47 protein-coding genes (1 of these 47 only partly in view) are annotated in these 57671 nt (G+C 45.6%); 17 read left to right on the plus strand and 30 right to left on the minus strand.

The annotated features are described in order from the left end of the window. Positions 1 to 57: 57 nt before the first annotated feature. From J4864_RS11240 to J4864_RS11255, 4 genes are all read left to right on the plus strand, one after another. A complete protein-coding gene (locus J4864_RS11240) occupies positions 58 to 261 on the plus strand; it encodes a hypothetical protein (protein WP_211814928.1) in 204 nt (67 codons plus the stop codon). A gap of 37 nt (positions 262 to 298) precedes the next feature. Beyond that, on the plus strand, positions 299 to 1057 hold the full coding sequence (locus J4864_RS11245; RefSeq protein WP_211814929.1) for a glycosyltransferase family 2 protein: 759 nt from the start codon (positions 299 to 301) through the stop codon (positions 1055 to 1057). Positions 1058 to 1161: 104 nt separating this feature from the next. Beyond that, a complete protein-coding gene (locus J4864_RS11250; RefSeq protein ID WP_211814930.1) occupies positions 1162 to 2292 on the plus strand; it encodes an ImmA/IrrE family metallo-endopeptidase in 1131 nt (376 codons plus the stop codon). A gap of 12 nt (positions 2293 to 2304) precedes the next feature. Continuing rightward, positions 2305 to 2733, plus strand: a complete 429-nt coding sequence (locus tag J4864_RS11255; protein ID WP_211814931.1) for a DUF4411 family protein — start codon at positions 2305 to 2307, stop codon at positions 2731 to 2733. Between the two features lie 820 nt (positions 2734 to 3553). Here J4864_RS11255 and J4864_RS11260 read toward each other — a convergent pair. The 14 genes from J4864_RS11260 to J4864_RS11325 form a co-directional block, all read right to left on the minus strand. Next, positions 3554 to 5395 (minus strand): aminotransferase class I/II-fold pyridoxal phosphate-dependent enzyme, encoded by a 1842-nt coding sequence (locus J4864_RS11260; protein ID WP_211814932.1) that lies wholly within the window; start codon positions 5393 to 5395, stop codon positions 3554 to 3556. Positions 5396 to 5407: 12 nt separating this feature from the next. Further along, positions 5408 to 6109: a LicD family protein gene (locus J4864_RS11265; protein WP_211814933.1), complete on the minus strand. Its 702-nt coding sequence runs from the start codon at positions 6107 to 6109 to the stop codon at positions 5408 to 5410. A gap of 23 nt (positions 6110 to 6132) precedes the next feature. Continuing rightward, positions 6133 to 7059 carry a hemolysin hemolytic protein gene (locus tag J4864_RS11270; RefSeq protein ID WP_211814934.1) on the minus strand — a complete coding sequence of 309 codons (927 nt, stop codon included), beginning with the start codon at positions 7057 to 7059 and terminating at the stop codon, positions 6133 to 6135. Positions 7060 to 7078: 19 nt separating this feature from the next. Beyond that, a complete protein-coding gene (locus tag J4864_RS11275; RefSeq protein ID WP_211814935.1) occupies positions 7079 to 8224 on the minus strand; it encodes a glycosyltransferase WbsX family protein in 1146 nt (381 codons plus the stop codon). A 29-nt stretch (positions 8225 to 8253) separates the two neighbouring features. Further along, positions 8254 to 8886: an acyltransferase gene (locus J4864_RS11280; protein ID WP_211814936.1), complete on the minus strand. Its 633-nt coding sequence runs from the start codon at positions 8884 to 8886 to the stop codon at positions 8254 to 8256. Between the two features lie 2 nt (positions 8887 to 8888). After that, on the minus strand, positions 8889 to 10106 hold the full coding sequence (locus tag J4864_RS11285) for an O-antigen polymerase (protein WP_246479474.1): 1218 nt from the start codon (positions 10104 to 10106) through the stop codon (positions 8889 to 8891). A gap of 70 nt (positions 10107 to 10176) precedes the next feature. Then, positions 10177 to 11730 (minus strand): MATE family efflux transporter, encoded by a 1554-nt coding sequence (locus tag J4864_RS11290; RefSeq protein WP_007366615.1) that lies wholly within the window; start codon positions 11728 to 11730, stop codon positions 10177 to 10179. Positions 11731 to 11744: 14 nt separating this feature from the next. Beyond that, a complete protein-coding gene (locus J4864_RS11295) occupies positions 11745 to 12812 on the minus strand; it encodes a Wzz/FepE/Etk N-terminal domain-containing protein (RefSeq protein ID WP_211814938.1) in 1068 nt (355 codons plus the stop codon). Positions 12813 to 12907: 95 nt separating this feature from the next. Continuing rightward, a complete protein-coding gene (locus tag J4864_RS11300; RefSeq protein WP_013670324.1) occupies positions 12908 to 13144 on the minus strand; it encodes a hypothetical protein in 237 nt (78 codons plus the stop codon). Then, a complete protein-coding gene (locus tag J4864_RS11305; RefSeq protein ID WP_211814939.1) occupies positions 13141 to 13614 on the minus strand; it encodes a DUF3990 domain-containing protein in 474 nt (157 codons plus the stop codon). Before J4864_RS11305 ends, J4864_RS11300 begins: the two co-directional genes overlap by 4 nt. Next, entirely contained in the window at positions 13611 to 13820 is a 210-nt protein-coding gene (locus J4864_RS11310; RefSeq protein WP_246479476.1) for a DUF3791 domain-containing protein, read from the minus strand. The genes J4864_RS11305 and J4864_RS11310 overlap by 4 nt, the downstream gene beginning before the upstream one ends. Before the next feature lie 102 nt (positions 13821 to 13922). Continuing rightward, positions 13923 to 15461 (minus strand): PD-(D/E)XK nuclease domain-containing ATP-binding protein, encoded by a 1539-nt coding sequence (locus J4864_RS11315; RefSeq protein WP_211814940.1) that lies wholly within the window; start codon positions 15459 to 15461, stop codon positions 13923 to 13925. A gap of 18 nt (positions 15462 to 15479) precedes the next feature. Further along, entirely contained in the window at positions 15480 to 18101 is a 2622-nt protein-coding gene (locus tag J4864_RS11320; protein WP_007366607.1) for an SLBB domain-containing protein, read from the minus strand. A 6-nt stretch (positions 18102 to 18107) separates the two neighbouring features. Beyond that, on the minus strand, positions 18108 to 18728 hold the full coding sequence (locus J4864_RS11325) for a sugar transferase (RefSeq protein ID WP_211815426.1): 621 nt from the start codon (positions 18726 to 18728) through the stop codon (positions 18108 to 18110). A 149-nt stretch (positions 18729 to 18877) separates the two neighbouring features. On the opposite strand from J4864_RS11325, the gene dinB reads away from it, so the two are divergent. Then, positions 18878 to 19972 (plus strand): DNA polymerase IV, encoded by a 1095-nt coding sequence (gene dinB, locus J4864_RS11330; RefSeq protein ID WP_211814941.1) that lies wholly within the window; start codon positions 18878 to 18880, stop codon positions 19970 to 19972. 542 nt (positions 19973 to 20514) lie between these two features. Here dinB and J4864_RS11335 read toward each other — a convergent pair. After that, positions 20515 to 21888, minus strand: a complete 1374-nt coding sequence (locus J4864_RS11335; protein ID WP_211814942.1) for an ATP-binding protein — start codon at positions 21886 to 21888, stop codon at positions 20515 to 20517. Positions 21889 to 22436: 548 nt separating this feature from the next. On the opposite strand from J4864_RS11335, the gene J4864_RS11870 reads away from it, so the two are divergent. Beyond that, positions 22437 to 22904, plus strand: a complete 468-nt coding sequence (locus J4864_RS11870) for a hypothetical protein (RefSeq protein ID WP_246479478.1) — start codon at positions 22437 to 22439, stop codon at positions 22902 to 22904. Positions 22905 to 23213: 309 nt separating this feature from the next. On the opposite strand, the gene J4864_RS11345 is transcribed toward J4864_RS11870, so the two are convergent. Continuing rightward, entirely contained in the window at positions 23214 to 24149 is a 936-nt protein-coding gene (locus J4864_RS11345) for a nucleotidyl transferase AbiEii/AbiGii toxin family protein (RefSeq protein WP_246479480.1), read from the minus strand. Then, complete coding sequence (locus tag J4864_RS11350; protein WP_005847946.1) at positions 24146 to 24865, minus strand: DUF6088 family protein; 720 nt, start codon at positions 24863 to 24865, stop codon at positions 24146 to 24148. Before J4864_RS11350 ends, J4864_RS11345 begins: the two co-directional genes overlap by 4 nt. 669 nt (positions 24866 to 25534) lie before the next feature. On the opposite strand from J4864_RS11350, the gene J4864_RS11355 reads away from it, so the two are divergent. From J4864_RS11355 to J4864_RS11370, 4 genes are all read left to right on the plus strand, one after another. Continuing rightward, on the plus strand, positions 25535 to 25768 hold the full coding sequence (locus tag J4864_RS11355) for a helix-turn-helix domain-containing protein (protein ID WP_015310536.1): 234 nt from the start codon (positions 25535 to 25537) through the stop codon (positions 25766 to 25768). Between the two features lie 98 nt (positions 25769 to 25866). After that, on the plus strand, positions 25867 to 28980 hold the full coding sequence (gene dnaG / locus J4864_RS11360; RefSeq protein ID WP_211814943.1) for a DNA primase: 3114 nt from the start codon (positions 25867 to 25869) through the stop codon (positions 28978 to 28980). Positions 28981 to 29043: 63 nt separating this feature from the next. Next, complete coding sequence (locus J4864_RS11365; RefSeq protein ID WP_005847951.1) at positions 29044 to 29592, plus strand: hypothetical protein; 549 nt, start codon at positions 29044 to 29046, stop codon at positions 29590 to 29592. Between the two features lie 13 nt (positions 29593 to 29605). Further along, positions 29606 to 29914: a helix-turn-helix transcriptional regulator gene (locus J4864_RS11370; protein WP_211814944.1), complete on the plus strand. Its 309-nt coding sequence runs from the start codon at positions 29606 to 29608 to the stop codon at positions 29912 to 29914. A gap of 547 nt (positions 29915 to 30461) precedes the next feature. Here the strand turns inward: J4864_RS11370 and J4864_RS11375 are convergent. From J4864_RS11375 to J4864_RS11435, 13 genes are all read right to left on the minus strand, one after another. After that, positions 30462 to 30833, minus strand: a complete 372-nt coding sequence (locus J4864_RS11375) for a hypothetical protein (protein WP_005847957.1) — start codon at positions 30831 to 30833, stop codon at positions 30462 to 30464. 1185 nt (positions 30834 to 32018) lie between these two features. Continuing rightward, positions 32019 to 32234 (minus strand): hypothetical protein, encoded by a 216-nt coding sequence (locus J4864_RS11380; protein ID WP_044127191.1) that lies wholly within the window; start codon positions 32232 to 32234, stop codon positions 32019 to 32021. 52 nt (positions 32235 to 32286) lie between these two features. Then, complete coding sequence (locus J4864_RS11385; RefSeq protein WP_005847961.1) at positions 32287 to 32508, minus strand: hypothetical protein; 222 nt, start codon at positions 32506 to 32508, stop codon at positions 32287 to 32289. A gap of 4 nt (positions 32509 to 32512) precedes the next feature. Then, positions 32513 to 32992, minus strand: coding sequence for a hypothetical protein (locus tag J4864_RS11390; protein ID WP_211814945.1), 480 nt, complete (start codon positions 32990 to 32992; stop codon positions 32513 to 32515). Positions 32993 to 33906: 914 nt separating this feature from the next. Continuing rightward, positions 33907 to 35112 (minus strand): ATP-binding protein, encoded by a 1206-nt coding sequence (locus J4864_RS11395; RefSeq protein ID WP_211814946.1) that lies wholly within the window; start codon positions 35110 to 35112, stop codon positions 33907 to 33909. Positions 35113 to 35242: 130 nt separating this feature from the next. After that, entirely contained in the window at positions 35243 to 35752 is a 510-nt protein-coding gene (locus tag J4864_RS11400) for a hypothetical protein (protein ID WP_005847971.1), read from the minus strand. Between the two features lies 1 nt (position 35753). Beyond that, the gene (locus J4864_RS11405) at positions 35754 to 36551 is read right to left on the minus strand and encodes a topoisomerase C-terminal repeat-containing protein (RefSeq protein WP_211814947.1); all 798 of its coding nucleotides are present in this window, start codon (positions 36549 to 36551) and stop codon (positions 35754 to 35756) included. 122 nt (positions 36552 to 36673) lie between these two features. Beyond that, entirely contained in the window at positions 36674 to 37396 is a 723-nt protein-coding gene (locus J4864_RS11410; RefSeq protein WP_211814948.1) for a hypothetical protein, read from the minus strand. Beyond that, a complete protein-coding gene (locus J4864_RS11415; protein ID WP_211814949.1) occupies positions 37393 to 38592 on the minus strand; it encodes a toprim domain-containing protein in 1200 nt (399 codons plus the stop codon). The genes J4864_RS11410 and J4864_RS11415 overlap by 4 nt, the downstream gene beginning before the upstream one ends. Positions 38593 to 38613: 21 nt before the next feature. Then, entirely contained in the window at positions 38614 to 39933 is a 1320-nt protein-coding gene (locus tag J4864_RS11420) for an ArdC family protein (protein ID WP_211814950.1), read from the minus strand. Further along, positions 39914 to 40141, minus strand: a complete 228-nt coding sequence (locus J4864_RS11425; RefSeq protein ID WP_005847980.1) for a hypothetical protein — start codon at positions 40139 to 40141, stop codon at positions 39914 to 39916. Before J4864_RS11425 ends, J4864_RS11420 begins: the two co-directional genes overlap by 20 nt. Before the next feature lie 61 nt (positions 40142 to 40202). Continuing rightward, a complete protein-coding gene (locus J4864_RS11430; RefSeq protein WP_211814951.1) occupies positions 40203 to 41975 on the minus strand; it encodes a MutS N-terminal domain-containing protein in 1773 nt (590 codons plus the stop codon). A 162-nt stretch (positions 41976 to 42137) separates the two neighbouring features. Further along, on the minus strand, positions 42138 to 42905 hold the full coding sequence (locus tag J4864_RS11435) for a DUF4099 domain-containing protein (protein ID WP_211814952.1): 768 nt from the start codon (positions 42903 to 42905) through the stop codon (positions 42138 to 42140). 264 nt (positions 42906 to 43169) lie between these two features. Between J4864_RS11435 and J4864_RS11440 the strand changes: the two genes are divergently transcribed. The 7 genes from J4864_RS11440 to J4864_RS11470 all read left to right on the plus strand — a co-directional run. After that, positions 43170 to 44048 carry a peptidoglycan DD-metalloendopeptidase family protein gene (locus J4864_RS11440; protein ID WP_394371020.1) on the plus strand — a complete coding sequence of 293 codons (879 nt, stop codon included), beginning with the start codon at positions 43170 to 43172 and terminating at the stop codon, positions 44046 to 44048. A gap of 445 nt (positions 44049 to 44493) precedes the next feature. Beyond that, positions 44494 to 44706 carry a helix-turn-helix transcriptional regulator gene (locus J4864_RS11445; protein ID WP_174264900.1) on the plus strand — a complete coding sequence of 71 codons (213 nt, stop codon included), beginning with the start codon at positions 44494 to 44496 and terminating at the stop codon, positions 44704 to 44706. 26 nt (positions 44707 to 44732) lie between these two features. Further along, positions 44733 to 49913, plus strand: coding sequence for a DEAD/DEAH box helicase (locus J4864_RS11450; RefSeq protein ID WP_005847992.1), 5181 nt, complete (start codon positions 44733 to 44735; stop codon positions 49911 to 49913). Positions 49914 to 49919: 6 nt separating this feature from the next. Next, entirely contained in the window at positions 49920 to 52802 is a 2883-nt protein-coding gene (locus tag J4864_RS11455) for a helicase-related protein (protein WP_211814954.1), read from the plus strand. A gap of 4 nt (positions 52803 to 52806) precedes the next feature. Continuing rightward, positions 52807 to 56982 (plus strand): Eco57I restriction-modification methylase domain-containing protein, encoded by a 4176-nt coding sequence (locus J4864_RS11460; protein WP_211814955.1) that lies wholly within the window; start codon positions 52807 to 52809, stop codon positions 56980 to 56982. A gap of 32 nt (positions 56983 to 57014) precedes the next feature. Beyond that, the gene (locus tag J4864_RS11465; RefSeq protein ID WP_015310530.1) at positions 57015 to 57398 is read left to right on the plus strand and encodes a hypothetical protein; all 384 of its coding nucleotides are present in this window, start codon (positions 57015 to 57017) and stop codon (positions 57396 to 57398) included. A gap of 2 nt (positions 57399 to 57400) precedes the next feature. After that, on the plus strand, positions 57401 to 57671 hold the beginning of the coding sequence (locus tag J4864_RS11470) for an ATP-dependent nuclease (protein ID WP_211814956.1). It continues 1397 nt past the right edge of the window; only the first 271 of its 1668 coding nucleotides appear in the window; it begins with the start codon at positions 57401 to 57403; its stop codon lies off the right edge, out of view.

The raw sequence follows: 57671 nt of genomic DNA on the forward strand, positions 1-57671 counted from the left end.
CCATCATGGTTAGAATCTCGTTTTCTTTTTGTAAATTTGTGGCTAAAGAACATGGATATGGCAGAGATTTATCATGGCTGCAATGTGAAGGTGGAACGGCCGAAGATACAGATTACAGGAAGCGGGGAAGATTATGCCCATGCAATCCTCCGTGTATACAACCATCCCATCTGCGAAATCATCGACGATTACAATTGCAGTGCTTATTACGAACCGTCCCCTTTCATTGCCCGCAGCTATTATGCCGGGAGTTTCAATTAGGATCAATTCAACGGTGCAGAAGTCTGATACATTTTCAATGAAGATATCAATTATAACGGCGACCTATAACAGTGCGAAAACACTGCAGGACACTTTGAATTCCGTCTTGCGGCAGGATTATTGCGACATAGAGCATATTATAGTCGATGGTGGGTCGACGGATTCAACGGTCGGGATGATCCGTGAATATGCCGCTGCAACAACCCGGCATACCGTGAGATGGGTCACGGAGAAAGACCGTGGCATCTATGATGCCATGAACAAAGGCATTGCGATGGCGACAGGCGATGTTGTCGGCATCCTCAATTCCGATGACTATTTCACCGCCGGTGATGTCGTGTCGAAGCTGGCAGAACCTTTTTCCGATACAGCTCTTGATGCGGTGTATGGCGATATTCATTTCATTCATGACGGCGAACCCGATAAGATTACTCGCTATTACTCTTCCAGGATATTTTCTCCTTTCTGGGTCCGTTTCGGCTTTATGCCGGCCCATCCGTCTCTGTATGTACGCCGGGGAGTCTATGACAGGGTAGGCCCCTATAAACTTGATTACAAGATCGGCGCCGACTTCGAGATGATCGTCCGGATGTTCTGTGTGCATAAGATAAAGGCACAGTATCTCAAGATGGACTTTGTCACTATGCGCAACGGCGGAGCAAGTACGAACGGTGTCCGTAGCCACCGCCTCCTTTTGCAGGAAGACACCCGGGCGTGCCGGGAAAACGGCATCTACAGCAATCAGTTCCTAATAGCCCTGAAGTATCTATATAAGGTTTTCGAGTTCCGATTCTGATTTTTAGATGGGTATTTCTTCTTTTTGTCTTTTTAGATAAGTTCTTGTGAAATTTGGGATCATTCGGAAAATATTGTATATTTGCAGTGATATATACCTAGGAAATGGCAACTGCTAACAGAATCAATCTGTCTCCGGACCGTTATGTTTGGGCTATTCAACGTGCGGGTCTTACGGTAGATGGCTATATGGATAGTCATCCTAAAGTTACTTTGGCATGCTGGATGGATGGCACGAAAGCACCTACCATTAAGCAGCTTGAAGACTTTGCTAAAAGCGTACATGTCCCATTCGGCTTCCTTTTTCTGGATAGTGTTCCTGTAGAGAGAATCCCTTTCCCTGTGTTCCGTGGGAAAGCCGGACAACACGTGCAGTTCGATCTGAACGTGTATGACACTGTCTGTGCAGTACAGCAAAGGCAGGACTGGCTTGAAGATTATCTCATAGACAATGAGATTGATACATGTGCGTTCGTGGATTCTGTAGCATTGCACACCCCAATAAACGATGTCGTAGCCAGATTGCGGAGATTTCTGCAATTAGAACCGAACTGGTCGCTCTCTTTCCCTACACCGACAGCTGCTGTAAAATATCTGACCGAAAGACTTGAGGACAACGGTGTGTTTGTAGCTTTCAATGGAGTTGTAGGAAACAATACACGCCGACCATTGGAAGTAAGTGAATGCAGGGGCTTTGCGCTTGTCAATCCTGTTGCACCTTATATCTTTGTCAACAGCAAGGATGCCTCTACTGCACAGCTGTTTACTTTGATACATGAAACTGCTCATTTGATGTTAGGTGTCAGCGCTGGGCATGCTTTGGCGGATGATACCTTGATCACCGACCAGCATGAACGTTTCTGCGATAAGGTCGCTGCCGAGTTCCTTGTGCCCATGCAGGAGTTGAGGTGTGAGTGGAACGGAGACATTCGGCAGACAGCAAAACGATTTCGGGTAAGCGAACTGGTCGTGGCACGCAGAGCGCACGATATTGGCCTGTTATCGGATGAGGCATATCATAATTTCTGGCTGTCTTATCCTCATCGGCCGTTCCGTCAAAAGAAAACAGGGGCCGGAGGAGGAAATTACTACAGAACAAGTATGAAAAAAGTAGGTCGACTTTTTGCTATCCATGTCAGGAATGCTGTCGGCAACAGACAACTTTCTTATACAGAGGCCTACCGCCTGACAGGCCTCTATGGTAGGACCTACGAGAAGTTCATGAACAATTTCTAAAGGATGAAAAACATGAAATATCTGTTTGATACCAATATCTTTATAACGTCCAAGAATCAGTTGCCGGCAGATATATGGCCTACTTTCTGGGAGCGTATGGCTGAACTTATCCGCGACGGCAGAATATATTCCAGCATAAAAGTGAAGGAAGAGATTGAACGTGGGGAAGACGAGCTGACAGCATGGATGAAGGAGCATTCAGTGGAAGGCTTCTATATTCCGCTGGATGGAGACATTATGAAGCATTATGCAGCAACACAGAATTGGGCAAACCGCTGTAAGAACTTTAAGCCCGAGGCTCTCCATACTTATGCTGATGTGGCAGATGCCTATCTCGTTGCTACCGCATCAGCCCAGAATATGGTACTGGTAACCTATGAAAAGTCGGATCCAACTTGCAGAAAGCGAGTTATGATACCTGATGCCTGCAGGGCACTATGAGTAAGATATTGTGATTTGAATGCAGCTTTGAGAGAGTTGGGAGTAACCATATAAGTCTCTCTGGAGATAGACTTTTGGGTCTTCAGGAATTGGGAGTGATGAGGTTTGTCTCGTGAGTTTATAACTTTGATGAAATATCACACAGAGGCAGGGAGTGAACGGAGGTAAAAACCATATGTCGGAGGCACCGCCGGTGCGTGGAGCAACGGAGGTTATCTGAGAGTTTTATCAGGGCATTTATCTGTGAGAATTACGAATAGTGTTTATCCCCCAAAATAAAAGAAGTCCGTACGTTACCTCTCTGTCACCCTTTTGTGCCGTCGGCACCTCCGTGATAGTTTTTCCCTCTGTGTTCTCCACTTCTCCGTGTGCCTTATTATGTAGTAGGATTACTTTATCACTCCACATTTCGGAAGAACCAGATTTTTAAGGATAGGCGAAAGAAATCGGCTATTTTAATAGCTGGTCATAAAGCTTAAAGTATTCGATGAATTGGGTGTACGGTTTGGAGTGGAGTCTCGCCCCTGTTTGCGGTAGCAGGTGGGAAACTTCCGTCTCCAGTCCTTGACAATTGCTCTTTGTGTGCAGACTGTATCTTTAGTGGAGTTGACAGGGGAGGGATGAAGATGAAGTCACCCTCCATCTATACGTTTTTCTGTATGCGTGATTAATTCACTTCAGTTTTCAAAGTTGCTGTCACTCCTGTCACATAAATATACTTTGTAAACTTCTTATAATAAGGATATTATGTAAAATGTTAAAAGTGACAGCAACTTGAATGCTCTCTGATAAAGGTTTTTTATTAGGAAACCTTAGTATGTTATTGTATTTTGTAGGTCGAATAGAATGCCTGAATACTTTTGAGTGCGGCAACTAACCTGTTGTTATCCTCTTTGGTTCGGATGGCAATGCGTATATAGTTCTTCCCTTTTAATCCATCTTTGTTGTCACAGTCTTTAATGAGAATATTATACTCATTAAGTAGTTTCTGGGTTAGCTGCTTTGATGTGAACCGACTTGTAATTTCAGTTAAGAAATAATTGGCCTGTGATGGAATAACATGTATGAAAGGTATCTGATCCAATAATCTTTTAAAACGTCGACGCTCTATGATGAACTTCTCACAAGCATGTTGGTAATCTTTGGTATATTTACCAAAGATTTGCATGTAAAATTCTGCAAAAGAATTAATATTCCATATTGCCACATCTTTTTTGACAGCATCTATTAGGTCGGAATCTGAAGAGGCCATGATTCCAAGACGTAGTCCAGGTACGCCATAACTCTTTGAAATGCTCTTTATGACTATAAGGTTAGGGTTAGATTTTAATATATCATCATGGCAAAGGCTGTTTTGAGAATAATCATCAGTAAAATCTACGAAAGATTCATCTATTATAATCCGTATGCCTTTTTCTTTTCCCCATTGAATAAGATTGATTATATCGCTGATTGGTATAAAGTTGCCAGAAGGATTATCTGGGTTGATTATAAGCAGACTGCTTATTTCCTTATGGGCAAAGAAAGCCATCAAGTCATTTATATTGTATGACATGTCCATGTTCTGAGGAAGATATGCAATTATATCATCTTTGTTTTTTCTATTAGGGTATTCCATGAAAGTCGGGTAGACAACTCCAATTTTCCCATTTATCATCCCCATCAAACTTTTGATTAATTCTGCTGCACCATTCCCTACAACTATATAACTCTGACGAATTCCCAAATACTTACCTGCCAACAGAGAGTTAACATACATTCCCGATGGATACTCTGTCAGTAGAGTGTCAAAATTGGCACGTAACTCGTCCTTCATTCGTTGTGGAGGGAAGAAAGGATTAACTAAATAGCAGAAATCTAATAATTTAGGAAATCTCCAATAACCTCCGTAACGCATCTCATATCGGGATAGGCTTTTTTCTTTTGGGGCAAAGATTGTTTCTGCAATATCAAGATCCTGTATGTCATCAATTTCATACCACTTTCTGTCTCCGATTGGTAATGCCTTGAAGTCTGAACCGTCAAGGAAAGTGATGATACGTAGTACTTGTTCATAGTATTCGTTGTTTCCTATAGCTTCGCAGTAGGCTTTGAGGAAAGGAAGAAACCTATGTTTGGAAAAATCTTTGCTGAACTTATAAATGTTTACAGTTTTGTAATACTGGTCTGACTCCTTGTAGTTGAAGGCTTTTTTCGGAATAAAGTTTATGATATTGTTTTCGTCATCTATGCGGACGACAGTTCCATCCATCCAAGATTCCCATTTTGCGACAAGGGCAAGATTAGGGAAAGGATTATCTATGATCATTTGCAATAAACTTTCCTCGTAGATGAGATCTGATTCCAATAGAATCGTATCATCTTCAGATATTCTGTCTTGAGTAAGTGCAAGAGAATAAATATTGTTCGTCTTTTCGTAGACTGGATTGTCGATGAATTCTATTTTTAATTTGTCATTATAGCGCTGTCCTATGTGGGTAATAAGATTCTGCCCTTGGTAGCCGACTACAATGATAACACGTTTAATCTTCAGATGGGAAAGCATTGTTAAAGTTCTGTCAATCAGTTTGACACCATTGACGGACAGCATACATTTCGTATTGTCCTTTGTGTATTCTCCAAGTCGCCTACCCATTCCAGCAGCTAATATGATTGCTTGCATATTTCAATATTATTATTTGTTTAGTATAGTGTATGCTTTTTGTTTAAAGAAATTTATTCTTTTTCTACTTTTAATGTCTTGAATGAATTCTGCCATCGTATGTGGCAGTAATGCCTTGATATATTGTATAAGAAAGGCTTTTGTTCTTTCTGTCTTGCTCATTTTAAAATTAAACATGGGGATAGGGGTGCGCCAATCCTTTCCATAAAGGAAGTTTAATAAAGCCTCACTTTCTTTCGGTACAGTATAAGATTCTCCTTGGAATTCTATTTGAGTCGTATTGTTTATATATTTTACTTCGCAAAGTTCACATATACAAGTAGCTAATCTTCTGTCTTTTGCATAGGGCGTAAAAAAATAGATATCAATATATTCTCCTTTACGCATTATTGACATAAATCCTCTTCTCTCAAAACGCACGACTTCAAAACCATTTTCTCTCAATATGAAAAGTATGTCTTTAAAACGTTCTAAGTCTGTAATTGGAAGTACGATATCAATATCTTCATCATGAGAAATAAAATCATGTTCTCTCACTGCTCCTAAGAGTGTACCAAAGAAAAGAATAAATTCTAAGTTGTGCGTATTGCATATGCGTTTTAACAAAGAAAGATTTTCTTTCGCCCTTTCTTTGTTAATAGGCTTTATGCCTGGATAGATGGGCACAAAGCGATAAGAATAATTACCTTTTGATGTTGGAATATTTAATTTCATATTTATTTTCTATTATTAGTATTTTATCCTCTGATCCATTTCTTTAATATTGTTTTTAGACTGAATGGAATGAGTTGTAGAATAGTGTTCCTAAACGTATTGTTGCTCTTGTAAAAGCCTTGTTCAAAGTCTTCGTAAGGTACAACATATTTAGGGTGTCGTAGGGGAAATACTAATTGTCCTTCGGCTTTGGATTGTAGCTGTTTTGCTCCCGCGGTAGTATGTGTAGCATCTTTACCGAATCCTATGTTGCTTATGAGACCTATGCGTGGATAGATACTTAATTGATTATAAGCCGATAAAGTAAAGAACCATTGCCAGTCCCAGGCACTGACATAATTATTCTCAATTGCCTTTATGCGGTATCGCCAATAGTTTTTATCTTTACCATTGTAGCCATTATTATTTATGATAGATTCATAATATGGAGTGTTTTTCCAATCCATATTTAAATCCATATTTTTCCAGACACGCCTCCATGTTGCCCATCCCCATGTTGCTTTATACCTGCTAAAGCCATAAGAATCCGGGATATTAACTCCAGAAATATAATTGGGAGCTCCTATCATGCCTATCCGTTCGTCATTTCTATATTTATTTAGCAGTTCCTCTGCAAATGGGAAAAATGAAGATTGTAAAACACAATCATCTTCTATAATAATTCCTTCTTCTTCATTTTCAAAAAACCAATTTATAGCAGTGTAAACTCCTTTACCGCAACCTAAATTCTCTTTTTGGAATAATGTTCTAACATTACATTCCCAATCTATTTGTTGGAGGATAGAATCTTGAGTTGCTTTCACTAATTCGGCTTCTCCTTTAACATTTTCACGTGCGCCATCACAAGCAATGTATAGCTTGCTTGGCTTTACTTGTTTAATACGCTCAAAACTTTGTAATGCAATGTCTTTGCGTCGAAATATTATAAATAGAATAGGAATGTTATACATGTGTTGTTTCTATTATTGATTAAAATACAGATGTCTTGATTGCTTCGAGGAACTTGTGACCATATTTTAGATCAGGCTCCACATAATTGCCTTCTCCCCATTCGTTCCATGAACGGAGAAATAGTATCTTATGTTCATTTGGTTTGTCATTTATTACTTCTAATGCCTCTTCTATATGCTTCTTAAAGTTTTCAGGGGTTGAATTGATGTAGATTCCTTCATGCTTTCCTGCCCTCGGAGTTCTGTCCCATTGTGGCATAATAGTGGGGTATACGTTATCCCATCTGTCTTCGGGAGAGAAGAAATGTTTTGTTACTTTTGCATAATCATACTTAAGTGGGGGAAACCAAGATATATTTTTTTGTAAAAGGAATCGTACTGTTCGTCTAATTCTACCTAAGGCAAGCATCTCACCTCGTGATTTCCCAAAAGAATTTAATCCATCAAAACCTAATGAAAGCATTTCTTTATACACTTCGGCACTGCTATTGGTATTTGGCAGAACCCTTTTTATACTTCCATCTGCAAGCCTTTTCATTGTTGAGGTGTTGTTGCATATAGCTATAAAATGAATTCCTTTTAACCCATTTTCTTTTGCTAAGTTTCTCCACACTTCAATAAAGTTTCTTATATCTTTAAATGAATAAGGGTCGAATATTGCGAATAAAGGTTTTCCATCAACTGTGATGTATCGATGGTCTTTAAAAGCAGGCAATACAGTGTGGAAGTGTTGTCTATAATCTTCTTCACCTGGATATAGTTGTTTTGCTATCATTGCAGGTTTACCATTATTTTTCCATGTCTTTGTGGTCCAGTCATGGTTTGCCCATGCTAAGCAGAAAGGAAAGTCTGGTTTGCCAGAGTTTAAAACTTCCTGGAAAGGTCGCTCCAATAGTCTCTTGTTATTTCCAAACCAGTAATGCCAATAGCAAAATCCCTCTATCCCAGCTTCTTTCGCCATTCGTGCCTGCTGTTCTCTTACTTCAGAGAGGCGCAAATCGTAAAATCCCAAATCAGCAGGTATTCTTGGTTGGTAATGCCCCTTGAACTGAGGTTTAGCACTTGCGACATTCGTCCATTCGGTAAAACCCTTCCCCCATGCCTCATCATTCTCAGGAATAGGATGGAATTGTGGTAAATAATATGCTATAACTCTTGCTTTCATTTTTTCTATTTACCGTAACGTAATAGGTATTATAATATGTTGTTTTGTTTGATAATTTTCGCAGGAGCACCTCCCGCCACAGAATATGGTGGAAGGCTGTGTGTAACAACACTATTGGCACCAATGACACAACCGTTTCCGATAGTTATTCCCGGAAGGATACATACATTGTTGCCAATCCATACATTATCACCAATCTTTACATCTCCTTTTGAGATAATTGGACGTTTTAATGGTGCTTCTTCTAATGAGCTTTTATCAGTGAAGCCATGTGAGTTATCTGTAATAAAAACATTTGTTCCAGTGAGGAGATTGTTTCCAATAGTAATTTTATGAACGGCCGTGATGTGTGCATCCCTACGGAAAAGACAGTTGTTACCAATTGTGATAATAGGATCGTCAGAAACATCTGCCCATGTTGTTAGTTGTAGCCCTGTTTCAAATGTACAATTTTCCCCAATAGAAATATTTTCTAATCCATGCAGGTGGTAAGCTCTCCAAAGGAAAATACTGTTAGGACCTATTTCTCTGAACTTTCCATGCAGCAGCCCTGTATAGATATGATTTCTAAAAAAAGAACATATACGTGCAAGTTGTTCGGCTCTTATTAGGCTAAGAAAATTTCCTAAACAATGGAGAATGTAAGTAAGTACTATTTTCATCTTTAGTTGTTTTTCTGTGAGGGGAAAGCACGTGAGAATTGCTCGTGATACCTAAGGTAAGCATACAATAGCAGGCAGTTGAGCATACGAAGATTGCCACTGACATCTGAGTAAGAGAACAAGGTCATTCCCCCTTGCAAGCTTACGCATAACGCAAAGTAAAGCAGTAATAACTTATAAAGTTTTATCTGCTGTTTTCTTTCTCTTGTCAGTCTTATGAGAGATGAATAGAATATAACAAAGATGAAGAATGCGCCAGCTGGTCCGAAGTCTAAAGTAAAGTCACCTACAAAGGTGGAAAATAGATTATCATTTATTTCCATGTTGTGATATTTGTCTCTTCGCTCCATGAAGTTTTGGGATGTGCTTGGATCTATAACTCGTTTAAAGAGGTTTATTGTCCTGTCACCATTCCTACAGCCACCTGGGGTAAGTCCATAATTGTTAAAATAGAGACTTCCTTGGCCGATATACCAATTGACAAATCCACCTATGCCACCAGTTTCACCATCAAATCTACTGACTGTAATGACAATTATAGGAAAGGATATTAATAAAGACAAGAACAATCCAATATGTCTTGATATCTTCTTGATTCTTTTTGACATGTATTGTTTGAAAAGCATATATCCTCCAGCAAGTGTAAGCAAACTTGTCACTAACCCTCCTCTCTGCCCCTGTGAAATACATATAAGGAAGTTTATGATGAAAGAGAAGATCAGTCCTGATAAAATCCATATGTTTTTTTTCTCTAAAGTAAGAAAGTAAAAGAATAAAAACACGGTGACGTCTGTGAGTGAATTAAAGATAATTGCTGGTAGGTTCCTGATGGTACTTCCAGAATCTTCTACTCCCTCTACCTGTTCTAAGTAGGCCTCTTTTCCTGCGGATGAGTCTGTAAAAATACTGATTAAACCGCTACCTGTACCTGAGATTAGGCCGGGAATGAGCATAATAGAGCTGATAATGATGATGAAAGTCAGAATGTATAGGATTTTTGTATGGGGATTTTCTATTTCTGAAGTATCAGAGCAATGATGTACTATGATGGGTGATAATGCAATTATCATCATAGAATAAAGATAAATGTATGGAAACAGCTTTAATTGATTGAAAGCAATAGAGAAGAGCGGGTCATTGAGCGTCATTATTGCAAAAACGGCATAAATGATGTATAATACAATGACAAGACTTCCTCCATCCCATCGGTTTTTAATCATTTGGTATCCGATAAGTGTTATGATCCACAAAAACAGGAACCCCAATGAGAGAATATTATTCAGAACAATTTCAGACATGTTTTTTAGAGAGGAACGAAGTTATAAATCTTTTTAATAAAATCTTTTCATTTTTGCTTATCCCAATGTTATATGCCGTCAGAAGAATGAGGGATGGTATAATTAAGAAAATGAGTATAAAGCATATGCTTAAATTTATGATATTCTTTTTTAAAAAGAAAGTGCATCCAATTGCAAGGGTTGTGATTCCTATTGCTGGCAAGAGAAAGTCTCTGATATAGTAAATATAATCGAAAGGCAGATAGTAATGTCTCAAACAAATGAGCCGAACAATGTGGGCGATAACGCAAGTTGATACCATAGCGATGAATACAGTATAACTTGGGAAATGGAGTTTAAATAGAATCCAAGTGAGTGGTAGAGTACATAATGTAATGCTTTCTACGGGAAAATGATATTCCTTGACATGTCCTGAAGCCTGCATTATTATGGTTATAGGGTTACTAATGGCAGAAATTACAATATATATAATAATCAACCTGGAAAACAAAATGGTCTCCTCATTAGCTGTGCCCAACCATATTTTCAGAATGCAATCCATTTCGGCAATGATGGGTATTGCAATGCAGATAAGCAAGTAAAATATAAACTTATTGCTTATATAAAATAGTTCATTAACATAATAATGCTTGCTTTCTGCATAAGAACGTATCATAGCCGGTCGGAAAGATAGAACCATGCTGTTGCTTAGGGCATTAAAGGCATTGCTTATTTGCATCGCAATTGCAAATGCCATGTTAGAGACAGGACCAAAGAAGAGGTTTATAAGAATTGTGTTTCCTTGGTTCATTCCCATATTGGCTAATGAGCCAAACATAGTCCATCCTGAAAACTGAAGGAGATGCTGGTAAAGAATTTTATCTTTTGTCTTCGTATAATGACACTCTTCGTATTTCCCTCCTTTCCATATATAGAGAAGTGAAACAACACCTGATTCTACAAGCAGGCCAATACTGTAAAATACAAGATGGTCAATAGATATTTTTGTTATAATAACAGCCAGTGCTAAACGCAATAAGCTGTCAACCGTCGATATGATAGCGTACACCCCCATATCCTCATGAGAAAAGATAATGGCTGTGAAAGGTATCTGTAATAAGGAAAAGAAAAAAACGAAGATGGAACATTGATATAAGCTGATGGCGGTAGTCATCCTCTCTGCGGGTATGGTCATCTGTGTGCTGACAAACCAAAGTCCAACGGTTTCAAACAGAATGATTATTGTTATGCTTAGGATAATTATTATGTTCAAACTGGCAGAGAAAATAGTCTTTAATCGTTCTTCGTCTTCTTGTCCTAATGCAATAGAAAAGAAACGCTGAATGGATAAAGCAAGGACGGCACTGATGAAACTTGCGGAGGTAACAACGCCTGCAACAGCGTTGAATATTCCATAGTCGATGACTCCTAACCCTTTTAGAACAAATCTAACGGTATACAGATTTATGATGGTAAGTAACAGCATACGTAGAAACATAAGGGTAGTATTTTTGGCTATCCTTTTATTCCTTTTTTCATTGTTACTTTTCCTATCAATAATGGCCATAGATTGTCAGAGGTTTATTGTTTCCTGTTCTGTGTATGTGTAATGGTACGGAGCACATAAATTGTTGTCAAAATGAAGGAGAACAAGACTGTACCCAGTAAGAATAACATTCTTTTAGGACCTGTTGGCTTTATAGGGACGGCCGCCCCTTTAATCTGAGTAAATACGGGTGTACGTTCACGTAGCTTGGCAAGGGATAGTTGTAATTGACCTTTCAGCTGACTGTAATTGTTATACCTCAGCTGCATTTCATTTTCCATGTCTTCACCTTTCGACTGGACACTAGGTAAAGAAACATCTGTATTAGAGTCGGAGAACTCGCCGTATTTCAGTCTTTGATGCTCATAGGACGACTTTGCTTCATCCGTCAACTTTTTGTAATACTCAACGTCGCGCCGTGCCTTATCAGTACGGTATTTGGTAATAAAATCTTTCAATAGTTCTCTCGTTGAATCAGCAATTGTCTTTGCAATAAGAGGATCCTGATCTTCCGTATTGATAGTTATGGCACCAGTCTTCTTGTCAACCTTGATGGCGATCTGTTTCCTTATACTTTCGATGATGCTATTGTCCAGTTTCGTCAAATGGTAGGCATTGAAAGGAGTTCCCACTTCATATTTCCCCTCTTCAGGTTTTTTACTTGATATTTTCGTAAGCAGGCCATTTGCCAGTTTGTTCCACCATGGCACCTTTGTTGCCGTGCGTTTATAGTCATAATAAGTTCCCTTAAAAGTACTGTCACCGGTCTGCACGTGTATGGGAAGCAGCATGGATATAAATCCATTGTCATCTATAAGATCTGGATAAAGCATTGGGGTGATAGCATCTGAGGATTCCAGCGTGGACATATCTATGCCGAATGTAGAAGCAAGCGATCCTAATGTCCCTCCACCTGGAGTCTTGCTGTCCACCTCAGGGGCAATTTCCGTGCTTGAGGAATATGTCCTTGGTAAGCTGAAAATATATAGGCTGGCAAATAAAATAGTAAAGGATAAAACGGTGAGATACACCATTTTTTTCTTCCATATTGCATGGAAGACAGCGGTGTAGTCTATACCTTTATATTCATCTTGATTGTCCATAGAATGTTTCTGTTTAAAAAATATCTTTCTATTTATTGGCTTGAGATTTTTTATTTAATTCTTTTCATTCTGTAGCAAATTATTCACTTTTTATTTTATAGCCCGATAGCATCTAACTGTTTCAACTCTTCTTTCAAATAGGGATAAATATATTCAGGACTTTGAAGGAATAATCCTGTTCTTACATTTAGGAGACTCTGGTAAGTTTTTGAATTATAGACATGATCGAATGCTGCTGTCAAAGGCATCTGACATTTCTTCTGTAGCATGGAGACGAGTTCCTCCACATCGCTGTTGATAATGAAATCAAGTTGTCTTTTGGTTATCTTCATACTCTTTGAAGTGTAGCTATTGCTTCTCCTGTCAAGAAACAGTATTGATTGTTTAATTTCTTATAAGTCAGTTCCCGTACCAATTGCTCTATCGTGATTAGCTGTTGGCGGAATAAGTTGAGCTGATACACAACGCCGTCGTCAGCGACAGGTCCGACAACGATGTCATATTCCTTTTCTTTTCTCTTTTTACCCAGCCTGTTGTCATATATAAACTGTGCCCATTCTTTACTTACGCCATCAAAGATCTTCACGTTTAATGACTGGGAAGACAAAAATGCTTCATTGAAATCATACGTTTGGACAATCGGTGTCCCTTTTTGGGTGAAGGCACATCTGCGGATTGCCATCAACAGTGCTTGTCGTTTTATCTCTGTCAAAAAAAATCCTTTCCCAAAGTCCTTGTTGGGCCTGCAGACAGATAGATTAATATCTGTAAAGTCAATATTTGTCCCATGATAGAGTTTCATTCGACAGTACCTCCGTTTTTTTTGCAGATACTTATGAGGTCATTGATGGCATCGTTCAGGGAAAGTTGATGTTCGGCCTCATAGTATCTGTTCAGGAAATCAATTCCTTTGTATTCTTTTAGATAATTGAATGCAATGTGCGGTTCCATACCGAACTTCTTCCCAAATTCGGTAATGCACATATTGATATATCTAATTTTATTCATCATTTTTTCCTCCTCTATTGTATTGTGGCGTAAGAATTGGCAATGATCCTCCTTGATAGAGGATGCCTGTCTTCCAAGTGCGCCGGAGATACTTTCATGCGTCTACTGAATCTTGTAGCTTTCAATTCCTCTTGTCTTCGTGGAGAAGTTGACACCTATCTTGAAGAGCTTCCTCCTGTCCATGGCGAAAGGCCGGGCATAGGCATTGTCCTCTATCTGCCGGAGGGCTTCGTCGGCAGTCTTGTCCAGTTTGCATTCGATGATGTAGACATAGTCGGCGGTCTGGATAATGGCATCCATACGCCCGTTGGCAGTCGGGCGTTCCACCTGGATGTAGAAACCCATGATCTTGAAGATGAGATAGAGGACGTTCTGGAAATACAGCTCTGCGTTGCCGACAATTTTGTAGTAGGTATCGGCAAAGAGTGTACGTAGCCGTTCCATGAACTGCTGCGGGTTGCCTGTCTCGACATCGTTGACGAACTCGATGATGTCGAATTCGCTCTTGGCTTCGACAGGTGTATAGCTCGGTAACAGGAAGTTGAGTAATCCCTCCTCAACCTCTTTGTTGGGAAATCCCAGCCGGTAGCGTTTGAACCGTTCATTGTAGCCGGTGATGGTCAGATAGCCGCTTTGATAGATGATGGGGACAGGATTCAGCGAAGTGGAATCGATGCTGTTCAGTACGTCTGCCGTGACCTGTTCCTTCGTGAGGTCGGGCAGCCGGTATTTGAAGTTCTTCAGCATCTCTGCGAGGAAAGTCGGTGTGCCCGTCTCAAACCAGTAGTTGTTGAACTCCTGTTTGCTGAACGTGCAAAGCACACTGAACGGATTGTAGATGCCAGCCGAGGTGGGCGTGAAGTGATAGCCGTCGTATAGTTCTTTCAGTCTGGCTCTCGTCTCCTCAATGGTAAGGCCGTTTGTCCTGGCAAGTTCTTCCACGGAATCCTTGAAGCAGGTGTCTATCTCTTCCTCCGTGATACCGCAGATCGTGGCATAGGCACGGTCCATTGAGATGTCGTTGAGGTTGTTCAGGTCGCTGAATACACTCACTTTGCTGAATTTCGTCACCCCTGTCAGCAGGGTAAATTCAATGTATCTGTCCTGTGTTTTCAGAACGGAGTAAAAAGCCTTCAGACTGTTGCGGAAATGCTCCTGCCGCACGGCATTCGTCATGTTCTGCAGCAAGGGCTTGTCGTATTCATCAATGAGGATGACCGTTTTCTGCCCTGTCAGTTTTGCAGCTCTCTCTACTATGCCCTTGAAGCGGAGAGGAGCTGTCGTCTCGGAAGGTTCAGCCCCGTAGAGCTTCTCCCACTCTGTAAGCGAATTGTGCAATACGGCGTCAAGGCTGTCCGGTTCTTTATAGTTGGCGGTGTTCAGGTCAAGGTGGAGGATGGGATGCACCTCCCATTCCTTCTCCACTGTGTCTATATACAGTCCTCTGAACAGGTCCCTGCGCCCCGAGTAGTAGGCTTCGAGGGTAGAGAGGAGCAGACTCTTGCCGAACTGGCGGGGACGGCCGAGAAAGTAATACTTCCCTTTGCTGGTCAGCCGGTATATCTCCCGTGTCTTGTCAACATAGGCATATCCATCCTGTCGTATTCTTTCAAACGACTGTATTCCTATCGGGTATTTCATTTCCTGCTCCTTTCTTTACTATTTCAAGAGGCTGGCAATCGTGGCGATGACGGCTGCGATGCTGGCCGCACTGGATCCGACACTGAGCGTCTCGGCAAGGCTCATCCTGCTCTGTATCTTCGTAGGAACGATGATTTCGCAGCCGGGACGTACCTTGGCGTTGTGTCCGACCTTGGCAAGCATTCCGTTCATGTAGAGGATGTAAGTGTTGCTTTTCTTCGCATCACTGGCAAAGCCGCCGGCCTGGTCGATATAGTATGCGACACTCTTCCCTTCAACGTAGCCGACAGTGTTCGGATACATGACGGCACCGTTGATTTTGACAGTTCCGTTGTATTGCGGGACGATGATACGGTCGCCTTCCCGAAGGAGGACATCTTCATCGCCCCCTGGGTTGGCGATGGCTTTGTCAAGTTCGATACCTACGGGATAGCTGTCGGGTACCTGGAACTTCTCCTGCGTCTTCTTGTCGTTTTCCTGTACCGCCTGTACAATGGTGGCGTTCTTCGTCTTCACAGCAAGGTCGATCATGTTCTTGCGCTGCTGTTCCTGCTGCATCTTATAGGCAGCTTCCATGCGCAGGCGTTCACTCGGTGTCGGGCGGCGTTCCAGCCGCGCACCTTTTATATATGCCAGTTCCGTCCCGCCGCCGGCAGCCTTGAAGATGTCGCTCAGGCGCATCCTGCGGGAGGTCAGCGTATAGTTGCCTGCAAACACCACTTCCCCTTCGATGCTTACGTTCTGCTGGACATTCGTGCCTGGACTTTTGCGGACATATACCTCATCGAACGGCTCGAGGACAAAGCCCGGCGCACCGTCAATGACGAATCCGTCGCGCAGGGAGAAAGAGTAGGTACGTGCGATGACAGAGTCGGGGGCAAGAGCCTGTGGGTTGCTGATTCGCCGCGACACATCTACACGGACCGTCGAGGCTGTCTGCTTCAGTCCGCCGGCCTGCAGGATGAAGTCTTCCAGCGATTCGTTGTCAGCATATTTGTATACACCGGGATAGAGCACCTCGCCGTGGATGGTGATGGTCTGCTGTTCCTGCACCTCTGTCTTGGTGGGAATGAAGAGCACATCCTCGTTCTGGAGCGGGATGTCCGCCACACGTCCGGTGAGGATACCGTCTACGTCAACGGAAATCACTTCCAGTGTCCGGTCGGCCTTTTTACGGTGCAGAACGGCATGCGGGGAAAAGGCAGCTTCCGTCAGTCCGTCTGCCGCCTCGATCAGTCCACGCACACTGTTGATGCGTCCGCCGACCTCATACATCCCCGGACGGAACACGGCTCCTTTCACTTCGACCATGTTCTCGTACCGTGGAATGACGGAGTCGACGCTGACCGAGTCCTCATCGGACACACGGAAGCTGCGCATATCGAACTCATTGACGTTGAAGATGGAGTACTGGCGGCCGGTCTTTCTGCGTACACGCACCGACCGGGTATAGGCATCGCCGGCGAAGCCGCCGGCATAACTGATCAGCGTGCCGAGGCTTTCGCCACGCTTCATCTCGTAGAACATCGGACGTTTCACCTTGCCGCTTACCTGTGCCAGCATCTCATACGGACCGACGACAATCACATCATTGTCCGCCAGCCGTACATTACCAGTCAGATGGCCGCGGCGCAGGAAGTCGTAGACATCAACCGTACTGATGAGCGATCCTCCTCTGTATACCTTGATGTTGCGCAGTGTCCCCAGTTCGCCGATACCGCCCGCCATGTAGAGTGCATTGAAGACAGTGGCAAAAGCCGACAGCGTGTAAGTACCCGGTGTCTTCACCTCGCCGACGACGTTTACCATGATGGTGTGTGTCTGGCCTACGGAGAGGCGTATGCTCGAACTGCTGTACCGCCGGCCCAGTTTCTCCCGGATGCGGCTGTTCGCCTGTGCAACGGTCAGTCCGCTCACCTGAATAGGGCCGAAGCCGTCCAGCGTGATGATGCCGTCCGGCGCGACAGTCGTCTGGTAAGATTTCTGTGATGCGCCATACACGTCGATGAATACCGCATCTCCCGGTCCTATGCGGTAATTGCGGGGCAGTGCCATGTTCATGTTCGGCTCGAACGAGAGGCTCTTGTTGTTGAAGATGTCACGCCCCCATACCTTCTTCCGGTTGCGGCTCAGCTGTTTCAGGAGGTTGTTGTACATCGTGGCCGTGTCCTGCGGCATCCAGGCGTTCATCTCCTCCTGCATCTTCAGGTATTCGCCGTCGTTCTCGTCGTAGGTATTTGTCCATGACCGGTTCGCCGACACACGCCCGTCGCTGTATCGGTTTACTTCCTGCTCTTCCGTGTTGTAGCTGTCGAGCGTGGCATCGGCAATCTGCCGTCTGCTCTTGCCCGGATGCAGCTGTCCGTTGTTCGTACGGCTCCGGTCGGCCGCTGTCTTTTCGGTTGTCGCGCCGAAGGCGGCATTGCCTTTCTGCATCTTTTCGTAGGTGTCCCTCACCCGGCGTATCTGCGATATGTCCACGCCGCTCTGCATGAGTTTCGTGACGATCTGTGCCTGGGATGTCCCTCGTTTGTGCTCTTTCTGCACAAATTCCATGACCTGTGTGTCCGTCATGGACGACTGTGCGAAGGCGTTCAGGGTGCATATCGTGAGCAATACGAACAGTATGTATCTTTTCATTTTTGTTTAGAATTTCTTTCCAGTAGCGATGTTGAGAATTGTCTTGCCGATGATGACCAGGTCGAGCCGCAGCGTGCGGTGCTCCAGATAGTGGATGTCCATCTCCATGCGACGGAGCATTTTTTCCATTGTGTCGGTATAGCCGTTGTAGAGTGTGGCTTCCGATGTCAGGCCGGGCCGCATCTGGTAGATGAGACGGTAGCGGTCGGTCTGTTCCATGATTTTGTCGATGAAGAACTTGCGCTCCGGGCGCGGTCCGACGAACGACATATCACCGCGCAGCACATTCCATAGCTGCGGAAGCTCGTCCAGATGATGACCGCGCAGGAACTGTTCCAAGCGTGTGGAGTTCGTCTCATCGCATCCGGCAACGAGCTGCGGTCCCTCTTCCTCGACGACGCTGCTCATCGTGCGGAACTTGAAGATGGCGAAAGGGCGGCCTTTGTAGCCGATGCGTATCTGCCGGAAGAACACCGGGCCGTTGCCCTGGTACGTAATGAGAAGACTGATGATGAGGAAGACCGGCGAGCAGACGACAATGCCTGCGAAGGCCGCCACAAGGTCGAAGCCTCGTTTGATGCAGCGTTGCACCTTTCCCATGGCATCGTGTCCGTTGTCTTCTATCATTTCCAGTTTGTCTCCTTTAGTCATTTTGTTATAATAACTCCATTTCCGTTATTTTGTTGCAAAGATACGGTTTTTTATTTATTTATCAGTCAGAAATACCTATCTTTCCTCTGTTCTCTGTATCTTTGCAGGGGAAGGACTGTAACATAATGCGCAAGATAATTCATATTGACATGGATGCTTTCTTTGCTTCGGTGGAGCAGAGAGACAATCCTGGACTGCGTGGGAAGCCCATCGCCGTGGGCTTCGACGGACCGCGCGGTGTGGTCTCTACTGCCAGCTATGAAGCACGTCCTTTCGGTGTCCATTCGGCAATGCCGATGGCGCAGGCCAGGCGGCGTTGCCCCCATCTGGTCGTCGTCCCCTGTCATTTCGACAGGTACAAGGCCGTCTCCCGGCAGATTCATGCTGTTTTCCACGAATATACCGACCTTGTCGAGCCCATCTCGCTGGATGAGGCTTTCCTCGATGTGACGGAAAACAAGAAAGGGATGGAACTGGCGGTGGACATTGCCCGGGAAATCAAGCAGAAGATTCTTGACCGCACCTCGCTGACCGCTTCGGCCGGCGTCAGCTATAACAAGCTGCTGGCGAAGATTTCCTCTGATATGCGCAAACCCGACGGCCTGTTTACGGTGCATCCCGACCGTGCGCTCGGTTTTATCGGCAGCCTCCCGGTGGAGAAGCTGTGGGGAATCGGGCCGAAGACGGCGAAGCGTATGCACGACATGGGGGTGTTCACCGGCGGACAGCTGCGGCAGGTCTCACGCCGGCACCTCGTACAGGTGTTCGGCAAGATGGGGAATGTCTACTATGACTTTTCACGCGGAATCGACAACCGGTGCGTCGTCGCTTTTCATGAACGGAAATCGGTGGGCTGCGAGCGTACTTTCCTGGAGGATATCCATGTCGAGTCAAAGATTATCATTGAGCTGTATCACATCGTTCTGGAACTTGTCGAACGGCTGGCACGAAGTGGTTTTGAGGGACGCACGCTTACGCTGAAGCTGAAATGGGATGCTGCGTCACAGATAACACGCAGTCTGACGCAGGAACGTGTCCTTCGCACCAAGGACGATATTCTGCCGCTTGCCAAGCGCCTGCTGGGAGAGACGGCATACCATGACCGGCCTGTCCGTCTGATGGGGTTGTCGGTTTCGTCGCCTGTCTTTGAAAAAGCGGATGCCCCCGGCAGGCCTGTCTGGAGGGAAGGGCTGCTTCCTTTTGATGAAAACCTGTTCTGAGGTTCCTTGCCGCCATGCCGACACGGATGAATCCTGTCAGCTCTTTGTTCCCCCTTTTTGCTTTTATGCTGTATCTTCGGCATTCTCTTTCAATCGTCCAGCGTGCTGTTTCCTTGCCAGGAGGAAGCAGATTCTGTCTGCCTGAAAAGTAAACTCCGTCAAAGTTTTTAGCGGTATCGGCATCGGGAAACCATTTCTCGCATGAAGGCAGTCATCCGCTTGTTACACAGTATGTCGCAATAACCAGAATAAATCTGCCGTTAATTAAATCAAAGATCATTGTCGGGGGAATAGTCTGAATGAAGCTCTTTGGAAAGATACTTTATCGGCACAACTGAAATCCTCTAAATAACAATACAAAGCTCGCCAATCCATGAAAGTTTCAAATCCCATTTTAGTTCCTTATAACAGGCAATTGTCAAGTTTCCCTGATACCTGTCATTAGATATTGGCAGTGCAATGCTTTGTGAAGATTTTATACCTCTTTCTTTGCATAGCGTTTCCAGAACTTTGCAAAAGTTACCGACTAAAGAATGTTGACATCATGCTTTGTCATTTGAGGAATCTTGCTGAAGCATGGACACGATGATGTCCTTCGGATAATAACATGGCACATTGGTTTGGGTCTCAGTTTTGAGGAACAACACCGTATGTACTTTTTGCCCCATCTTTACGAAGGGTAGACGGCTGGCACGGCTTGTTAATTGCTCATATACGCTTAGTGCCTCGTCACGTTCTCGCCATTTACATTCTGCCACGAGAATGTGTCTCTTGTCGAGTGATTCGGCTACAAGGTCAAGTTCAATCTGCTCATAATCGTTGCTATCGTCCTCTTTCGGTATGCTGCCCCACCATCGTGAAGCGATGCCATAAACTACGCCATCGATTTCATTACCTGTTACGAAGTTGCGACAGATCTTTTCCCATACCTGACCAACGTATGTGCTGAAGTCCTTACGGATTATATCCATTACGAGATCCTGACGGTCTAATTCGATAAGATATTTGTTGGGATTGATAAACCTATAATAAAAGGAAAGAAAGTTGTCACCAAGGCGGTACAGTCCCTTCTTGCTGCTCTTCGGATTGTCGCCAAAGGGTATATCTTTTTCCACATAGCCCAAGTCGGTCAGTATGCTGATGGGCTGGGAAAGGTTGGTCGCAGGCTGCTGCATACGGCCGGCAATCTCTGAGATTCGGTTTACCCCATTACCCACTGTGGTGAGCAATGAGAAAGAAGTGGCCGTATCACGACGCTCATCACGGAGTAGCCGAGTTGGTTCATCATACAGTGTGCCGTAATTGTTGACTAACAGATTGCGCACCGCCTCTTCCCAACTGTCGAAGTCGGCACGAAGTTTCCAGTAGCGTGGCACGCCACCCCAAACGGCATATTCCTCAACAGCCTCCTGGTCGGAACAATGCAAGGCCTCTTTAATGTAAGGTAAGCGCAGCGGTTTCAGCTTTGGCTGCCAAGCACAGCGTTGGTACAAGGGTGATTTTTCATTGAGTACCAACGAGTGCATCATCAGTTGGGAGGAACCACAAAGAATCAGGTTGTATTTCAGTTTTTTGTTGTCCACCAATCGTTGAATGATGGAAGGCAGTGTAGGATCACTCTTGGCAAGATACGAAAACTCATCTAAGCAAACCGATGTGTTTTCCCCGACATATAGATTGATAGAGGTGAGCACCGTTTCCCAATCATGGTAGGTTACATGGTCGAATCCGTCAAGCGTAAATGAAGCGGTTTTGGCAAAAGAGTCTATCTGCTGCTGCGTCTGTGCTTCCTCGCTCAGATGGTACACATCCTGTTCGGTCAGAACATGCTTGATGAGTTCTGATTTACCGATACGCCGCCTACCGTAAATCACGATAAGGACAGGTCGGCTAAGGCTCAGCGTGCGCTTGAACATAGCGGTTTTCTTCTATTCTATCTATAAATTCCATGTCACGGATAATTATGTTTGCCAAACATTATGTTTTGCAAAGATAATAATTTATGTCCATATCCACACACAATATTGCCGATAATTTTAATTCTCGATAGGATTATGTTTTTGAAAGATAATGTTTGCCAAACATAATATCTGTATAGGTAGAGTGAATCCCATGAATGATGTTCCTCTTGTAAACAGATATACCTTGGAAAAAGCGATTATGCCTGCACAAACGGAAAAGGTACTCCCAAGGAAATCACATCCTATCCTGTAGCCTCCTATGCTCAAAAGTTAAATAACTGGTTGGTTGGCAGTGGTTGCGGGGTTGTTCTCTTTGCTCCATTTATTTGTCTATATTTTTGCAGCAACGAACCGTGAAATCATGAAAATGTGATTACCCAAGTGATATCGTGCAATGGAAGTAGATGGATTCTTGCACATCGTTACAGCACCTGGTAATGGGCGAATCGTTCTTACTTCAGTGCGCCGTCGCATATTGCCTGGTATAATTAAAATTCATCGATATGAAGAAGATTAAAGTAGAACGACTCGTCCGTCCCTTAGAATGGGTGCGTAAAATGAAGATTGACGAACTAAAAGTTGCCAATGTGTCTTTTGAGAAAGAGCACGGTGTGAGAAATGTTATCAGTAAGTATAATACAAGGTATGGTCGTCGGACAGGCTGGTTTGTCCATGTTGCCTACAATCAAGAGGCCGAGCGCATGGGTATTTATGTTGTTTCGCAAGAAGAACGTAAAAATGAACTTAATGGAGATAAATTCCTGTTATGTCCTGTCAGCCACAGGTTCAACATTCTGCATAACCATTCAGCTAACAAGTGGCTGTGTATAAACAGAAAAGAGGGTTTCATTGCTGAAACCCTCTTTTTAATATCTGGTGATCCGTTTGGGGTCGGCCTTCTGCGTTTTCCAAAGTTCCTATTAACCAATGATTTACATCACATAGAGAGTTTGGGCGTAAAATGCGTGTAGCGCACTTGTAGCGCAAAAAAGCGGGGTCACAAAAGGGGTCAGACCCCATGACACTAATGTGGGGGAAAATTGCATCCTTAACTGCTTTCAAAGAGCTCATGCCTTTCTACATTTTTTAAGAGACAAGGCAGAATGAAAAGAAGAGGATTTTGTGTGTTTCGAGAACATCTTGCCTCCTCTAAATAACGTTGCAAAGATAATGGTTTTCTTTCAGATGAAGAAATATCTTCTTATTATATTTTTAGGCCGTGACTGATAACCCTGTTCATTGATTTACAAGTTTGCTTATCATCTCCTGCATACTGATCTTTATGGAAAGAACATCCGGTATCTGTTGGTATGCCAAATCGGGTAATTCCCTGAGATAGGTTTCTTGCAATTTAGCCCACAGACCCTGGAGGTTTGTAACAAGAGGTGAGTCCGTGATGTCTCGGTCTTGCCAACCTTGTGGCTTGTCAAAGCTCTGCTTGTCGTGATCAAATAAGGTCTGGAAGTTTTTTTGAAATCCGTACTGTTCAGATAGGTGCGGCATTCATTATCCTGCAACAGAAAGTGCAAATCATAAAAATGCCTGATTTTGGCTTGTAATTCGGAGATTGGGGAATCTGCCAGTGAGAAACGGAGCAGCGAGACCAGTTTCTCCGTCAGTGTGCGTCTCTTGTCAAGAACGGGAACGAGAAACGGCTGCATGTCATATTCCGTAACCAACTGCGAATTGCCTGTATTCATCAAGAACTCCGTGAGGAAACTCTGAAGGGGACATTGCAGAACCGGATATGGGTTGGCAAAGGAGTTAATCTCAACCAATAGTTGACCGGCCTTTATTGCCCCGACCTGTTCTTCATTGACAGCCCGCGGATAGGTATAGTAGGCCTTGTGGTAATGGGATCCTTTGCTGGTGGCACCGGGAATTACTTTTTCCTGCAATCCTTCCGTCATGTTCTTGGATGTCTTACGTATCAGGTTCTTCAGCTGATTTCCACTCATCGTCCATGCTTCAGCAATGGCAATGTCAATATCTTCAGAGAACCTGGCACCGATGCCATACGCCTTGGTCAGGCTGGTTCCTCCCTTGAAAACAGCCTTATGCTCAGGGTCGCCTTTAACCATCAGGGAAAGCGATCGACATATCCAATAATCTTTTTCTATGAATATGCTTTTGATGCCCAAGCCGCCATCTTCTTTCGATTGCGAGGCGGCCAATATAGCGTCATGAAATAGCTGAATGTTTTCGTGTAGTTTCATACGATGTTCCAATTGTTTTTGGTTGGCAATGATTGAATGGAGACAGGGAGCTTGTAGGTGGTAACTCCATTGAGGGTATTCCTCAAATCGTCTACATCAGCTCCGACACTCTCCAGGATGGCTCCCAACAAAGCTCTCACGTAAGGAGTATAACTTTTCGACAGCGACACCAACTCGTCTTGTTCCTTCTTAGGCAAGCAGGACATTGTCTTTTGCAAGACAGCAATGCTTTCATCTGGCGTGGTCGCGGGAATCTCACGGATAAGCCGAATGGCGTCTAAAATGCGAAGCAGCGGTATGTTCTTCTCCGTAATCTGATTATCCTGCACAAGAAACCTGATGGTGTATTCGCCTCTTTTAATAGGACGCCGGTATTTGTTTGTACCAATCACGATAGAAGAAGCAATTTGCGTAGTCAACCCCATACCAGCGAAAGCAGTCGTACCTGTAATATAACCAATGATTTCTCCGTTTCTCTCCAGTAAATCCTTGGCTATCTCGGAAGCCGATGGCTTCAGCAAGCCGAACATGGTACGTTTAGGCTTATAATATTTCCCTTTGGACAGTCTTTCGAGGTCGCCCTGCTTCACAAGCCGATTCAAGACTTTCACGAGGGTAGGCTCATATTGGGTCTCCACCTGAAAGTCCTTGATACCAAGTACCACGCCTTCGGGTATGGTCTCGATTTTCTGTTTTACTTGTCTTGCGATAATCATAGACTTCACTATCTTACGACTGCAAAGATAGCAAAAAAGTCATGTTTTCTACGTAAAAAACAAGACTTTTTTGTTCTATATGTTACTAACATTGCTGATGCGAGTGCTATTAAAGAGCCCTATACCATCTTACAAAATCCCCTTAGAACCTGCCATGTAGTGTTAAAAAGTTGGTTGGTTGGCAAGTTTTAATGCCTTTTCTCTCTTTTTCCATATTTTTTGATTATATTTTTGCAGCATTAAATCAAAAGGAACAAGTACAAAATGACAGGAAACGAATTTAATGCTATTCGATTTGCCCTCAAAAACGGGGACCGGAATCTTTCTACTTTTGAATACCGGAGCAATGTCGCTACGGACTAAATTTCATTAAGATGAAAGTAAAAGTAGAAAAGGTAATCCATCCCTCAGCATGGATCAATGGAACCGGTATCGGAGAGTTGTGAGTAGCCAACATCCCACCTGCCCAGGCGCATACCGTGCGTAATTTAGCAAGCAGGTACAACCGCTTCTGGGGTGAGGAAAGAGGTAAATTCCTCCATGTCTCTTATAACAGCTATGCCCACCGCATGGCTATCTATGCCATTAGTACAGAACAGAGAACCCTCGAATTAGACACATTAGCAGATGAAAATGAATGGAAAGACAAACTGCCCACCGGCTTCTACAGTGAAGAGCCCTGGGAGGAAGGAAAAGAGTACGAGTAACGACCAGGTCTGGAATCATGGTATTGTAAACGCCTCGGACACGGTTTATACCGTGCCCGACATCGCCCGAATGTTCGGACGCAAAGAGTGTACCATTCGCAAACGCATCGAGAATGGGCTTATCCCTGCCCACAAGATGGGGCGCTGCTGGTATATCCTGAAGTCGGAACTCGTGGCTGGACTGAGAGATACTTAGCAATCCTCTAAATAACAAGTGACTAAGTAGCAAGACCTTGACTGACCTGCTGTGAAGCCGGTCAGTCAAGGCATTTTTATGATTTTTACGATTAGAGGATGATACCAAAAGCAATCATAGAGAAGATACTCGACAGAACCCGGATAGAGGAGGTCGTTGAAACGTTTATACCCTTGCGAAAGAGCGGTGCAAACTATAAGGCCTTGTGTCCGTTCCATCAAGAAAACACACCTTCCTTCACCGTAACTCCCCATCGTGGAATATTCTACTGTTTCGGCTGCAAGAAAGGCGGCAATGCCATCACGTTTTTGATGGAACATGAGAATATGTCCTACCCGGAGGCCGTAAGATGGCTGGGCAGGAAGTATGGCATAGAGGTGGAGGAACGTGAGGAAACCATAGAGGAGAAGCAGGCGCGGCTGAAGAGGGAGTCCTTGCTGATTGTCAATGAGAAAGTGCATGACTTCTATCGCATGGAGTTTCTGAACGACAAGGCTGCGCAGAACTACGCCTACAAACGCTGGGGGAAGAAATACTGTGATGAAATATCCATCGGTTTTGCACCGCAGGAGGGCAAGAGCCTTTCACGGCTCCCACTTCAGAGAGCGTTCTTGGAGGAATTGGGGCTGATCAACAAGCAAGGGTATGACTTCTTCCAACATCGTATCGTCATCCCCATCCGTTCACGATTCCAGCACATCATAGGCTTTACCGCCCGTGTGATGGACGACAGCCAGCCGAAATATCTCAACAGCAAGGAATCCTTGCTATACAACAAGCGAAGCACCCTGTTTGGCCTGGATGTAGCATGGAAAGCAGCGGGTAGGGAGAGGAAGCTATACCTAGTGGAGGGCGCACCAGATTGTATGCGCCTTCAGCTGATTGGCGTGGGGAACGCTGTAGCCGACCTTGGCTCCAACTGGACGGCAGAGCAGTTTGCGCTGATACACAAGGCAGCAGACAGGGTCTGTTTCCTTCCTGACCGTGACCCTCCCAAAGACGGGGAAGCCTTTGGGACAGGCATAAGTGCCATCATGAAGGCTGGGCGTATGGCCATGGAACAGGGCCTGATTGTCTCCGTCAAGGAAATCCCGGAGGGAAAGGATGGAGAGAAGCAGGATCCTGACAGCTATTTCCAGATGATGCAGACCTTCAGGGAAGCGGAGGAAACCGACTTCATTCTCTGGATGGCAGCCAAACTCTTTGTCCGCAGCCAAAATACGGAGCAGAAGAGTGATGCCGTCAAGCAAGTAGCCTACCTGCTCACCTTTGTCGAAGATGACACCAAACTCTCCATGTATATTGATGCACTCACCAGATATCATCGTGGAAAGCTCTTTTGGAAAAAAGCCATCGAGAGCGAATCGGCACGCAAGGGACAGCCCAAAGAACAGGAGACCGACACCCACCGACGGTATGGTTTCTGGACCGAACACTCCAAATACTATTCCACCACCGAGAAAGGCGGCATCTATGAATGGAGCAATTTCACCATGCAGTCCCTCTTCCATATCAAAGACCCGCTGATGGCCAAGCGCATCTATGTCCTGCAAAACGAGTTGGGGGTGAAAGAGCTGGTGGAATTGGAACAGGAAGACCTGATATCCTTGCAGAAGTTCAAGCAGAAAGTGGAGTCCTTAGGCAATTTCGTATGGAAAGCCGGTGACAAAGAATTGACCAAACTCAAATGCTACCTCTACGAAAAGACGGAGACCGCCATGCAGGTCAAGCAATTGGGCTGGAACAGAAAGGGGTTTTATGCTTTCGGCAATGGAATCTTCGACGGCAAGGGCTTTCATGCGGTAGATGACTACGGCATTGTACGCCTGGGCGACAAGGGCAACTACTATCTGCCCGCCTATTCCAAGATATATAAGGAGAAAACGGATTACTTCAAGTTTGAGCGGCAGTTCGTCCACCTCCATTTCTCCATGGTCTCCCTGCATGAGTTTACACGCCAGCTATTCCTCGTCTTTGGGGATAACGGCAGGGTCGGGTTCTGTTTTTATCTTGCCACGCTCTTTCGTGACATTGTGAAGCTCGCCTCCCGTTCCTTTCCCATCCTCGACCTTTTCGGACCCAAAGGCTCAGGCAAAAGCGAGATGGGCACCACGCTCATGTCGCTGTTCATGATAGACAACGTGCCGCCGAATATCCAGAACTCCACCATTCCCGCCCTCAACGACACCGTGGCTGCCGCCGCCAATGCCCTGGTACACATCGACGAGTACAAGAATGGTATCGATACCCTCAAGGTAGAGTTCATCAAGGGGCTATGGGATGGTACGGGACGCACCCGCATGAACATGGCCGCCGACAAGAAGAAGGAGACCACCGCCGTGAATGCCGGTGTGATCATCTCCGGGCAGGAGATGCCCACGGCCGACATCGCCCTTTTCAGCCGACTGATATTCCTGTCATTTCCCAAATCCGATTTCACACAAGCAGAGAAGGACAACTACCAGACACTGCTTCAGATGCGCTCCAAGGGAATGAGCCACCTCACCCTCCAGCTACTCCCCTTGCGGGAGAAGCTGGCTCCGGTATTCTATGATATGTACCGCCAGACGATGGACGAGGTGAACAGCCGTCTTGCTGGGTGTACCGTCATCGACCGTATTATATTGAACTGGGTGATTCCCTTGACCGTATTCCGTTGTCTGGAAACCTACATCGACATCCCGCTGACCTATGCCGAGTATTTCAACATCACGATAGACGGTATCATCCGTCAGAACTTGGAGTGCAAGACCAACGACGAGCTGGGCAGCTTCTGGCGCATGGTACAGTTCCTCAACAGCGAGGGCGAAATTGGTGAGGGAGCCGACTTCAAGATACGCAGTGTTACCCGTTTCCATTCCAGCACCGTCAAGGGAACGGAATGGGCAGCGCCGCATAAGATTCTCTATTTGCAAAAGACCCGCATCTTCATGCTCTACAAGCTCAATGCCCATCGCAACGGCGAGACCTCCCTACCCGAAGAATCGCTGAAATATTACCTTGAAAACAACAAGGGATACCTCGGCGAGCAGCGCATGACCTACCACGTCGTCAAGAAAGGCAACCAGGTGCTCAACTTTGAGCACCGTGATGCCAAGGGACAGCCTACCAAGATGTCCGTCCAGCAGCGTTCCTACTGCTTCGACTATGAAAAGCTCGTCGAGGCCTTTGACATCAATCTGGAGATGACGGGGGAGGAAAATAATAGTTAAATACAACCTGTGAGTTGTATAATTCAAATATATAACTTATCTTTGCAACAGAAAGGAAAGAACATGACGTTCGATAAAATTACAGATGACGGCCGTCTATGGGCAGTGCGCTACGACGGGGACACCGACAATGCGCTTTATAAGCTATTTGACAAATGGAGCGACGTAATGTGGCTTCGACAGTTCTTCCGTGATAATTGGGCTGATCTGACAGCCTACTTTAAGGTGACGGACATCAACCAAGCCATTGAAGATACAATAGATGACAGCGATCAACTGCAATGTCTGATGCTGGACTTGCAGCCTGATTCCGACTTAGAATCGCTGTTTCACCCATTGGAAAACTTCCGTACTTCGGAAATGGTGCTCGGCAAGGAAAAAGCCAGGCTGAAACGCACGGTTCGTCATTCTTCATGGCTCCGCATCTATGCTATCAAGTTATCACAAGGTGTTTATGTCATCACTGGTGGAGCTATTAAACTGACGCTCACAATGGAAGAGCGAGACCATACAAAGGCAGAATTGACAAAACTGGAAAAAGTCCGCCGTTTTCTTCTGAATGAGGATATTATTGACGATGATTCTTTTATAGATTATGTAACTACAATATAAAAAGGAGGCAAATATGAACCGAATTATAAACAAACTGGAAGCGCACGAGAGCAAGACACCATCTCGCTGGCGTGAGGTTGCCGAATATCGCCAGGCCAACAAGTCGTGGCTCCGCCACTCGCAGCGTATAGCGATGCTCATGCTCGACAAGATGGACGAACTCCATCTTACCCAGACAGAACTTGCCCAGCGAATGGGCTGTTCGCAGCAGTATGTGTCAAAGATACTCCGAGGGAAAGAGAACCTCTCCATCGAGACGCTCTGTAAAATAGAGGATGCCCTCTCACTTCATTTGCTTCCCAGCGAGGTAGAAGCGGTATGAAGCGCTATGCCGCACCATAAAATACCGGCTGCCGTGTAGGCTGGTACTCTCTAAAGCCGTCATGATTGGGAAAGCCTCCAGTCATGGCGGTTTTTCTTTCAAGGCATTTGTATGATACTTAGCTGAACTTGGTAAACCTGGGACAGCCCCCTTGGCCCTTATCCGCGTGTTTTTTCTCAGAAAAACCTGAAATTTCCTGTCTTGCTTGTCTTTGTTTGTCTTGTTGCTGACATTCAATGATTTAGGTGCATTTTCAAAGTTTCTTTTTCTGTCTTGCTTTGTCTTTTACTGTCTATTTTTTGCCGCTTTCTCTGATTTTGTCCTCGAAAGTCACGATTATTGGAACCTCGTCTTATTCTCTGAGAACAAACATCTTCTGATTATCAATGACTTATGATAAAAAGACAAATAAGACAGCCAAGACAGCCAAAATATATGTGCCCTATGAAAAAATTAAAAGGCGGAAACTCCGCCTTTGCATAATGCTTGGCTTCACTCGGCAAAGTTGGAGCAAGCTCCCTTTGCTCTTGCCTGCAAAGTCTTTTCGTTACTGCTCGGCATATAGCCTTGACAGGAAGTCCTGTAGTCGCCTGTCCTGTATCTCAGCAAGGGGACAGGGCCTAAAGTCCGGCATCTGCTTAATGCTCAACATGCCCAGTCCATACCGTGAGCCATCCACCGTAATACCTTCCATCTCCTTTACAGAGGCATAGCCATACTCCGTTTCAGCCATGCCAACGACGATACAGAACAAAGTAAAGTCGTCGCCTTCCGGCTGCCCTTCCAGTACATACCACCGGATGAGTCCAATTTCAAACACACAGACGCAAGTGGCGTCCTTTTGCCTCCCGTCCTGAGAATAAAGAGGGAAGTTCTTCAGCTGTTCGGCGAGTTCAGCCGTCATCAAACGATTTGCCATATAAAATGCTATTGGATAATGCTTAGCTTCACTCGGCAATGTGAAAGTAAACTTTCCATTGCCCTCATTTGCAAAGTATTTGTGGAGCAGTGGTGAGCCACCCCGTTACCTTTGATTCTTTTCCCTCTTGTGAAGTCTAATGACTTCTTCGGGGAAAACTATTTTCGAGCAATCAGTTGCTGTTGGGCGACACATTCAAGGGCAAGGAATTTCCTGAGTTTTTATTGGAATACCCAAATTTTAATCTGGGAAGGCTGCCAATAAAAAACAGGAAATAAGGCACTGGTACTTGACCAGAATGTGCCAATAGCGAACTTCGCGAAGAAAATAGATAATCACCGAAGAAGGTTGGTTGCTCAAAACAAAGCGTGCGCTATGGCAGGTAATGGGTTGAAGATAGCTGGAAATGGAATGGAAGAACTGCAAGCAATGATGCTTGGGCATCTTGCTACAAGTCTGAAATGTAATGTGGCATCTTCAACTCATCACTGGCCTTGCTGCGCACGGAATGACCAAACCTCTCTCCCTTGTCATTCTTTGTCCCTGAAGAATGATGAAAGCGGTATCGTAATGATTGCTGCTCCATGCGCAATGAATGGAGATACGGCTTTCAGGGAAGATAGCTCTTCATAATATCAGGACTACCAAAAGGTGAAACGAACACGATGATAGTTTTTGCCGATCCAAATACCGATCATCTCTAATGACGAAATGGTTGCAAATGCAGTGGTTTTGCCAATAGGGATAATTCTTCTAAGTTCCTAAGTGCGATATGGTGTGCATAGGCACGGAGCAGGAAGTAAGATGGGCGGGGTTGTGAAGTTGTCATGGGCGATAAGTCCTTGACGAGCGGAACAGCGGTAGCCTATCCTTCCTGTACCATGCCTATACACTCCATTCAGCACAAAACGCCCCAACCGCTCTCCCCTGTCGCTCTGTGTCCCGACGGAGCGATGAAAGCGGTATCTCGCCATCACACTCATTTATGACGTGATAGCGAGATACGGCTTATAGGGAAAAGTGTCTTTTCGTACATTTGTCTTGTTTTCTACGTCAAAAACAAGACTTTTATATCAACTAAGCATTATCCAAGTGGACAAATATCTCCCAAGCAGGCAGCGGACTGTGACCGCTGCCCGATTTTTTGAAAGCCGGGCATACCTCTCAGATATGCCCAGCCACGCCTTACTTCTCCCTGCTTATTCTGCCCACCTGCTTGTAGGGGTGGTTGCAGAATTTCCAATCAACCTCATGGTCTGGCAGAGTAGTCTGTATGCCACTGCCCATGACCATGCCACAGTGTTTCAGGATTTTATCCTTAGCTTCCTCACTGCTCTCTGCTTCCACTTTGAAAGTCCCCTCGAAAATGTATCTTGCCGGTACACAATAAATTTTCTTCATCGTTGTATCAATTATGGAGTATGCCGAAAGCTCGGCACACTCCTGGTTCCACTTAGTCAAACATCGCATTGACGTGGGTCTCAAACTCGTCATCGGAATAGTTGTAGAAAATGTCATCTTCCACATATCCGTAAAACAGGTTATCTACTGACGGAAAATCACCTTTCCACTTGTCGCACACACTACAAGGTGCAAACAGAGCATCGCCTAACTGCGCATTACATATCTCCCTTGCATCAACGCCCTCTATCGAGAAAATACTGATGTTGTCCATACGCTTAGAAATGAAAATCAATGATACCACCGATATAAAGTTTGTCGCCCTCCGTCAGATGCTCCACCATTCGCATCAACTCCGCCGACTTCTCCGCAAAGGTCTGATAGTCGTCATTGCAGAGGTAGAAGTGAGCATCGGTTCCCAGCGGATTTTCTAACTCGGTCTCCAACTGGTACACCTCACCGCAAAAGTTCATCACGTTTTCCGTGTTTACGTTTTCCGCCCTTGTCTGAATACGCTCCACCCACTCACGTTTCCACTGCTCGAAACCACCTTGATACACCAACGTCGTTTCATCTTTGAGGCAGAACATGCCCAATGGCAGAATATGAGCCATGAGCGAGTAAACGGCTCTTTTCCGCTCCTCCTCTGATATGGCTGCACAATAGTCGTAATCGCTGCCATCACCCTGCAACAAGGTATCTTCACAGAGATAGCCCTCGATGCGTTCTTCTGATAATTGAAAAATCCATGCGTGCATAACTTATCATTTTAAGAGGTTATAAATCTTAATCTTTTCCCTTTTGTGAAGTCTTCAGACTTCTCCGCCGGTACTCGATTTTCGTGCAAGAGCATACGGCATCCAACAGGAGAAAAGGCAAGCGATGGAGAATGAAAGTTGGTGGAATACCCAAAAGAGCATCTTTTGCGGAAGGCTGCCAACAAGTTTTATCCTCCATAGCGAAGTGGTACTTGCCATTCTTCCTGGTGCCGTAACTTTGCAAAGAAAATGAGTGCTGGCGAGAAGAAGAGGCTGGGTAAAGAATAGAAGTAACTATCTCCATAAAAAAGTTTGGAAATAATAACAAATGAATCTCGTTTTATTTAGGCGTTTTTTCGTATATTTGTAGCCGAAGGGCAAATATAAACACGACCGACGCACCAGCCCTATGCTATCACCGGCCTTAAAACAAATATACGATGAATAAATTTATTTATCATGCGTAGATTGAGTGTAAAAGGATGGCTCAATCTACAAAGAAAAAAATTGGCAATTTAATTCTTGCCGCATCCTTTGTATTATGTTTTGTCAACTTGTAGTCTTCCTATCACGACAAACTGTAGTGTCCAACTCTTAACAACGAACTCAAATACGAGTTTAAGTTGCTTGGGGCTGCAGAGAAAGTGAGAAAACAGGAACTTTAGGGGGCAGACAATTGAACATCTGAAAATCAAGACTGGCAAATTGGATTTAATCACTTTTCGTTGTGAAGTTGATAGGTGGTCCGACTCCACCTGTCAGTCTTTTTATTCTCACTATTCCATTACTAAAAATATTCAAGGTATGAGAAAGCTTTGAAGAAGAGAAATCCCGTCTTTCTATTACAGAAGGACAGGATTCTTTCATCGTACAGCTCAGAGTGTACTTTGGATATGTCCTAAGAAAAAGGTACATTAGTATAACAGCCCGAACATCCAAAGCGGGATTCTGTTTCCTGAACCCATCTCTATGTCATCAATGGCCAGGAAACTGTTGGGCTCATCCTTGATCTGCTCAAAGCTCTTGCTTGCCCCTCCCATCTCAAAAAGATATTTGTCGTTCACCAGGAAATCTCCTATCTGTGGCATGGTTACGTTGGCCACCGCCTGAAGCTGGTTGTTGAAGAAGGTCTCGCGTCGGTTGCCGATATTGACGCTTGTCCCCAGAGCCGCCATGAGATTGGTGTTGCCCAGGTAAATCTTTTCAGGAGAGGACAGGTGCTTGTAGTTCTTTTCGACCTTGGTCAGTAGGGAGATAATTTGCGCCTTGTCCAGGGTATAAAGCATCTTCAGGCAACTGTCACGTGTCGTTTCCAGAGCCTGCCCCAGCTTGTTGACATTGGGCACCAACGGCACGCTTTGTACGATGACGGCCAGCAGCTTCTTCGTTTTCTCCACCGTGGCGTAGGACACGTTCTCCACGGCGGGCATGTCGCTCTCAATGACCAGCGACGCGGTGGCGGCGAGCCGCATATAGTAGTCGTCGCCGGCCTCCAGGAAGAACGGATAGCATCCCTTGTCCAGATATTCGCCAAAAGTCTTCAGCATCTTCCCCTTGGAGGCCAAATCCATGGACAGCGCAACATGGTCGCGCAACAGATCCTCTAATGTGAGGGGAGCTACCTCCACGATGCCGGTAAAGGCCAGGTATTCCCTAAACGACATCACGGGCAGTGTGTACAGCGACTGGCGGCGCGAAAGGTCTGTCTTGGAGTTGTCTATCTCCAGCATGGACGAGCCCGTGTAGGCCACGTTCAGGTCGGGATAACTGTCATAGATGTTTTTCAGCACAACAACCCAATCGGGATATTTGTGCACCTCGTCCACAAAGAGATGCTTCAGGCCGTGGCTGTAAAAGTATTCAATGAGTTCTGGGAGGCTATGGGTCTTGAACCAGATATTGTCAAGCGAGATCCAAATGGCATCATCGACGTTGGCAAAGCTCTGCTTGATGTGCTGCAGGAGCAGGGTGGTCTTTCCGGCGCCTCGTGAGCCGCGTATACCTATCAGCCTTGATCTCCAGTTGATTCGGTCATGCAAGAATCGCATGAACCGCATATCCGTCATGGCCAACCTGCGGTGATAGGTGGTCAGCAGGGGAAAAACATCATTTTGTTCCATATCTCGTTGATTGAAGGATGAGGATGCAAATATACGAAATAACTTTTTGAAAAGCGATTTTTATAAAGAAAATCACTTTTCTAAAAGTTATTTTTGTTTATTCTGCTTTCTGATATCAAAAGCAAGGAAGCTATGGCAGCGGCAGTTCAAACGTCCTTACCACCGCCTTGCCATCCTTACTGATGAAGAACCACCGTTCGGCATTATACTTCATGCCATGATGCGTTACCGCCTGATAGTCGATCTTCACTTTCCACCCCGTCCATTCTTTCTTGTTGGTTGCCAGACTGAGCATCTGCCTGATGTCCGAGTTGGCACGCATTTGCCTCTCGGCGAGATCCATCACATAGAAGTCGTTGATGTCCAGCGACTGCATATTGTCGGTACGTTTCATAATGCTGTCAGTGACCGATTTCATGATACGGACGATACCCGCCTTCTCCTTTTGGGTAAAATAGCTAAAGCCAAATGCCGAGTCTGGTTCAGAAACCGCCACGATGTTCAACTGCTTGGGGTACTCCACCGACTGCCGCAGATTCTCCTCTGCGCGTTGCTGTAGTTCCTTTTTCCTGTCCGTACACGATGCCATGAGCACAGTGATGCCCAATAGTAACGAGAGTTGTATTCTAATGTGCTTCATCTCAAATCATGATAATCCTGTCCTTTTCAGGCGTTAGTTGCAGACGCTTGTAGTACACGGTACCGTCTTCCTTGTAGAACTCTATGCTGTCCTTGGTCACGCCCTGTTCACAAATTTGCTTCACCTCCTCCACCGAAACGGTATGGCCGCTGATATTTCGCCAGATGGAGAACTTGCAGGGGTGCTCGGCATTGCGATAATTGGCACAGTTGTTTGCCTTCAGCCCGACATGTAGGTCGCCCCCGCAATGCGGACACTTCGTGACGCGCGACTCCAACTTCACCTTACCCTCGGCTATTGATAACGACGAGGCAAACATCTTCCACTCGTTCGAGGCAAAGCCTTCCAGGGCGATGTGCTTACCCTTCAGGAACTCCACGGCATCCTGCTCCGTAATCCTACGGTTGCAGATGATACCCGGAATCATAAAGTCGCACGAAGGATGCTCGCCAAGGGAGTTCTCACATCGGTAGCCCTTCGAGGTCTTGCGCATCCTACCTCCACATATCGGGCACACCCCATCGATGTAATGCACACCTGATGATACCGCCACCTTTCCATTACGGATGACGAGAGCCGCCTTAAAATGTTGGCCGTCTCTGTTTTGCAAAGATAGCACCCCAGTATGTCCATGCTTCACGAGCTGCGTCACCAGTTCCTCCGTCATCTCTAGATCAAACAAACGATCAGGGATAACGAATCCACAGGACTGCTCACTGCACTTCCAGCCCTGCTCGTCGTGTACCATTGTACCTCTGCCGCAAACAGGGCAAATCATTAAGTTATTTGTATCACTCATATCTTTGTTATTTCTTAAAGTTTAATGATTACTAGGCAAATCCGCTGTTTGTACTGCTCTTCCTCGAAATAACAAAGTGTAGCAAGTGCAAAAGTACAGAAATTTGCCCATATTCAGGTCGGTCAGATGTATTTCCACTCATAGACCAGTCCATCCACAATCGCCTTTCCCGACATCACCGTGGCCCAACCTTCAGGATCAAGTCCGAACCAAAGGTCGTTCCACGAGTACGTCCTCACCTGCCATGCCAGTAGCCACAGATCTGTATTGATGGCTTCGAGTTTCGTCACCACCTCGTTGGCAATGTAATACCGTTCCGCCGATGACAGCAGGTTCACCTTGTGCTTTTCGCTCACAGGCTTTCCAGCGGCATCATAACCACTTACGTTGTATGTGCCGCTTGTCACCAGTTGCCTCATAAACGGATAGAGCGAAGCCATTTGCGTGGTAGCGTCCGTCAACTCATCAGACACCAAGAGGGCGATGGCCGTACCTTTCAGATGTCCAGGGAGAGAACGGTGCAGGAGGCTCATGTTTCGTGGAATCTCCACGGTCGTCAGTTCTGCAGCCCGCTTGATCTGATAGAGGTTCTGCATGGCACCCTGCGCATTGGAAAGATACTCCAGCATCTTATCCTCCACCTTGTGCATCCTGTCCATCGCCACGCCAACAGCCGTTTCCGCCGCAATAATTTTCTTCTGCGTCTTTTCGCGGTCCTTGAAAAGCTTTTTCAGCATCTCGCTCTGCGCTACCACGGCACCCGTCAGCGTCGGGTCTGTCTGCTGCGCCATCATCGGGCAGAAAGCCAGACCACCCAACAATAATATGATAAAGAATCGTTTCATAAGGCCACTCTTTTCTCACGCCTGTCTGCCAAATTTCTGTCTCTGACAAACTTGTTCTCTACCGCCACAGCCTCCATCTGCTTGCCCATCAACTGGTCATTCCAATCCTTGTAGTTCTCGGCAGCCTTCCATTCACCCACATTATAGCGAATGTGGATATGCTTGCGAAGCTCACGGATTGACAACTGGTCGTTAGGAATGGCAAAGTTCTTATCACCAACGGTAATCTTTACCTCACTATCCTCCTTATGCACATTCATGCGGATGCCCTCCAGCAGGGCAGCCATACGGATGCCATAGATGCGTCCTGAAAGATCGTTGTCAAAACTGTCCATTGCTCTGGCTTCCGGGTAATGCGCCATGATGCTATTGACCTGTCCGTCTGAGAAAGTACCGCCCAGCGATACGAACACCGAATGAGCAGCATCCAAGCGAAGGTGATTCAGCTGATAGAACGCCATGATGTCGTAAGCACTTTCAGCGAAATATACATTCCGGATGTCCGCAGGCTCTCCACCCTGCGAGAGGTCGGCTATCCAGGCACCCGTTGTGGAATTGGTACCAGCCGCTTTACTCTTGAAGGAACCAAAGCCACGGATCTCATAACCCACCACCCTGTCCTTGCCAGCCTCCGTATAAGGGAAGCCGATGTTGAACTGCTTGTAGGTGGTATGGCTGCTGTCCCTTATCTGCTTGATGAACGGAGCGAAGGCATCCACCGTATCCTCGTTGATGCCACGCTGGGCAAAGAAGGCCATCACCTCCGACAAATCACTTCCAATCTCCTTCGTCTCGTACCGTTTCGGATCAAACACACGACTGTCGCTATATCCAGCCTTCGTGAGATACTGACTATCGCCATAGTCAGGAATCGGCTCATTAGCAAAGCGAGCCATCACTTTGCCGATGATTTCCCATTCGTTTCTGCCAGACTCGTGGAAGCTGTTAAGGTTCTCACGTATCAATGATACCACATCGCCGCCTTTCGCCCCGTTACGCCGAAAATAGGTCTGTGCCGCCTTTTCCTTCGGGTTCTTGATGATGAGCTTATCCTTATGACCGGTGGTGTCAGCCAAGACCATTTCGATGTATCTGCCCACGCCAGCCGAGCGATCGAGGCGATAGCCCAGATAATAGGCAATGTCATCAACACCAACCTTCGTTTTCAGGTCTTTGAAGTTTACGGTCTGCTCCATACTACCTGTAAGTATTTATAGTTAGACTTTTATCTGATGCGAACGCTTTCGGGACTGCGACAGCACCACATCGCCATAGCTCTTTTCCAAAGTCTGGAAGAGCAGTCGATTCTTTTCAGTCCCTTCCGACAGTGAGAAATAGAGCATGCCGAGACTCTTGTCAATCGGCTTGACTCCCAGTTCCCTGCCTTGGAAGGAGGCGCGCACCGCATAGTCTCCGCTATTCTGCTTGATGATGGAAGCGTTCTCGAAAACTATCTTATCCTTTGTAGTATCGGCGGATAGATTTCTGTTCTTATCGAGCAAGGGCTCTTCGCCCAAGGCCATCTTCTGCTTGTCCACCTCTTCCAGCACCATGTTTGCAGCCTTGTTCACGTCGGCTATCACCGACACGATGAACTTAGGATTCTCTTTGAGGGTAGAGATCCAGCCATCGAGATAGGCCGCGTTGTTGTCTAGGATGCGTTTGTCAAATCCCATGGAGTTACCCACCATCGCTGCCGTCAGCTCAGCCACCAGTTCCTCTTTGGCATACTTGGCATCGCCAAACTTCTCATGGCTGCCCCTGTTCAGTCGGGATTCCGTCCCTGTAGAGTGAGCCATCTCGTGCAGGGCCGTGGAGTAATACTCCATACCGTCCTTATACACCTCCTCCGGTGTCTTGCCGATATTGAACTGCTCCTTCCTCGGAATGACGATGATGTCTTTGGAGGGCGAGAAGTATGCTCCTGGCACCTGCTTTTCGTATTGGATGGGACAAATCCACTCCTGCTGTTCAAACATACGGTCAAGAGCCTTACTGGCGAACATGCCTGCCGTATCACGTATCTTAGGCGGGGCAAACAATTTTTTGAGGGCTTCCACCTTATCCGGCTTCACCTCCGCGAGATTCGTCTGGTCGATATTAAACACGTTATAAGCCTTCAGGAAAGGGATCGTCTGCACCTGCATCCGCTCCGCAAGGCTCATCTGGCGATAGATGTCCTTGGTGATTTTACGTCCGTCCTTATCCCTTGCCATGATGTCCCAGTAAAGCACCGGCATGGCCGATTCTCCCTTCTTGACGTGCGCCCCCAGGTCATTGGCCTGTTTGAAGGTGAGATATACGGGCATGGAGTGGCCGCGCAGAGCCGTGTCCAACTGGAGGAAGAAGGAGTTGCTGCCCGAATAGCCGCGCCCGGACACATTTTGCGGCATGGCACCAGGGGCGATCGAGTTGCCAATCCACCCCTTCTTCCATTCTGTCGACTTCATCTGCTCCATACGCTCAATCATCATCTCCGTGAACCTGTCCACAGCTTTCTGACTAAGGCTCTTCGTTTCAGTTCCAGCTGTAGTCATCGTCGTCCTCTGCCAAGATTTGCTTATCCTGCATGCTCAGTTCCACCGATTCCATATAGAACTCAGCGGTATCCTCACTCGGATGCGTATTGTGATCCTTGCACCACTGCATAAAGTCATCCGCATGCTCACTTTCAAGGGTGAACTGAAGCCATCCGATACGTTTGTCCTGTTTGAGCTGAACCAGCTCTTCAAAACTATATGCCATTTTCTTTGATTTTATATTGTCAGTATTCTGTATTCCATATTCACTATATCATAGCCAAATCCTACATCTTCAGCCCATTGCTGATGGTTTGTTTCTGTCCCGACAGCACCTTGATGTCATCCGAGAGATACTTAGCGGCCAACTGCTCACGGGTGACAGTCTTGGCTTGTAAGAGCGAAAAGCCGTCGTCAAAGGAAATCGCCTTCTTCTCCGTTCGTCCATTCTCACCCACGGCAGCCGAAATCTTCCACTTGCCGTCCATGTTGTCCTTCGCCACCCGGATATCCTCCACCTTGATATTGGCAGGAAGCTGATAAGCCGAGTATGCCGATGCCAAATGCAGCCGCTCACCGAAGTTCTTTTCCACCAATGCCGCCGGTGTCGTCACACGGTCGAAGAAGGCACTCTGATCCGCTTTGGTCATAAGTGTAGACATTCGCTGGTCGCCCACCTGCGCATAGAGCTTGTACTTGCCATAGTAGGCACGCTGCTCGTCCTTCTCCTTATACACCGTCATCTTGTCGATGACTCTACCATCAGAGAGGATGTTGGCTGCCTTGTATTCCTCCACCGACACCTTGGGAGCCAATTTGGTAGGATAATACTTCTGCATCATGTCCTCCACCTTCGCCTCCCGCTTCTGATAGGCAGCGATGTCGGCAGTATCCATCTTCATGGGGTTGAGCTGCTTGCCGTTGAGTTGTGCCACATAGAACCAGTCAGCAGGATTCACCTTCGACTGGAAGGCATGGGCGTGGGAGACCTTGTCGCCGTTGACCGTTACCATCTGTGGCTCGCATGGCTGGTGTTCCTGCTTGACGGTAGTCGACTTGTACACGGCCTTTCCTTCCTCTTTCTTTTCCTGTGCCTTTGATTCCGTTTCCACCGATGCGGATTTCTCTACACTTTGTTTCTTCTCCAGACTGTCCACGACAGCCACGCGGAGACCGGCACGGATGAGCTTGGGCAGATTCGTGTCCAAAGCGTGATGAGGGAATGTCACCTGTAGAGAACCGTCTTCTGCCTTTGTCGGCTTGGTCGCTTTGATGGCCAATGTGTCAGCCACCTTGGAGGCATCCGCGTTCAATGCCGTATAGAAATCTCCCGTACGGAAGAGCAGGACGGCATCCGGATGCTTCTCCTTCATGTTCGTGTACAGCTCTGCCAATGTGCTTGACTTCGGGAGCTTCGATGTTTTCTTTGCAGCTTTTTTCTCGGTCTGAGCCGTCGGCTCTATCTTTGGGGTAGCTTGCTGCGGCACCTCTTCTTTTTTCTTGCTTGCCATATTGTTGTCAATTAAAGGGTAAATATCCGGTTTCCACTTGTTGGGTGTGAACTTATGCGTATCACCGAGCACCGCCATCAACGTGTCCTGTCTACCCAACGCTTCGTAGGCGGCCATGGCCGTATGTCCTGTGTCCAGCACATTATCAATGAGAATGGGAATCTTGTCTTTGGGCACCTTGCGGATGCGATAGAAGTAGAGTGGCACTTCATCGAGCGAGCCATTGGCTTTCTTCACCAGATAAAGCGGCTCATGGGTATTGCTTGCCAACGCGTCAACGACAGGCAGATGCAGTGCTTCGCTAATCTTTTCGGCCAGCGTCTTGGTATAGCCAGCCCTACCAGTACGATTGGGAATAGGAACCAGCACTACAGGTCTGTCCATCGGCATCACATTCCTCACGTCTGCCGCCATCAGTTCTGCCGCCCGGGCAATGGCCATCTCGTCCCCAGCCTTCACCCTTCGGGCGATGGGAGCTACCTTGGCATAGCCAGCCACTGAGCTGACGATGTAGTCGAAATCAAGATGTTTGTTTTTCTTTCTGTCCACCTTGTCTTATCGTGATGTGCTTTAACGCTACGGTTCTACAACAGAAGAACTCGCCAAAGAGAGAAGAATGTTAAAGCACTCACCGAGGCCATGCAAGGCGACAAGACGGGAGCAGAATATTAAAGAATCCCTTGTTTGGGGAGAATGATGTTTAGTTTTGTGCTATCGAATCAAGCCTGTATGCAGCTTCCTCTCGGCGGACTCAGACTGCTTGCTCATGATGGTCTGGCGTTCTACCACCTTCTGGTATTCCCAGCGGTTCTCGTCGGTCATCACATACCCCATGAAGTCCTCGTGGGCATCGTCATAGCGCATCTGCTGCAATCGTTCCCACTCCTTCATGTCGCCGTTGACAATCTTGAATCCTTGGGGCTCACGAAGGTCCACGCCCACCGTTACCTTAGTGTCGCCGAGGCCCAGTTCTACGGGCTTTCCCTCCTGCAGGGCCTCTTTCTGATTGGCGCCCAGTTCGATGTCCTTCACTTTATCACGTGTTTGTAGTTCTGTCTCTATAGGAATGCTGGCTACATTACGGTGCATGAGCGAGTTAGTTTCTTTATCCAACTGGATAAATCTTACTTTCCTTTCTCCCTCCACGTCCACCTCCTTGCGTATAACATCGCCAGACTGCACCCGTTGGAGCTCATTTTGGTTAAGTCCTAATTCGTTGGCAATCTCTCTACGGAGTGGGTAAGTCATCAGTAACACCTGCTTGTTATTATCAAGTACGAATTGGGCTTTCAGCGGAAACTGTATCACCTTGCCATTTGATGTTCCCATGTTGGCAACAAAAACAGGCGTTACCTCCCCACGAAACAGCGGAACTTTCAGAGCATCAGGCATCAACTCCAGCCGTCGTTCGTTGATACCCAACTCCTTTAATTTTTCTAAGACAGTTTCTTGGGCTTGAAAAGTCATCACTTCTTCCATACGTTAAATGTTTAAAGATAAATTTGTAAGCGGAAAGCCCTAAAAAGAGGCTTCTTCGCTGAACAAAATTATCAAAAGAAGATGAACATTAAACGCCGATACCGATTATTTCTGATGGTCACTGTTGCCATGTTTTTTAGTAATGATGTGGCAGCACAGTTCTTTACCCTCCGACCCCAGATAACTAAAAGGAAGACAAAGACTGTAAAACAAAGAGTTACGCCACGACAGGAGGACACTATAAAGGTTCGTCCTACGGATATTATGTTCCAGACCGGAAACGGCATGGAAGTGAGCATCGAAAAGGATGTACCACTGTTTGTCAACGTGAAGGACTCCCTGCTTTTTGGCTTGATCAGCCAGCGCATGAATGTTTGCTTGCCCCTTGACTTCCTGAAACTCACATCTGCCTATGGTTACAGGAAAGACCCCGTGAGTAGCAGCACCGCCTTTCATGACGGCATCGACCTGCAATGCAACCATGCCCATGTCTATGCCATGCTGCCCGGTATCATCAAGGAAGTACACTATGGCAACAAAGGCTACGGCAACTATATCGTGTTGGAGCATGGCATCTTTGAATGTATGTACGGACACCTCAGCATGATAACCGTTCGTGAGGGCGATGCGGTGACGGCAGGAACCATCGTGGGAATATCGGGGAACACGGGCAAAAGCACCGGACCGCATCTTCATATCAGAATCAGGAAAGGAGGGAAGAGTGTCGATCCAAATGTTTTTGTGGACTATCTTAATGGCTATATCACACAGCTACAAGATAAAATGGCATATCTCCGCTTCGGCACTAAGCCAGACCGAGCGTTGAACATCGAAAACCTAATGGCCGTTCTCCGACAGTATGATGTGAAATTCCCCCAAATTGTGGCAGCACAAGTCCTGCTTGAAACTGGCTATTTCACTTCCAGGGTATGTCTGGAGAACAACAACCTCTTCGGACTCCGCCGCCCCAGTAACGGCAGCTACTACACATTCAACTCATGGGAAGAGAGCGTAAAGGCATATAAAGACTATGTACAATACAAATATAAGGGTGGAAACTACTATGATTTTCTGAATAAGATAGGCTACGCGGAAGATGGTGACTACATATCTAAGATTATCAATATTAAAAGAAGTTTGTAATCTTGGTTAGCTATGATTTAGAAATCGACCTTTTCTCACAGGCAAAATGCATGCATAATACGGTTTTTCGCATTCTGAAGATGTTCAAGCTCTACACCAAATTATGCTTTCAAGATGGAAGAAACTGACCAGCAACCCATATATCTGTTTCCGCTTTCATTGAGAGTATTGCAACTTCCTTTCCGAATATTTGATGTATCTCCGCAAGTAGCTTATATGTATACCTCCTGAGAATTAAAATTCTTTTGCACTATTAATGCTGATAGAGCAAAAAATTGCTTGATATTGAAATGAGGAAAGTTTGTGTAGGGCTGAATTTCTGTAAAACGCAAATGAATTTCATCTATTTCAAAAAAATTAGATGAAAATAGCTATTTTCTTTAGTTTAATGTTACATATTCTCTTTATTTTTTGTACTTTTGGATGCAAATTAGATCTCAAAATTATGGAGAAGGACATAAATCGTCTGAAAATAGTTCTAGTAGAACAAAAAAGAACAGGAAAGTGGTTAGCCGAGCAGTTGGGCAAGGATCCTGCCACCGTTAGTAAATGGTGCACAAATTCATCTCAACCAGGGCTTGAGACATTGATGCGTATATCAGAAATTCTTGGCGTTGATTCGCGAGAACTTCTTGTAAGTAATAAACCTAAAGAGTAGATTAAATCTAATAAACCAAACTTTCTATGGACATTATTAGCCAATATAACCAGCTGAAGGATAGTTATAAGAGTTATGTCAGTAGTTTTGTAACCATCAAGGATGACCGTATAAAAGAAACGGTATCTGCTGCTCTCAAAGACGAAACTTTATGGCCTGAAGCATTGGTTCAGTTTAACCCAAATTTTGCTCAGGGGAAGAGTGTAGAGGAAATGATAGCTGTAGGTAGTCCTATTCATACAGATCTTTCAATGTTCTTTGAAAACAAGTTCTATAAGCATCAACAGGATGCCATTGAACTGGGATGCCGTGATCGGGAATTTATTGTAACATCGGGAACAGGTTCAGGAAAGTCACGTACTTTCATGGCAACGATTTTCAATTATCTTCTTTTCCATCGGGAAGAATGTCAGGACAAGACCATTGCTATCATAGTTTACCCAATGAATGCTCTTATCAACTCTCAGTCTGAAGAGTTGCAACGCTATAAGGAGGAATATGAGCGAAAGAAAGGCGAAAATTGCCCTTTCACTTTCGGCAAATACACGGGTCAGGAAGGACGGCAGGAACGCGAACGTATGCAACAGACTCCACCGAACATCATCCTTACCAACTATATGATGTTGGAACTCCTTATGACACGTGCAGGTGAGGAGCAGCCTCTAAGGGGGTGCTTCTTGCAGAATCTTCACTATCTTGTTTTCGATGAGCTTCACACTTATCGTGGTATGCAGGGTAGCGATGTCTCTTTACTGATTCGTCGCATTAAAGCCCAAGCCCAAGGGCATGTGCTGTGTTTTGGAACATCGGCTACACTGGTTGCTGATGACAAAATATCGTATAAGGAGCAAAAGGAAAAAGTTGCAGAGGTTGCGTCCTGTATCTTTGGAAGTAGTTATGTAGCAGAGCAGATTATCGACGAGACATTAAAAGCTGGTCTGAACTACCCCGAAGTTACCAAGCAGGAAGTAATGGCAGCTGTAAATGCCCCTGTGCCAGCTAATGCTGGTGCAGACGACATACGAATCCATCCCACGACAAACTGGATAGAGCAGAATATAGCATTGAGGTATGATGCAAAAGAAAAGAAGATATTCCGTGGTAAACCACTTTCCATAGAGGAAATGGCCAATAAACTATATGAGTATGTTGACCGTTCCATTACCAAGGAAGATTGTACTCGTCATCTTATAGAAGTACTGAACTGGTGCAACCGCGTGAATGTGGAGCAGCATACCAATCTACTCCCATATAAGATACATCAGTTTATCCCACAATCGGGCAATGTCTATGCAACTATCGGAATGCCATCCAACCGCTATGTCACTGTCGAGGAAAAGCTTTATTGCGAAGAATTATCTGACGGTGATATCAAAGTAAACTATTTTCCTATCGTCTTCAGTCGTCACACCGGGCATGAGTTCTATTGTGTTAAGCTTAATGCCAACGGAACCTTTGTGCCACGCAGTTTCGATAACCGAAACGAAGAGAAAGAAGATAGTGCAAATACCACAGATGGATATATCATTCTTCCGCATGAAGATGAGAAGGCCGACAGATACCTCCTTTCCGAAGATTCAGAAGAAATCCCTGAAGATTGGTATAAGGTGGACAGAAAAGGCCGGCGTCATTTGAAGAAGACTTACCAAGAACGTTTGCCGAGATTGATTTATGTGACCTATACTGGCAAATATGCCGACAATTCCTCTGCCTTTGCTAATGCCATTGAAGCCATATACGTGCCATATCCTCTCAAATATGACCCGACAGCCAAGGTGGTTTATAGGGGATCAAGTAAAGAATGGTCAAAACTAGCAAAGATTGGCAGTGAAGGTCGAAGCACCGCTACTACCGTGCTCTCATACGAAAATATCATAGAAATGCAAGAGTCTGGTGTGCCTTCATCGGATAGAAAGATCATGACATTTGTTGATGCTCGTCAGGATGCAGCCCTTCAGGCTGGTCACTTCAATGATTTCATTCGTATTGGAAAAATCCGTTCTGCTATCTGGCATGCCGTGTATGAGTCTAACTCTCCCATAGACAGTGAAAAGATTGCCCGATTGGTGTTTCAGAATCTTCATCTCCAATTCAATGAATTCTCCAAACGCAAAGATCTTCGCGGAGGCCGTGCCCATGATGTTGAAGAGGTGATGGAGCGTTATCTCTCCACAATTATCTATGATGATCTTGCAGGCAACTGGCAGGTGAACATGCCCAATTTGGAAGATTGTGCTTTATTGAGGATTAACTACAAATATCTTCATGACGAGATTTTCGGAAACGCTGGAAGAGATCGTCTTTACGACATACCGGAGCTGGATGGTCTGACCGATGAAGCCAAAGAGACTTTCATCATTCAGATTCTCGACTATTTCCGTCATAAGCTTTGTATGCACTCAGCAGAACGAACTGAGACAGCTGTGAGGGACACGATAAAGGCTGTCAGAGACGACCTCGTGGATCCTTGGACTTTGGACGATAACGATACCATTGTTGCGGCCAGTTCGCTGATGCTTGTAAAACCTCGGAGCAGAAGAAAAACCTTCAATATAGAGGTTGCAGGTTTCCATTCCAAGTTTGCCACCTTTATTAGTGATTTCCTTATCAATAATGGCGGTACAGCTTCTATTTCAAATGCCGATGAATATATAGATTACATGGCCCGTCTGTTCCAAGGTTTGGGCAATTATATTATTGAACGCGACGGCACTTATCAGCTTGACTATCGTTCTATCCTTTGGGAGAAAGGCGATGAAGAGAATGTGCGCACCGACCAAATAAAGGTTCGTGCCATTGGTGAGGAAATCAAGTACAAGCCTAATGCCTATTTTCAGAATTTCTACAAGCATATTCCGCTCAAGGAAGTCGTGCTTGAAGCTAAAGATCATACCGGCCAAGTTCCTAAGATAGAACGCGAAGAGCGCGAGAAGCAGTTTCGCAATGGAGTTTTCCCCGTGCTCTATTGTACTCCTACCATGGAACTTGGTATTGATATCAAGGACTTGTCAATCGTCGGCATGAGAAATGTACCGCCTACACCTGCCAACTATACTCAGCGTGCAGGGCGTGCAGGGCGTAGTGGGCAGGCTGCTCTCATCTATACTTATTGTCGGCCCCGCAATTCTCATGAGAATTATTATCTAAATCATCCAGAGAAGATGGTGAATGGCGAAGTTAAGGCACCTCGTATGGAATTGGTAAACGAAGAACTTTTCACCACCCATTTACATTCTACGATATTATCATTATGTCCCATACAACAGTTGTCAGAGGGCATAGCTTCTCTTGTGGACTATTCCAACTCGAACAATATCACGTTGAAGCCGGAGGTTTGTTATTGTCTGCGCTTGTCATCAGAATTGAAAGGAAAGATCAAAAACGTATTCAAGAGAGTCCTTGCCGACTCATTCCTGTCAATGAAGCTTGATGAAGACCAACCATATTGGTTCACTGATAGATGGATGGATGATATTCTCAATTGCTATGAAAAGGACTTTGATAAGGCACTTGACCGCTGGCGTAACCTGTATAAGATTGCACAGCAACAGATAGAAGAAGCACAGATTGTAATCCGCAATAACATCTACGGAGATAATTCGAAAGAGAAGAAAGATGCCCTAATTAAAGAAAAGCGCGGCACAGAACTTCGAGATATGCTTCTTGGTCAGAATCAGGGCATGAATGCTGAGGAAAACGAGTTCTATCCTTACCGCTATTTTGCCAGTGAAGGTTTCCTACCTGGTTACAATTTCACAAAGCTCCCACAACGTGCCTTACTGCAATACAAGAGCGACAAGGTAGAATATCTGAGCCGGTCCCGCCGTCTGGCTCTGTCAGAGTTTGGACCACAGAATATTATCTATAACAACGGAGGAAAGTTTCGTGTTACACGAATGATGCTTACTGGTGATGTGTTGGAGCATAAGTTCTTCTACAACCCCAATACGGGTACTATCTACAAAGACCAGGACAATGCAGCCTACCACACTGACATAATTACAGGAGAGGCTCTTGATGGCGTATCTAAGCTCATTCCTGGAATGTGCATACAGTCGCAGGATATGGTGGCGGAAGAGAAAGAGAAGATTACCTGCCAGGAAGAGGAACGCAACCGCAAATCTTATCAGTTCAAGACATTCTTCTCGTCGGACGACCCGAAGTCAATCAGTCTATGCGAGTTGAAAACCGCTAACGATGTCCATCTTGCTAACATCCGCTATATTCCCGCGTGCCGTCTAACTTACTTTTTGGAATCCAAGAATGATGACAATGCCAATGGTTTTGCCTTCGATACCAAGACCGGCGACTGGCTCAGTATCGACCGGATGACCAAGATTCAGCAAGAGCAGGAGCAGCACCCCGAAGAGGCGGGACGTGCTCGTTATGTGAAGCTCTTCACCGAGACAACAGCAAACGCTATTTACATCCAGCCTCTGGACGCGCTCCAGCTACAGGACAAGGGTGCCGTACTCACCTTCCTCTATGCCTTCAAACAAGCTATTGAGGATGTATTCCAGACCGAGGGCAGCGAGATAGGTGCCGACGTGATGGGTGAGGTAAAGATTCCCAATGTCCTCATCTATGAGAATGCCGAGGGGTCGCTTGGCGTTCTAGGCCGCTTGGTTCATGAACCGGAAGCCTATCGTACCGTAGTACGTCGAGCCTATGAAATTTGTTATAACACACTTGAGCCTCTTACCGATGAACAGCGTGAGAGACTAATTCCTGCCGACTACACCAATCTACTTAACTACTACAACCAGCCTTACCACAGCCAGATTGATATTCGCAAGATATATCATACGCTGCGCATGATGTGGGAGGCTAACATAGAGATTCGTGTGGCTGGTCAGACAGAGAGTTATGATGAGCAATATGCAAGTCTTGAGCGTGCTCGCGACCATAACAGTAGCACAGAATATGAATTCTTGAAATATCTCTACGATCATCGGCTCCGATTGCCCAACAAGGCTCAGCCTATGTTTCCTGAAGAATATTATGTTCAGCCCGATTTCATGTATGGTGATCGCATAGTCATTTTCTGTGACGGAATACCCCATGATCGTCCTGATGTTCAAGAGGATGACCGCCGCAAGCGAGAAGTGCTTGAAGATGCAGGCTATCTCGTTCTAGCATGGCATTATGCCACTCCTTTGGAGGATTTCATAACTGCCCATACAGATTTATTTACTCCTGTAAGCTAATTGGAAATGGAAGAATTGAATTATAAAACTGGCACATTGGTTGAATTTCGTTCTCGCCCTTGGGTTGTGCAGCAGTCCATTGATACAGACCTGCTTGTGCTAAAACCACTTGGTGGTACAGATGCCGAAACAATTGGCCTTTACAAGCCTGTCTATGGCCATGCACTTAAAGATGCCGTCAAACCATATAACTTCCGCAAACCATCTAAGGAAGACATAGGCAAGAACAGCTACCCCGGTGCAGCTCGCATTCTCTTCAATGCGTGCCGCCTTTCGTTCCGTGATATTGCTGGACCATTTCAGTGTCTTGGTCGTCTTTCTTTTGAGCCGCGTCCCTACCAGATGGTTCCGCTTATTTTGGCTTTGAAGCATGAGACTATCCGATTGCTGATCTCCGATGACGTGGGAATTGGCAAGACTCTGGAGTCCTTGCTCATAGCTAAAGAATTGCTTGATCGCAAAGAAATACAACGCTTTGCCGTTATCTGTCTGCCACATCTGTGCGAACAATGGCAGAATGAAATTCGTGACAAATTCGGACTTGAAGCAGAGATTATCCGCTCCAGCACCATCAGCCGCTTGGAAAAAAACATGCGTGCCAATCAGAACATCTTCCATGACATTCCCTTTCAGATTATCTCCATCGACTACATCAAGTCATCCGACCGCAAGCCGATGTTCCTACAGCACTGTCCGGAGTTTATTATCGTGGATGAGGCGCACACCTGCGCCAAACCAAAGGGTGCTAATAAAAGTCAGCAACTTCGTCACTCCCTGTTGTCAGACCTCGCCAAAACAGACAGGCACATTGTTATGTTGACGGCAACGCCACACAGTGGGAACACGGAGGAGTTTCAGTCACTCATCGGTTTGTTGAAGCCCGAGTTTGCCTCTTACACACTTGAAGATGCAAAGCAGCGCGAGGCACTTTCCCACTATTTTATCCAGCGCCGTCGTGCTGATGTCAAGCCATATGTGGGCGATGATGTCATCTTCCCCGATAGAGTACCTTTTGATGGTAAATATAGTTTGTCTCCTCAATATCATGCACTGCTTATGGACATCATCGAGTATGTACGCTATGGTGTGAAACTGGCTAAGCAACTTGAGAAAAGGAAACAACGCTACATATACTGGGATTTGCTGGCTCTTATCCGTGGTGTTATGTCAAGTCCGGAGGCCGGCATCAGCATGTTGCAAAACAAGATTACCAAGCGCGACAATGATTCCAATAATAGTGAATCATCTGATACTGAAAAAGTTTATACCTTTAATGATGCCATGAAGGATGGATTCTATGGTGAGGATATTGTACCAGATTCTTATGAAGAGTCGTCTTCATCAGAGAAAAATAAGTTCCGCGGCTTCATTGCTTCTCTGCGTGCTATCATCGATAAAGGTCAGGACACGAAGGTGAAAGAGGCAGAGAAATACATTGAGTTTGCACTCAATTCAGGTTATAATCCTATTGTGTTCTGTCAGTACATTCAGACAGCTGAATATGTGAAAGCATACGCCGAAAAGCAGTTAAAGGCGAACAAGAAATTCAAAAATGTCTCTATAGAAGTAATCACCAGCCGTCTTACGGATGAAGATCGCAAGATGAAAATTGACGAACTGTCAAAGACTGAGCGCCACGTACTTATCTGCACAGACTGTCTTTCTGAGGGGGTGAACCTCCAGAATGGATTCGATGCCATCATCCATTATGATCTGCCATGGAACCCGAACCGTGTAGAGCAGCGTAATGGTCGTATCGACCGCTTCGGCCAGACCTCACATGAGGTCATGATTTGCACAATGTTTGATGAAGTGCAGAATCCAGTCGATAAGATTGTGATGAAAGTTCTCTATCGTAAGCAGGAGCAAATTCGTAAGTCACTTGGCATCTATATTCCTATCGCCGACAACGATTCCAGCATTATGGAGAGCATCATGGAGGAAATTATTGTTTTACAACCAGAACGGCAGGTCAAACAGCTTGAACTCAATTTTGATTTCGACGAGAAAGAAGCTATAAAGGAGCATGATATCAGAATGCAACGTGCCGCAGAAGTGGAGAAAAAGTCGCATACTTATTTTGCCCATAACACCAAAGCGATGAATCCAACCCGCCTGGTGGAAAGTCTGAATGAGGCCAAAAAAGTGATTGGTGATATCTACGACACACGTGATTTCATTGTAAGCGAGCTTAAAAATGCCAGTATAAACATTAAGACCGACGAATCTCCTTTGTGCTATTCCTTCCAGATGGCAGAACTCTCGGAATCACTCAAGGTGTATTTCCGTCGTGCAGTTGACAAGAAAGGCACCATCCGTATTTCGTTCGCCTCACCCACACCAAAGGGATATATGTATATCGGTCGTAACCATATATTCGTTGAAGACCTTTCTCGTGGCGTCGTCAACGACACTATCAATGGGGGGCCGTTGGCAGCTTGCCGTGCTATGGTGATGACTACAGAACAGGTGGATAAACTCACCACAGTGATGCTGGTGCGGGTGCGCTCCGTAATCAGCGAGCAGAAACAACCCGACCATCAGATGGTGGGCGAAGAGATTATTTTCTTCGGTTACCGTGGACGCATCGAAAATCATGAATTAATCTCAGATGATGAGTGCCGGCATCTGTTCCTTGATGCTAAGGCCGCTGGCGATGTGGATATCACAACTCAGCGGATGCGTTATCAGCGTAGCCTGGAATGGGTGAATGATGAAAATGCTCTTCGTGAGCATACTGACGACATAGCATTGGAGAGGGCTAATAAACTTGTTCAGGCATTTACCCAATATCGCACCTATGTGGTAGCCACAGAGTTTCAGGTGGTTCGCCCTGTACTCCCGGTGGATGTCATGGCATGTTATGTGTTCCTCCCTAAAATAAACTAAAAATATGGATTATACATCAATTCACATATATGGTCATCTGCTTTCCGATGACATACTGCATGAGATAGAGACCGATGCTAGCATGGTGGGCAACCGTGAGCAGGACTTCAACCTCGATGTTAATCTCACAGCAAAGATTGATAATGCTTGGAGCAGTCTGCGCAACGATTGGAGTCTTTTCTGTGGGCGCAACCTCATTCGCGACCCTTACGGCACAAAGTCTGTTCGCCGCTTGATGGAGAGGTTTTTCTCCAGTCTTGACTATCAGCTGAATTATCAACCACACAATGTAGAGGTTGGTGAACGGTCATTTGACATCACTTATCTTGCCCCAGAATTGGACAATATGCCCGTTATCATTGTTGGTGACAAAACGGGCGATGTGCAACTCGACACGCTTGATAAGTGTACTCTCGATATTCGGGCTAAAGGAGGGCGAAGGCAGAAATCACCGCATGCTACTATGCTTGACTATCTGAACAACACCGAGCACGTCTATGGCATCGTAACCAATGGTCAGGTGTTGCGCATCATCCGCAATACCGGACAACTTGTGAAACTCACCTATGCCGAGTTTGACCTGCGTCGCATGGTGGAAGAAGACCACTATGCTGAATTTGTGCTGATGTTCCGGCTCCTGCACAGTTCACGTTTCATCCATACTGGTGATGACCCATGTGTGCTGGAGCAGTGGTTTAATCGCTCCGTTGAGAGTGGCAATCGTATTCGTGCCGGACTCTCTGATGCCGTACAGAAAGCCATGGAGATTCTTGGACTTGCCATAGTATGCGGAGAGGGAGATGGCAACAAAGTATTCCGTGAGGCTTTTCTGGATGGGAAGGTTAATGCTGCCGAACTGAACAAGGAACTCATCCACTTCATCTACCGACTGCTGTTTCTCTTCATCATAGAAGACCGCAACCTAGTTTATCGGTTTGGCGACCCGTATAAAGATCCGGATTATGAGCAGAAAGCTCATTGCCTGGAGATATATAGGAAATATTATGCAGTGTCGCGGCTGCGTCACTTGTCCGAATTGCCACATCTGCGTAATGCGCGTTACCACGACCTGTGGGAAGGACTCATGGATTCGTTCCATCTCTTTGAGGATGAATCTTTCGGGGCACCATTATTCATCAAGCCATTGGGCGGAACACTCTTTAATCCGAATACTCTCCATTGGATAAAGCAGTGTACCATCGGCAACGACCGTCTGCTGGCTGCCTTTAATTGCCTAAATGAGTTCTTGGACGACAAGCAAAACCGTGTGAAGATAAACTACTCAGCGTTGGATGTAGAGGAGTTTGGCTCAGTATATGAAGGTATTCTTGAAATGCGTGCAGTCATTATCCCTGGCCAGGCCGACTATGATTGGCAGTTCACCTTTGGTGCTGGTCTTGACCGCAAATCCTCAAGTAGCTATTACACACGTCCCGACCTTGTGCAGAGTCTTATCCGTACTACTTTGGAACCTGTCATCAAGGAACGTATAGCCCAATGCACTACACCTGAAGAGCAGGTGCAGTCGTTGCTCTCCATGAAGGTGTGCGATGCTGCAAGTGGCTCCGGCCATATCGTATTGGCGATGGCACGCACCATAGCTTGGTACGTGTGTTCCATCCGTACGGGTGAGGACAATCCTGCCTCGCTTGACTATCGCGATGCTCTGCGAGAGGTAATCCAGAAGTGTGTCTATGCCGTTGACTACAATCCAGACGCTGTGGAACTATGCAAGGTCGTACTATGGATTGAGGGCTATTGTGCTGGCAAGCCGCTGTCATTTCTCGACCATCACATCCGTTGTGGCAACTCCGTGGTGGGCGTGACCGACCTGCAGATGCTTATTGACGGCGTACCCGCCGAGGCCTTCACCGCCGACAGTAACGATACTAAGCGTGAACTGAAAAAACTCAATGCCGAAGCCATCAAGCAGGCCAATGCCCATGGCCATGATGGAATCTTCGCAGGAGAGGAAGATCCCTTCGGTATTAGCGAAATGAGTACCGAGCAGATAGGGCTTGCCGAGAAGGTCGCGTTTATCTCTCATCTGCCTGAAGACACCATGGAGCAGGAGGAGATAAAAAAGCAACGTTGGGAGAACCTGATGAGGTCGGCTCGTGTGGATTGTCTCCGCGAAGCCTGCAACATCTATACCTATGCATTCTACCACACGGCAAAGCATGAAGAGCTCTACAAGAAGAATGATGAAACCGAAGGCTCTCCCGAGCATCTGCTTGCCGAGCCTCAGGTGCCATACTCTAAGACCGTCTATCGTGCCCTTCAGCAGATTGACGTGATGGAGCGCATGGAGAAAGGGCTGTCTGTGCCTCGATATTATCTGCCTTTAACAAGCAATTTTAAGAGCGAAGTGTATCGTGAGGCGGAGAAGCATCGCTATTTTCATTGGTGCATAGAGTTTCCCGATGTGTTTGTCAACAACGGCAAGTTCGACGTGATGTGCGGTAATCCACCTTGGGATAAGATAAAGGTGGAAGATAAAAAGTGGTTTGAGCGGCAAGGACGATCCGACATTGTCAATGCGTGCACGGCCGCCCAACGCAAAAAAGCGATTGCTGAACTTCCTGCTTCAGACCCTGCGCTTTTTCAAAACTACCAAGAGGCTTTGGCAGATGCTGAAGCCATGAGCCGTTTTGTTCGATTCGGAGGCCGTTTCCCGCTTACAGCCATGGGCGACATCGACCTTTATCCACTCTTTGCTGAGCATTGTTTCAACTGCTCGCGCGAAGCATGGGGACTGGTCGTTCCTTTGGGCATAGCTGTAAACGATTCAAATAAAAAATTCTTTGGTGTATTGGTAGAAGAAAATTGTCTATATAGTTTCTTCTGTTTTGAAAATAAAGAAAGATTATTTGATATTGATAGTACAATCAAATTTTGTCTATTAACTGCAAAACAAAAACAGGATATGCCTCGTGAGGTTACGGGCGGATTCTATTTAACAAGGCTGGATCACCTGCTTGACCCTAACCGCATATATAAGTTGAATACGGAAGACTTTATCCGTTTGAACCCTAATACAAAAACCTGTTCCATCTTCCGTACAGCCAGGGATGCACGCCTTACGGCGAAGATATACCGCAATGCACAGGTGTTGATTGATGAGGACAAGTGTAGTAACCTTTGGGAGGTGAAGTTTGGTAGAATGATAGACATGTCTAACGACTCTCATCTATTCCGTACCTATCAGCAGCTAACAGAAGAAGGCGCTGTACTCGATGGTAATAAATTCTTGCTTGACAGAAAGGTATATGTACCACTGTACGAGGGGAAGATGATAGGACTCTACAACCATCACTATGGTATAAATCCCATTTTTGGGAGTCATCCTAATAATGCAAGTTTACCTCTGCCACCAATCAATGTATTAATGGATACGCATTCGTCAATAGTACCTTACTATTGGATTCGTCAAGAGGAAGTTGCTAAACGCTTGATAAAAACAAATCGCCAGGGAGAATTGATTTGGGAATGGAAACATAAATGGCTAATTGCAATTAAGGATATAGGAAGGACTGGTGTAGCACGTACTTTTATCACATCGCTTATTCCCGACGCCTGCGGCGTCGGGCATACAGCCACGCTCCTTTATGAGGAGCGTGGCTGTATGCCCGCGGCATTACTGCTGGCGATGATGTCGTCCATTGTTTTTGATTTTGTAGCAAAGCAAAAAAATGGTGGAAACCACATGAGTATTTTTGTTATCAAGCAGTTGCCATTCCTTTCGCCCGAACAGATTTCGACTGCAATGGCAAGAATGATTATCGAACGTGTAACAGAGCTATGCTATTTCAATCACGACCTCGACGGATGGATGGAGGAAGTTTGGTCAGATGGGGGTATGACAGAAGAGCTGCAAACGGCAATCCTTGCACGGCTTGATGCTTGCAACGGTGGTACGCACACCGAGCCAGAGCCCTTTATATATAATGAAGGACGAAGGTCTGTGGCACAAGCAGAGCTTGATGCCATCTTTGCCCACCTCTATGGTCTCTCCACCGAGGACCTGCGTTATATTCTCGACCCCGAAGATGTCTGTGGCCCCGGCTGCATCAATGAGACCTTCCGTGTGCTGAAAGATCGCGAGGTTCGTGAACTCGGTGAATATCGTACCAAACGACTTGTGATGGACGCATGGAAGAAATTTAAGTTTAACGAATAATTGGGAAGCGTATGTTTTTAATAACACCAGAAATGAAGGATATAGTATTGGCTGATTTGTTATCAGCTGACAAGCCTCGTTTCAAATTTGATTACGATAACAGTCAAGAAGAATATGGCTTTGCCCCATCGTATACAAAAATGCTCTTAGATCAATTTCAAAATTTAGGACTATTGAAAATTACATATAGTTATAGTGATGGTGCAGTAATTGAAATTTCAACTAAGGCTATGGATTTGTATCGCCATGGTGGTTTCAAAGCCGAAGAAGAATTGCTCAAATCGAATATTGAGAAATTGAGCTTGGAACTTCAGAATCTGTCCAAGCAGCTCGAACCCAAGTATGCAGAAAAGGCATCACAACTTGCGCAGATTGCTGGTACGTTGATGCAAGGCTTGACTTTATTTATGAAATAATAATGAGCCAGATTACAAGTATTTCTATCAAGAACTATCGGGGAATAAAAGAACTTAGTCAGGATTTTGGAGCAGAGCGATTCGTTGTCTTGATAGGGCGTGGCGATTCAGGAAAGAGTACCATACTCTCTGCCATTTATTCCGCGTTGTCACCCTCGTGGAATATGACATTCAGCGACTTGGATTTCTATAGGCAGGACACTTCACACCCCATAGAAATAGAAGTGACTTTGCGAGAGCTATCTATCGAACTACTCAAAGAACAGAAATTTG

Source organism: Prevotella multiformis (assembly GCF_018127985.1).
Lineage (GTDB): Bacteria > Bacteroidota > Bacteroidia > Bacteroidales > Bacteroidaceae > Prevotella > Prevotella multiformis.

Excerpts from the sequence above, each read along its gene's own strand:
- J4864_RS11240 (WP_211814928.1), top strand. The coding sequence starts at position 58 with ATGGCAGAGATTTATCATGGCTGCAATGTGAAGGTGGAACGGCCGAAG.
- J4864_RS11245 (WP_211814929.1), top strand. The coding sequence starts at position 299 with ATGAAGATATCAATTATAACGGCGACCTATAACAGTGCGAAAACACTG.
- J4864_RS11250 (WP_211814930.1), top strand. The coding sequence starts at position 1,162 with ATGGCAACTGCTAACAGAATCAATCTGTCTCCGGACCGTTATGTTTGG.
- J4864_RS11255 (WP_211814931.1), top strand. The coding sequence starts at position 2,305 with ATGAAATATCTGTTTGATACCAATATCTTTATAACGTCCAAGAATCAG.
- J4864_RS11260 (WP_211814932.1), bottom strand. The coding sequence starts at position 5,395 with ATGCAAGCAATCATATTAGCTGCTGGAATGGGTAGGCGACTTGGAGAA.
- J4864_RS11265 (WP_211814933.1), bottom strand. The coding sequence starts at position 6,109 with ATGAAATTAAATATTCCAACATCAAAAGGTAATTATTCTTATCGCTTT.
- J4864_RS11270 (WP_211814934.1), bottom strand. The coding sequence starts at position 7,059 with ATGTATAACATTCCTATTCTATTTATAATATTTCGACGCAAAGACATT.
- J4864_RS11275 (WP_211814935.1), bottom strand. The coding sequence starts at position 8,224 with ATGAAAGCAAGAGTTATAGCATATTATTTACCACAATTCCATCCTATT.
- J4864_RS11280 (WP_211814936.1), bottom strand. The coding sequence starts at position 8,886 with ATGAAAATAGTACTTACTTACATTCTCCATTGTTTAGGAAATTTTCTT.
- J4864_RS11285 (WP_246479474.1), bottom strand. The coding sequence starts at position 10,106 with ATGATTAAAAACCGATGGGATGGAGGAAGTCTTGTCATTGTATTATAC.
- J4864_RS11290 (WP_007366615.1), bottom strand. The coding sequence starts at position 11,730 with ATGGCCATTATTGATAGGAAAAGTAACAATGAAAAAAGGAATAAAAGG.
- J4864_RS11295 (WP_211814938.1), bottom strand. The coding sequence starts at position 12,812 with ATGGACAATCAAGATGAATATAAAGGTATAGACTACACCGCTGTCTTC.
- J4864_RS11300 (WP_013670324.1), bottom strand. The coding sequence starts at position 13,144 with ATGAAGATAACCAAAAGACAACTTGATTTCATTATCAACAGCGATGTG.
- J4864_RS11305 (WP_211814939.1), bottom strand. The coding sequence starts at position 13,614 with ATGAAACTCTATCATGGGACAAATATTGACTTTACAGATATTAATCTA.
- J4864_RS11310 (WP_246479476.1), bottom strand. The coding sequence starts at position 13,820 with ATGAATAAAATTAGATATATCAATATGTGCATTACCGAATTTGGGAAG.
- J4864_RS11315 (WP_211814940.1), bottom strand. The coding sequence starts at position 15,461 with ATGAAATACCCGATAGGAATACAGTCGTTTGAAAGAATACGACAGGAT.
- J4864_RS11320 (WP_007366607.1), bottom strand. The coding sequence starts at position 18,101 with ATGAAAAGATACATACTGTTCGTATTGCTCACGATATGCACCCTGAAC.
- J4864_RS11325 (WP_211815426.1), bottom strand. The coding sequence starts at position 18,728 with ATGATAGAAGACAACGGACACGATGCCATGGGAAAGGTGCAACGCTGC.
- dinB (WP_211814941.1), top strand. The coding sequence starts at position 18,878 with ATGCGCAAGATAATTCATATTGACATGGATGCTTTCTTTGCTTCGGTG.
- J4864_RS11335 (WP_211814942.1), bottom strand. The coding sequence starts at position 21,888 with ATGTTCAAGCGCACGCTGAGCCTTAGCCGACCTGTCCTTATCGTGATT.
- J4864_RS11870 (WP_246479478.1), top strand. The coding sequence starts at position 22,437 with ATGAAGAAGATTAAAGTAGAACGACTCGTCCGTCCCTTAGAATGGGTG.
- J4864_RS11345 (WP_246479480.1), bottom strand. The coding sequence starts at position 24,149 with ATGAAACTACACGAAAACATTCAGCTATTTCATGACGCTATATTGGCC.
- J4864_RS11350 (WP_005847946.1), bottom strand. The coding sequence starts at position 24,865 with ATGATTATCGCAAGACAAGTAAAACAGAAAATCGAGACCATACCCGAA.
- dnaG (WP_211814943.1), top strand. The coding sequence starts at position 25,867 with ATGATACCAAAAGCAATCATAGAGAAGATACTCGACAGAACCCGGATA.
- J4864_RS11365 (WP_005847951.1), top strand. The coding sequence starts at position 29,044 with ATGACGTTCGATAAAATTACAGATGACGGCCGTCTATGGGCAGTGCGC.
- J4864_RS11370 (WP_211814944.1), top strand. The coding sequence starts at position 29,606 with ATGAACCGAATTATAAACAAACTGGAAGCGCACGAGAGCAAGACACCA.
- J4864_RS11375 (WP_005847957.1), bottom strand. The coding sequence starts at position 30,833 with ATGGCAAATCGTTTGATGACGGCTGAACTCGCCGAACAGCTGAAGAAC.
- J4864_RS11380 (WP_044127191.1), bottom strand. The coding sequence starts at position 32,234 with ATGAAGAAAATTTATTGTGTACCGGCAAGATACATTTTCGAGGGGACT.
- J4864_RS11385 (WP_005847961.1), bottom strand. The coding sequence starts at position 32,508 with ATGGACAACATCAGTATTTTCTCGATAGAGGGCGTTGATGCAAGGGAG.
- J4864_RS11390 (WP_211814945.1), bottom strand. The coding sequence starts at position 32,992 with ATGCACGCATGGATTTTTCAATTATCAGAAGAACGCATCGAGGGCTAT.
- J4864_RS11395 (WP_211814946.1), bottom strand. The coding sequence starts at position 35,112 with ATGGAACAAAATGATGTTTTTCCCCTGCTGACCACCTATCACCGCAGG.
- J4864_RS11400 (WP_005847971.1), bottom strand. The coding sequence starts at position 35,752 with ATGAAGCACATTAGAATACAACTCTCGTTACTATTGGGCATCACTGTG.
- J4864_RS11405 (WP_211814947.1), bottom strand. The coding sequence starts at position 36,551 with ATGAGTGATACAAATAACTTAATGATTTGCCCTGTTTGCGGCAGAGGT.
- J4864_RS11410 (WP_211814948.1), bottom strand. The coding sequence starts at position 37,396 with ATGAAACGATTCTTTATCATATTATTGTTGGGTGGTCTGGCTTTCTGC.
- J4864_RS11415 (WP_211814949.1), bottom strand. The coding sequence starts at position 38,592 with ATGGAGCAGACCGTAAACTTCAAAGACCTGAAAACGAAGGTTGGTGTT.
- J4864_RS11420 (WP_211814950.1), bottom strand. The coding sequence starts at position 39,933 with ATGACTACAGCTGGAACTGAAACGAAGAGCCTTAGTCAGAAAGCTGTG.
- J4864_RS11425 (WP_005847980.1), bottom strand. The coding sequence starts at position 40,141 with ATGGCATATAGTTTTGAAGAGCTGGTTCAGCTCAAACAGGACAAACGT.
- J4864_RS11435 (WP_211814952.1), bottom strand. The coding sequence starts at position 42,905 with ATGGAAGAAGTGATGACTTTTCAAGCCCAAGAAACTGTCTTAGAAAAA.
- J4864_RS11440 (WP_394371020.1), top strand. The coding sequence starts at position 43,170 with ATGTTCCAGACCGGAAACGGCATGGAAGTGAGCATCGAAAAGGATGTA.
- J4864_RS11445 (WP_174264900.1), top strand. The coding sequence starts at position 44,494 with ATGGAGAAGGACATAAATCGTCTGAAAATAGTTCTAGTAGAACAAAAA.
- J4864_RS11450 (WP_005847992.1), top strand. The coding sequence starts at position 44,733 with ATGGACATTATTAGCCAATATAACCAGCTGAAGGATAGTTATAAGAGT.
- J4864_RS11455 (WP_211814954.1), top strand. The coding sequence starts at position 49,920 with ATGGAAGAATTGAATTATAAAACTGGCACATTGGTTGAATTTCGTTCT.
- J4864_RS11460 (WP_211814955.1), top strand. The coding sequence starts at position 52,807 with ATGGATTATACATCAATTCACATATATGGTCATCTGCTTTCCGATGAC.
- J4864_RS11465 (WP_015310530.1), top strand. The coding sequence starts at position 57,015 with ATGAAGGATATAGTATTGGCTGATTTGTTATCAGCTGACAAGCCTCGT.